The organism is Luteimonas aquatica, from assembly GCF_022662575.1.
GTDB lineage: Bacteria > Pseudomonadota > Gammaproteobacteria > Xanthomonadales > Xanthomonadaceae > Luteimonas > Luteimonas aquatica.
The window spans coordinates 1,161,430-1,215,835 of the sequence record NZ_JALBFU010000001.1 but is presented as its reverse complement, the minus strand read 5'-3'; the positions used below and the strand labels follow the sequence as shown (position 1 = coordinate 1,215,835).

Genomic DNA, 54,406 nt, shown 5'->3' with positions numbered 1-54,406 from the left:
GTGCGCGCGCTCAACGCCGGCGTGGTCGCGGGCATGCCGCTGGCGGTGGCGGCGATGCTGTGGGCCAACCGCCTGCTGCCCGATGCCATCGCCGAGCGCGCCACCCAGGAAATCCGCGTGTTCTGCATCGCCTGGGCGCTCGCCGCGCTCTGGGCCTGCCTGCGCCTGAGGCGCGGCAATCCCTGGCGCGACCTGTTCCTGGCCACCGCCGCGCTCGCCCTGGGCCTGCCGCTGCTGTCGATGGCGGTGGCGCCGGCCGGCTCGCTGCTGCGCACCGTGGCTGCGGGCAACTGGGCGATGGCCTCGGTGGACCTGGTGGCGCTGGCGCTGGGCATGGCGTTCCTGTGGCTGGGGCGGCGCGCAGGGCGTTCTGCCGTCGCGGGCGCGAATGCGGTCCCCGAAGCCGCGCAGGCGTCGGCATGAATCCGTATTGGCTTTGCGCCGGCCTGTCGATCGCCGCCTGGGCGGCGATCTGCCTGGCGCAGCCGCGGCACTACCTTGCGACTTTCGGGCAGGAACCCATGCCCGCGCGAAGCCGCGTGCTGGTGCTCGCCGGCGTGCTGCTGCAGGCGGCGGCGTTCGTCCTGCTGGTGCGGCGCGACGGCTGGGAGTTCGGGCCGGTGCTGTGGAGCGTGCTGCTGTGCCTGGGCGCGCTGGCCTGGGTGCTGGCGCATGCCGCCAACGCGCGCCGCGCGCCATGGCTGCTGTTGCTGGCGCCGGCGTGCGCGGTAGCGGCGGGATTGTTCTGAGCGCGCGCGGTCAGCGCCCCGCGATCCGCCGCAGCCGTCCGGCCTGAGCGCGCAGCGCCCGGCGCAGCGCGGCGGGGCCGCGGATCTCGAAATCGAAGGGCAGGCGCGCCAGCTCGCGCGCGAACCAGTCCAGGTCGTCGACCTGCGCGAACAGCAGCACGCCGTCGCCGTCGGGTTCGAACAGGCCGATCGCCTCGAACAGCGCATCCTTGACCGTGGCCAGGTCGGCCGACAGGCGCACCTCGACGGCGTGGCTGCGCGGCAGCGAAGCCAGCGAGAAGGCGAGGTGGGCGAGGGTGTCGAAACGTTCGGGCCGGCCGAAGCTCTTCGGCAGCGGCCGCACGTCCTCGATGCGGTCCAGGCGGAAGGAGCGCACGTCCCCGCGCAGGTGGCAGTGGCCGACCACGTACCAGCGGCCGCCGCGCCAGGCCAACCCGTAGGGATCGAGGTCGCGTTCGGTGGCGCCGCGCTGCGCGGTGCGGTAATGCAGGCGCACGCGCTGGCGCGACTGCGCGGCGCCGCTGAGCGTCATCAGCGTGGCATTGCTGCCGCTCGCCGCGGTGCCGGGAGCGAGGTCCAGCGCCACCGTCTCGTCGATGGCGCGCACGCGCCGCTTGAGCGTGGTCGGCATCACGCGCTCCAGCTTGGCCTGCGCGCTGGCCACCGCCGGCGCGGCATCGGCCAGGCCGAGGTTGCGCGCGGCCAGCAGGCCCACCGACAGCGCCAGCGCCTCGTCGTCGGTGAACATCATCGGCGGCAGCTTGAAGCCCGCGACCAGCGCGTAGCCGCCGTAGCGTCCGCGCTCGGCCACGATCGGAACGCCGATCTGCTCCAGCGCCACCACGTAGCGGCGCAGGGTGCGGCCGTCGACGCCGATGCGGCGCGCCAGTTCCGAGCCGGGCAGGCGGCCATGCGTCTGCAGCAGTTCGAGCACGGCGAGGACGCGGGTGGCGGGGCGTTCCATGGCGACAGGATGGACGTCAATTAGGGCCGAAATCGCCCTGATTGGATTCTAGCCTTTCTTCGCGGGCGCCGGTGCGCCCGCCGGCACCGTCGAGGCGCCGCCACGACGTGCTTCCCGCCCAGGAATCCAGCCATGCGCCATCCGCCGCCGCGTCCCGCCATCCTTGCGGCCTGCGCCGCCTGCCTGTTCGGCTTCACGGCCGGCGCGCAGTCCCCGGTCGCCGCCGCAACGGCCGACGCCGCACGCGCGGATCACGCGCGCGACTTCGACTTCCTGCGCGGCCACTGGTACGTGCGCAACAGGCGGCTGCCGAAACAATTGCAGGGCTCGACCGCGTGGAAGATCTCCACCGGCACGCTGATCGGCATGCCGCTGCTGGAGGGCATGGGCAACTACGACGAACTGCGCTCCGACGAGACCGGCGCGATGGGCGTGTCGGTGCGCTTCTACGACCGGCAGAGCGCGCAATGGAACGACTATTGGGTGGCACAGCGCGACGGCCTGCTGCAGCCGCCGGTGCGCGGCCGCTTCGTCGACGGCGTCGGCCGCTTCGACGGCGAGGATCGCCTGGACGGCAAGCCCATCCTGGTGCGCCAGCTGTGGACCGGTGCCGGCACGGCGACGCCGCGCTGGGAGCAGGCCTTCTCCGGCGACGGCGGCAGGACCTGGGAGACCAACTGGGTGATGGATTTCTCCCGCGCCCCGATGCGCGCGCCCGCGGACGGTGCCGACGCCGCATCGGGTTCGCGCTGAGGACGGCGCGCCATGGAACACACCGCGCACTTGTGGCTGTTCTTCGTGATGGTCTTCGGCGTGGTGCTGCTGCCGGGGCTGGACATGGCCTACGTGATGGCGAGCGCGCTGGTCGGCGGGCGGCGCGACGGACTGCTGGCGACCGCGGGCGTGATCGCCGGCGGCGTCTGCCATGTGGCGATGGGCGCGCTGGGCATCATGGCGGTGCTGCGGCTGGTGCCGGCGGCGTTCAACGGCGTGCTGCTGGGCGGGGCGCTGTACATCGCCTGGATCGGCGTGTCGCTGCTGCGCAGCCGCGCCGCGTTCGGCGCGCCGGCGCCGCAATCGCGCAAGCCGCCGCTGGCGACGTTCCGCCAGGGCATGCTGACCTGCCTGCTCAATCCCAAGGCCTATCTGTTCATGCTCGCGGTGTTCCCGCAGTTCATCCAACCCGAGTACGGGCCGCTCTGGCTGCAGGCCCTGGTCATGGGCGGGATCATTGCCGCCACCCAGGCGGGCGTGTACGGCGGCATGGCCCTGGCCGGCGACCGCGTGCGCGGCTGGCTGGCAGCGCGTCCGGGCGCGGACGTGCTGCTGGCGCGCTCGGTGGGCGGGCTGCTGGTGGCCACGGCCGTGTTCACCGCCTACGAGGGCTGGCGCGGGCTATGACGATGCCGGATCGCATGTCGAACGGCGCCGCGTCCGTCGCCTATCCGACGGCGCACTTTATTCGACGATGCCCTTGGCCTCGGCCGTGGCCAGGGTCTCCGGATGCTCGATCCGGCGCCGGCGGGTCAGCAGCGGGTGCGCCAGCACGGCGCCGAGGATGATGGCCACGCCCACGTAGAACTGCGGGCTGAGCTCGCGCTGCTCGTCGAGCAGCACGATCGCCAGCACGATGGCGTAGATCGGCTCCAGGTTCACCGCCAGCTGCGCGGCGAAGGCGCTCATGTGGCGCAGCGCCACCAGCGACAGCGCGAACGGAAACAGCGTGCAGGCCATCGCCAGCGCCAGCAGCAGGCCGAAGTCGCGCGGGTCGGGCAGGGCGAAGACCTTGCCGGCGAAGGCGGGAAACACCAGCGGCATCAGCGGCACGCAGAGCGTGAGCAGCAAGGTGCCGGCGCCCAGCTCCACCGCCGTGATCGTCAGCGGATCGCCGTGCTCGACGAAGCGCTTGTTGAGCGAACCGAACAAGGCCACCAGCAGCGCCGAGACCACGCCGACCGCGATGCCCAGGTGCATGCCCGCCGGCACGCCGCCCACCACCAGGGCCACGCCGGGCAGGACCGCGATCCCGAGCAGCACGTCGCGCCAGGAAAACGGCCGCCGTGCCAGCCAGGGTTCGAGCAGCGCGGTCATCGGCGTGCCCAGGGCGATGCAGGTGGCGCCGACCGAGGCGTTGGAGAGCTTGATCGCGCCGTAGAACGTCAGCCAGTGCAGCGCGACGAGCGCGCCGATGCCGGCATAGGCGGCCAGCAGCCGCGGCGGCATCGCGCGCAGTCCGCGCCAGACGCGCGGCAGCAGGGCCAGCGCGCCGGTCACCAGCAGCATGCGCCACCACACCAGCGGCAGCGCGGCCAGGGTGATCAGCTTGCCCAGCACGGCGGTGAAGCCCCACAGCACCACGCACAGGTGGATCTGCCATTGCGCCTTGGCCTGGGGCGAGAGGCCGTGCCTAGCCATCGGTCGGGGCCCCGAACGTCGGGCCGGGAGTTTCGATGCGTGCCGTCAGCGCGGCGGCGGGGCCGGAGCGGCCGGGGTGGGCATGTCGCGCCATGGACGGCAACGGCGATAGGGGAATGGCCGTGCATTATCGCGCGCCGGCGGGCGACAATGCGCGCCATGGCAACCGAATCCGGCGCGGCGCGGCTCGCCGCCATGCACCGTCCCTTCGATCGCGGCGACGCCAGGACGCTGGGACTGTCCGCGCTCGGCGGCGCGCTCGAGTTCTACGACTTCGTCGTCTTCGTGTTTTTCGCCAAGGCGCTCGGCCACCTGTTCTTCCCGCCCGACACGGCGCCGTGGCTGGCGCAGCTGCAGACCTACGGCATCTTCGCCACCGGCTACCTGGCGCGTCCGCTGGGCGGCATCGTGATGGCGCACTTCGGCGACCTGGTCGGGCGCAAGCGCATGTTCACCCTGAGCGTGTTCCTGATGTCGGTGCCCACGCTGCTGATCGCGCTGCTGCCCACCTACGCCCAGGCCGGCGTGCTGGCGCCGCTGCTGCTGCTGTTGCTGCGCATCGTGCAGGGGATCGCGGTGGGCGGCGAGGTGCCGGGCGCCTGGGTGTTCGTGGCCGAGCACGTGCCGCGCAACCGCGTGGGCTTCGCCTGCGCCAGCCTCACCGCGGGCCTGACCGTCGGCATCCTGATCGGTTCGCTGCTGGCGGCGTGGATCAATGCCCGCTACAGCGAGGCCGAGGTGCAGGGCTGGGTATGGCGGGTGCCGTTCCTGCTGGGCGGCGCGTTCGGCTTGCTCGCCGTCTATCTGCGCCGCTGGCTGAGCGAGACGCCGGTGTTCGCCGAGATGCGCGAGCGGCGCGAGCTGGCCGAGGGCTATCCCGTGCGCGAGGTGCTGGCGCGGCATCGCGGCGGCGTGGCGATCTCGATGCTGGTGTCGTGGATGCTCACCGCCGCGATCGTGGTGATGATCCTGATGACGCCGACGCTGGTGCAGGAGGCGTTCGCGCTGCCGGCGGCGCTGGCCTTCCGCGGCAACAGCGTCGCCACCGCCGCGCTGGCGGTGGGCTGCCTGGCGTTCGGCTGGGCCACGGACCGCTTCGGCGTGGCGCGCACGCTGCTGGTCGGCGCGATCGGATTGGCCGCCGCCTCCTGCCTGCTGTATGCGCACCTGGCCGCGGGCGCGCAGTCGCAGTTCGTCCCGCTGTACGCGCTGGCCGGGTTTTTCGCCGGCACGGTGGGCACGGTGCCGGCGGTGATGATCGCCGCGTTTCCGCCCGCTGTGCGCTTCTCCGGGCTCTCGTTCTCCTACAACGTCGCCTACGCGGTGTTCGGCGGCATCACGCCGCCCTTGGTGGGCTGGCTGTCGGCGTCGTTGGGCGGCATGGCGCCCGCCTACTACGTGACGCTGACCTGCGCGATCGGCGCGGCAGTGGCGATCGCGTTGCTGCAGCGGCCGCTGCCGCACGGCTGAACCTCGCGGGCCGGACGCCCCGGATCAGAGCTTGGCGTGCAAGGCCATCGCCGCCGCCGGGTTGCGTTCCTTGGCGGCGCTGATGAAGTAGACGAAGACCTCGCGCGGCCGCGTCGGAACGGCCGTCTCCGCGTCGATGCGCGGCAGGTCGTCGGGTTGGCCGCCGGACGCCCAGGCGTGGGCGCGCCTGGCCCATTGCGCGAGTTCCGGCGCCGGGTAGCCGCTGGCGACGTCGGCGCGCGAGCGCATCAGCCGCGCATAGACGAAATCGGCGGTGAGGTCGGCGAAGGAAGGATAGTCGGACGAGTCGGTGAACACCGTCGCCATACCGCGGTCCCGGGCCAGGGCGAGATAGCGGGCGTCGATGAAATCGCGGTCGCGCACGTCCAGCACGTGGCGCAGCGCGCGGCCGCCGGCCTGCGCGGGCAGCAGGTCCAGGAAGGCGGCGAAGTCCTCGGCGTCGAGCTTGCGTCCGGCGTCGAACTGCCAGACCAGCGGGCCCAGGCGATCGCCCAGCTCGAGGATGCCGCCGATGAAGTCCTCCGCCTGCACGCGGGTGCCAGCGAGCCGGCGCGCCTGCGCGATGCGCTTGGGCGCCTTGGCGGAGAACAGGAAGCCGGGCGGCGTCTCGTCGCGCCATTTCGCGTAGGTCGCCGGCTTCTGCGTACCGTAGTAGGTGCCGTTGATCTCGATGGCGGTCAGCTGGCGGCTGGCGTATTCCAGCTCGCGCCGCTGCACCAGGCCCTCGGGGTAGAACATGCCGCCGCGCCAGGGCGCGTAGGTCCAGCCGCCGATGCCGGTACGGATGCCCTGCACGGGGCGCGGGACGGAGTCGAACAGGCCGCTCATGCGCGGATGCCGACAGGCAACGGACGCGTTGTCATCGAGGCTCCACGCCGAGCGGGACACCGGGCCGGGCGAGCCTCATCCCTTCCACGGATCGTAGCTGCCGAACCACCACAGGTGACCCTCGGGGTCGCGGCAGGCGTAGCCGCGGCCGCCGTAGCCCTGGTCGGCGATGTCGATGACGATCTGCGCGCCGGCCGCCTTGGCGCGGGCGTAGTGCGCGTCGGCGTCGCGGACGATGACGCAGGCGCTCTGCGTCTCGCGCATGCCCACCTCGTCCGGCTGGACCACGTGCCGACCCCATTCGCTGGCGTTGTCGGCGGAGCCGAGCATGATCATGCCGTTGCCGAAGACCAGCTGCGCGTGCAGCACGGTCTCGCCCTCGGCATGGACCTCCTGCTTTTCGAAGCCGAAGGCCTCGCACAGCCAGTCGATCATCTTCAGGGCATGGCGATAGCGCATCGCCGGGATGATGGTGGAGACGGTATCGGCGGCCTGGGACATGCGGGGCTCGCGGGAACGGGGGAAGGCGCAGGATACCCGGAGACCGTGACATGAGTTGGCTGCACCGCAGCATCCGCGCCGACTACAATGCGGGCTTCATGCCCGGACGAGGCATGCCCGGAGAGGATCGGCGATGTCCCTGTTGCGTCTTTGCTGCGCGCTCGTGCTGCAGATCCCGATCGCGTTCGCCGCCTCGGCGGCGCAGGCACAGCCGGCGCCGCCGGCCGATGCCCCGGCGCTGCCGGCGCAGATGCAGGACTTCGACGCCTACGTCGAGGCCGTGCGCAAGCAGTTCGACGTGCCCGGCATCGCCGTGGCCGTGGTGCAGGACGGGCGCATCGTGCTGGAGAAGGGCTACGGCCTGCGCAAGCTCGGCGAGGACGCGCCGGTGGACGCGCACACCATGTTCGCCATCGCCTCCAACACCAAGGCCTTCACCGCGGCCTCGCTGTCGATCCTGGCCGACGAGGGCAAGCTTTCTCTGGACGACCGCGTCATCGACCATCTGCCCTGGTTCCGCATGTCCGACGCCTACGTGACGCGCGAGATGCGCGTGCGCGACCTGCTCGCGCACCGCAGCGGCCTCGGGCTGGGCGCCGGCGACCTGCTGTTCTGGCCGACCACCACCTACAGCGCGCGCGAGGTCGCCGAGCGCCTGCGCGAGGTGCCGATCAAGAACGGCTTCCGCGACCGCTACGCCTACGACAACATCCTCTTCGGCGTGGCGCAGATGGTGATCGAGCAGGTCGGCGGCATGTCCTACGAGCAGTTCCTGCGCACGCGGGTGCTGGGGCCGCTGGACATGGACGAGACCCGCTTCAACAGCGACTCGGTCAAGCCCGGCGACAACGTCGCCACCGGCCACGCGCTGTACGACTTCAAGGACCTGAAGCCGGTGGCGCCGCTGACCTGGTCGAACGTGGCCGGCGCGGGCGGGCTGTATTCGAGCGTGCACGACATGACCAAGTGGATGCGCGTGCAGCTCGACGGCGGCGCGATCAGGGATGGCGCGGCGGCGGACGGCGAGGCCGGCAAGCGCCTCTTCAGCGAGAAGCGCCAGCAGGAGATGTGGTCGGTGATCACGCCGATCCCGGTGCCCAAGCCGTCCGTGCCCGCGCTGGCCGCGGCGATGCCGAATTTCCTCGGCTACGGCGAGGGCTGGCAGCTGAGCGACTACCGCGGCCAGAAACTGGTCTGGCATACCGGCGGCTGGCCGGGCATGGTGTCGCGGCTGACCCTGGTGCCCTCGCGCAAGCTGGGCGTGATCGTGCTGACCAACCAGGAGGTGGGCGCGGCCTTCAACGCGGTGACGATGCGCGTGCTCGATGCCTTCCTCGACGCGCCGAAGACCGACTGGCTGGCGGCGTACGCCGCGGCGGTGGCCAAGGCCAAGGGCGATGCCGACGACAGCTGGCGCAAGCACGAGGCGGCGCGCGACAAGGCGTCCAGGCCGTCGCTGCCGCTGGCGTCCTACGCCGGCACCTACCATGACGCCTGGTACGGCGACGTGGTGATCTCCTCCTCCGGAAAGGGACTGCAGCTGCAGTTCGCCAGGACCGCGCAGCTGCTGGGCGATCTGGAGCACTGGCAGCACGACAGCTTCATCGTGCGCTGGCGCGACCGCAGCCTGAACGCGGACGCGTTCCTCACCTTCGCGCTCGATCCGGACGGCGGGATCGTCGAGGCGCGCATGAAGGCGATCTCGCCTCTGACCGATTTCAGCTTCGATTTCCACGATCTGCGCCTGGTGCCGGCCAAGCAGGCGGGCGACGCCAGGCAATAGCGGCGCGCGCCGCGCTTCCGCCGGGCCCCCGCATCGGGTTTTCTTGCGGAATGCCGCGCCGGCGCGAAGGAAGCGCTCACGTCGCGGATGAGACAATCCGCGGACGCACAAGGAGCTGTCGATGATTTTCCGCTGGTTCGAGTCGCTGATCGACGTGTTCGCCAAGACCGGCGCCGAAACGCCGCCGCGCGGCGTGTGGCGCTTCTACTGGCACTACCTGCGCCAGGTGCGCGGCATCTTCGTCGCCCTGTTCGTGGTCGGGCTGTTCGGCTCGCTGGTCGAGGTCGCGGTGTTCGACTACCTCGGCCGCCTGGTCGACATGGCCAAGGACGTGCCTTCGGACGGCTTCTTCCGGCGCCACGGCAGCGAACTGCTGTGGATGGCGTTCGTGATCCTGATCGCCCGGCCGGTGCTGTTCGGCCTGCACAACCTGCTCGTGCACCAGACGCTGACGCCGGGCCTGACCGCGCGCATCCGCTGGCAGCAGCATCGCCACGTGGTGCGGCAGAGCCTGAGCTTCTTCCAGAACGACTACGCCGGCCGCGTCGCCAACCGGGTGATGCAGACCGGCGCGTCGCTGCGCGAGTCGGCGGTGCAGGTGGTCGACGCGATCTGGCACGTGCTGGTCTACATCGTCTCCTCGCTGGTGCTGTTCGCGCAGGCCGATCCCTGGCTGATGCTGCCGCTGCTCGCCTGGCTGGTCGGCTACGTGGCGATGCTGGCCTATTTCGTGCCGCGCACCAAGGAACGTTCCTGGCAGGCGTCGCAGGCGCGTTCCAAGTTCATGGGGCGGGTGGTGGACGGCTACACCAACATCGCCACGCTCAAGCTGTTCCCGCATGCCGAGCGCGAGGATGCCTACGTCGCCGAGGCGGTGGCGGAGAACGTCGCCAAGCTGCGCGCGATGACCCGCATCACCACGGTGATGGACGTCAGCATGACCCTGCTCAACGGCTGCATGGTGGTGGGCACCGCCGGCCTCGCCCTGTGGCTGTGGTCGCAGGGCAAGGTGAGCGTCGGCGCGATCGTGCTGGCCACCGGCCTGGTGGTGCGCATCGAGAACATGGCCAGCTGGATCATGTGGGTGGTCAACGGCATCTTCGAGGCGATCGGCACCGTGCAGGACGGCATGCAGACGGTGGCCGAGCCGCATACCGTGGTGGACCGCGAGGACGCCAGGCCGCTGCGCATCACGCGCGGCGAGGTGCGCTTCGAGAACATCCACTTCCACTACGGCAAGCGCGGCGGCGTGATCGCCGGGCTCGACCTGGAAGTGCGGGCCGGCGAGCGCATCGGCCTGGTCGGGCCTTCCGGCGCGGGCAAATCCACGCTGGTCAACGTCCTGCTGCGCCTGTACGACCTGGAGGCCGGCCGTATCCTGATCGACGGCCAGGACATCGCCGCCGTCACCCAGGAAAGCCTGCGCGGCCAGATCGGCGTGGTGACGCAGGACACCTCGCTGCTGCATCGCTCGATCCGCGACAACCTGCTGTACGGACGTCCCGATGCCGGCCAGGAAGCGCTGGAGGCGGCGGTGCGCAATGCGCGCGCCGAAGGCTTCATCGCCACGCTGGTCGACGGGGAAGGGCATACGGGCTACGAGGCGATGGTGGGCGAGCGCGGCGTCAAGCTCTCCGGCGGCCAGCGCCAGCGCGTGGCCATCGCGCGCGTGCTGCTCAAGGACGCGCCGATTCTGTTGCTGGACGAGGCGACCTCGGCATTGGATTCCGAGGTCGAGGCCGCGATCCAGGACAGCCTCGACACGCTGATGGAAGGCAAGACGGTGATCGCCATCGCGCACCGCCTGTCGACCATCGCGCGCATGGACCGGCTGGTGGTGATGGACCAAGGGCGGATCATCGAGACCGGCACGCACGCCGAACTGGTCGCCCGCGACGGCCTGTACGCACGCCTGTGGCGGCGCCAGACCGGCGGCTTCGTGGCCGCGGACGCGGACGCCTGACGCGGCGCCTTTCTCCGCCGCACGGCGGCTTTGAGCGGCGAATGGCCGGTCCGGCCCGGCCGGCCGTTCCGGCCATTCGGGAACCGCCGCATGGCGGATAGCGGCCCCGGCCGAAGATGACGCAAACCGGCCCGGTCTTTACGCCGAATTTACGCCTTCGCGAATGCCGGGCATATCGGCTTTACGCGCATCCGCACGAAAATTTCGCCATGCCCGATCCGGGCGGATTTTCAACGGATTTCCTCATGCTCTCGCAAGTGTTTTCAGGCCGCCGCGCCGGCATTGCCGCGCGGTCCGCGGCCTGCGCCGGCCTGTTGTCGTGCGCCGCGCCGGCCGGCGCGGCGACGCTCGCCGGCAACGCTACGCTCACCACCGACTACGTGTGGCGCGGCAGCACCCAGACCCAGGGCGACCCGGCGGTGCAGGCCGGTTTCAGGATCGCCGGCGACTCCGGCGTCTACGGCTCGGTCTGGGCCTCGAACGTCGAGTTCGCGCCGCAGACCCATGCCAGCAGCGAGTTCGACTACGCGATCGGCTGGGCCGGAAACCTCGACGAGGACTGGGCGCTGGACGTCAACGTCCTGCACTACCGCTATCCCTCGACCGCCACCGATCTGAACTGGACCGAGCTCAACGGCACCGTGACCTGGAAGGGCAATTACTGGGCCTCGCTGGGCTGGTCCAACACCGCGCTCGGCTACGACGAGCGCGGCGTCTACGGCCTGGTCGGGGCACGGATGCCGGTCAACGAGCGCCTGCGCTTCGAGGCGACCCTGGCCCACTACGCGCTCAAGGACGTCAACGGCGACCGCCGCGACGACGACTACACGCACGGTTCGATCAGCGCGGTCTGGGCCTTCGCCGGCATCGGCGAAGGGCGCGCACTCGAGGTGCGCCTGACCGCGCACGGCACCGATTCCAAGGCCAAGGAATTCTTTGGCGACAAGTCCGCAGGCAGCCGCATCGAAGCGGCGCTGCAAGCCAGTTTCTAACCAAGGCAACGCTGATCAAGTCAGTGTTGCCCCAATTCCAAACGATGGGAGACGCGTCATGCCTGGCTGGCTGGCCCTGTTGTGCGGCATCGCAGTGATCGTTGCCGGTGCCTACCTGATGTTCGTGATCCTCTTTCCCGAGAAATTCTGAGAGCCAAGGGAAGGCGGGCAGGGGCGGGCGTTCGCGCCGCGCCGCTTGTTCCACCGTTTCCCGGCTGAATCGCCATGATCGAAGCCCTACTCATTCTTGTCCTTGCCGTCGCCCTCGGCTGGCCGCTGGGCCGCTATCTCGCCGCGGTGATGCGCGGCGCGCCGATGCGCGGCGACCGCGCGTTCGGCTTCATCGAGAAGCCGCTCTACGCGCTGCTGGGCGTGCGCTTCGACGCCGCCGGCCGCGTCCGCGGCATGTCCTGGCGCGGCTACGCCGGCGCCTTCCTGGCCAGCAATCTTGCGATCGGCCTGATCGTCTGGATGCAGTTCATGACCCAGGCCTGGCTGCCGCTGAACCCGGATGCCGTGCCCAACATGCGCTGGGACCTGGCGCTGCACACGATGGTGTCCTTCCTCACCAACACCAACCAGCAGCACTACTCGGGACAGGCGCAGCTGTCGTACCTGTCGCAGATGGTGGGCATCGTCGGCCTGCAGGTGGTGACGCCGATGATGGGCCTGGCCCTGGTGGTGGCGACGTTGCGCGCCCTGTTCGGGGGGCGGGGCGATCCGCAGTCGGAGATGTCGCGCCATGGACGGCAGTCGCAAGCACAGACCGAAGCCAGCGACGACATCGACGTCGGCAACTACTACGTCGACGTGGTGCGCGCGAGCGTGCGCTTCATGCTGCCGATCTGCCTGGTCTGGAGCCTGCTGCTCGCCAGCCAGGGCGTACCGGCGACGCTGCAGGCGGGTCCGACGGCGGCGCCCCTGGATGCTTCGGCCGGGATGCGCGAACAGAAGATCCCGCTCGGCCCGGTCGCGCCGATGGTGGCGGCCAAGCAGCTCGGCACCAACGGCGGCGGCTGGTACGGCCCCAACAGCGCGGTGCCGCTGGAGAATCCGACGCCGCTGTCCAATTTCCTGGAAACGCTGGCGATCGTGCTGATCCCGGTCGCGGTCGCCTTCATGGTCGGGCCGTTCACCGGGCGCCGCAAATTCACCGCGCTGGTGTTCGGGTCGATGCTACTGATGTCGGTGCTGTCCACGTCGGCGGCGCTCTGGTCGGAGGCGCACTCGGCCACGAGCGGCGATCCGGCGCTGATGGAAGGCAAGGAAACCCGATTCGGCGCCGAGGCCTCGGCGCTGTGGGCGGCGGTGACCACGCAGACCTCCAACGGCTCGGTCAACGCCATGCACGACTCGCTCAGCCCGCTCACCGGCGGCGTCGCCCTGGTGAACATGCTGGTGAACGCGGTGTGGGGCGGCATCGGCTGCGGTCTGCAGCAGTTCCTGGTCTACCTGTTGCTGGGCGTGTTCCTGGCCGGGCTGATGACCGGGCGTACGCCGGAACTGTTCGGGCGCAAGATCGAGGCGCCCGAGGTACGGCTGCTGGCGCTGCTGATCCTGCTGCAGCCGCTGGTGGTGCTGGGCTTCACCGCGGTGACGCTGGCCATCCCCTCGATCACAGGCAACTCCAACCCAGGCTTCCACGGCATCGGGCAGGTGTTCTACGAGTACACCTCGGCCTTCGCCAACAACGGTTCCGGCTTCGAGGGCCTGGGCGACAACACCTACTGGTGGAACCTGAGCTGCGTCGCCGTGCTGCTGCTGGGCCGCTATCCGGCGCTGATCGTGCCGCTGATCGTCGCCGCCGGCCTCGCCCGCAAGCGCCAGGCGCCGGAAAGCGCCGGCAGCCTGCACATCGAAACGCCGACCTTCGCGCTGACCCTGGTCGCGGTGATCGCCGTCCTCACCGTGCTGCAGTTCATGCCGGCGTTGGTGCTGGGGCCGGTCGCCGACCATCTGTCGCTGATGGCCGGAATGCGCCTTGGCGCATTCCACTGATACGAGGCTGCGCCTGCGGGCGCCTGCCATTGACGAATGCCCGAGTGCCGATCTCATGACTACGCTCACGACACAACAGAAAACACAGAAGACGCGCCGCGATCATCCGGCGCTGGTCGACGGCGCCGCCCTGCGCAGCGCCCTGCGCGACAGCGTCCTCAAGCTCGCGCCGCGCGCGCTGCTCAGGAGCCCGGTAATGGCGGTAGTATTCGCCGGCACGCTGCTGTCGGCGCTGATCACCCTGGCGGGACAGGCGCCGGCCGGCTTCGGCTGGGCGGTCACGCTGATCCTGCTCGTCACCGTGCTGTTCGGCAACTTCGCCGAGGCGATCGCCGAGGCGCGCGGGCGCGGCCAGGCCGCGTCGCTGCGCCGCGCGCGCAAGGACCTGGTCGCGCGCCGCGTCGATACGAAGCTGCCCGATGTGGGTGAAGAGTCCGCGCAAGGAGGCGCGGGCTTTTGCGGAAGGACCCGCACCACGCTGGCGGCGGACCTGCGTCCCGGCGATCTGGTCGTGGTCTCGGCCGGCGAGCTGATTCCCGCCGACGGCGAGATCGTCAAGGGCATGGCCACGATCAACGAGTCGGCCGTCACCGGCGAATCCGCGCCGGTGCTGCGCGAGGCCGGCACCGACCGCTCCGGCGTGATCGGCGGCACCAAGGTGCTGTCGGACGAGATCCTGGTGAAGGTGACCGCGGAGCCCGGACAGAGCTTCCTCGACCGCATGATCGCGCTGGTGGAGGGCGCCAACCGGCAGAAGACGCCGAACGAGATCGCGCTGACGATGCTGCTGGCGGCGATGACGCTGACCTTCCTGATCGTGGTGGCGACGCTGCCGGCGATCGGCGCCTTCGTCGGCGTCAAGGTCGATCCGCTGCTGCTGATCGCGCTGCTGGTGTGCCTGATTCCCACCACCATCGGCGGCCTGCTGCCGGCGATCGGCATCGCCGGCATGAACCGGGCGCTGTCGGCCAACGTGCTGGCCAAGTCCGGCAAGGCGGTGGAAGTGGCCGGCGACGTCGACGTGCTGCTGCTCGACAAGACCGGCACCATCACCCACGGGGACCGGCAGGCCACCGCCTTCCATCCGATGGCCGGCGTGGAGATCGAACAGTTGCGCGAGGCCGCGCTGCTGTCCTCGCTCGCCGATCCGACGCCGGAGGGCAAGTCGATCGTCAGGCTGGCCCGCGAGCAGGGCTGCGGCGCAGCCGAGCCCGACCGCGCCGACTACGTGCAGTTCACCGCGCAGACGCGCATGTCCGGCGTCGACGTCGCCGGCGCCAATGGCGCGACTCGCGTGATCCGCAAGGGCGCGGGCGACGCGGTCGGCAAGCACGTGCTGGCGCAGGGCGGGGTGGTCTCGCCGGAACTGGAAGGACGCGTGGCGCAGGTCGCGCGCGGCGGCGCCACGCCGCTGGTGGTGGCCGAGGGCAGGCACGTGCTCGGCGTGGTCGAACTGTCGGACGTGGTCAAGCACGGCGTGAAGGAGCGCTTCGCCCGGTTGCGCGCGATGGGCGTGCAGACGGTGATGATCACCGGCGACAACCCGCTCACCGCCGCCGCGATCGCCGCCGAGGCGGGCGTGGACGACTACATCGCCGAGGCCAGGCCCGAGGACAAGCTGGCCAAGATCCGCGAGGAGCAGGCGCGCGGCCGCCTGGTGGCGATGGTCGGCGACGGCACCAACGACGCGCCGGCGCTGGCCCAGGCCGACGTCGGCCTGGCGATGAACTCGGGCACGCAGGCGGCCAAAGAAGCCGGCAACATGGTCGACCTGGACAGCGATCCGGCCAAGCTGCTGGCGGTGGTGGAGGTCGGCAAGCAACAGCTGATCACGCGTGGCGCGCTGACTACCTTCTCGCTGGCCAACGACGTGTCGAAGTATTTCGCCATCCTGCCGGCGCTGTTCGCCGCGGCGCTGCCGCAGATCGCCGCGCTCAACGTCATGCGCCTGTCGAGCCCGTCCAACGCGGTGCTGGCGGCGCTGGTCTTCAACGCGCTGATCATCCCGGCGCTGATCCCGCTGGCGCTGCGCGGCGTGCGCTTCAAGCCGGCCAGCGCGGTAGTGCTGCTGCGCCGGAACATGCTGCTCTACGGCGTGGGCGGGGTGATCCTGCCGTTCGCGGCGATCAAGCTGATCGACATGCTGCTGGTCCTGCTTGGCGCCTGACACGAAACATTGCCGCCCCAGTTATCTCGTCGTTCCTGCTTTCGCAGGAATGACGGAACAGGGAGGGCTCCGGGAGAAAAATACGATGAGTGCGAACCAGACCGATACTTCCCCGATCGACGACCGCGGCGCCTTGCGCGGCTCGATTGCCCTTGCCCTCGCCACGCTGCTCGGCGCCGGCCTGCTGTATTCCCTGGCCGGCGCCGGCCTGGGCCGCCTGCTGTTCCCCGCGCAGGCCACCGGCAGCCTGGTCGAGCGCGACGGCGCGGTGGTCGGCTCGGCGCTGATGGCGCAGCCGTTCGCCGACGCGCGCTATTTCCAGCCGCGCCCCTCGGCCGCGAACTACGACCCGATGGCCGCCGCGGGCAGCAACCAGGCGCGCACCAATCCCGAGCTGCGCAAGCGCCTGGCCGACGCCACGGCGGCGGTGGCCGCGCGCGAGGGGATCGCCGCGGAGGCGGTGCCGCCCGAGCTGGCGACGCAGTCGGGCGGCGGCCTCGATCCGGACATCTCGCCGGCCGGCGCGCGGGTGCAGGTGGCGCGCGTGGCCAGGGCGCGCGGACTGCCGCCGGACACGGTCGCCGCGCTGGTCGCCGAGCACACCCGCGCGCGCCAGTTCGGCGTGCTGGGCGCGCCGCGGGTGAACGTGCTCGAGCTCAACCTCGCGCTGGACGCGTTGCGATGACCGGGTCGTCCGCCGGGGCGTTCTCGGGGACGGGCGCGGGATGGCGCACAATGGACGCATGACCGATCCGCGCCAGGCACAGGCCGACGCCCTGGTCGGCGAACTCCGCCGGCAGGGCGCGGGGCGCTTGACGATCTTCCTCGGCGCGGCGCCCGGCGTCGGCAAGACCTACGCGATGCTGTCGCGGGCGCGCGAGCTGCGCAAGCAGGGCGCGGACGTCGTGGCCGGCATCGTCGAGACCCATGGGCGCGCCGAGACCGCCGCGCTGCTGGAGGGGTTGGAGCAGGTCGCGCGCCTGCGCATTCCCTATCGCGGCAGCACGCTGGAGGAGCTCGACCTCGACGCGCTGATCGCGCGCAGGCCGGCGGTCGCGCTGGTGGACGAGCTGGCCCACCGCAACGCGCCCGGCAGCCGCCACGAGCGGCGCTGGCAGGACGTGATCGAGCTGCTGGACGCCGGCATCGACGTCCACACCACGATCAACATCCAGCACCTGGAGAGCCTCAACGACGTCGTGCACCGCATCACCGGCGTGCGGGTGAGCGAAACGGTGCCCGACAGCGTGTTCGACCGCCTGCGCGACATCGTGCTGGTCGACCTGCCGCCGCGCGAGCTGATCCAGCGGCTCAAGGACGGCAAGGTCTACGTGCCCGAGCAGGCGCTGCAGGCGCTGCAGGCGTTCTTCTCGCCCTCGAACCTGGCCGCGCTGCGCGAACTGGCGATGCAGACCGCCGCCGACCGCGTCGACAGCGATCTGCGCGAGACCCAGGTCGCGCGCGGCCTGCCGGGGGTGAGCCTGCGCCGCGGCGTGATGATCGCCATCGACGGCCACGGCCAGTCCGAATACCTGGTGCGCGTGGGCCGGCGCATCGCCGAACGCCGCGCCGCGCCGTGGGTGGTGGCGACGGTCAACCGCGGGCGCGTGCGCGAGGAGGTGCAGCGCGAGCTGGACCGCGCCTTCGCGCTGGCCCGGCGCCTGGGCGGGGAGGCGGTCGTCCTGCACGGCAACAGCATCGTCGACGCGCTGCTGGACCATGCCGCGCAGAGCGGCGCCTCCACCATCGTGCTGGGCCGCACGCGCGAACGGCCGTGGGCGCGCATGGTCAACCGCACGCTGACCCAGCAGCTGCTGCAGCGCGGCGCGCACCTGGAGCTGACCATCGTCAGCACGCCCGAGGCGCGCGCGCAGTCGCGCCGTCGCCTGCGCGACCGCATCGAGCTGGGCAAGGCGACCTGGAGCGACAGCGCCGTCGCCGTGCTCGGCAGCGCGCTGGCCACCGGGTTCGCGGCGCTGGCCGAGCGCTGGGTGCAGCTGGACGACTTGTCGATGGTGTTCATCGTCGCGGTGCTGCTGGTGGCCGCGCGCACGCGCACGCGCGCGGCGATGCTGGCGGCGGCGCTGTGCTTCTTCGCCTACAACTTCTTCTTCATCGAACCGCGCTACACGCTGCTGATCGGCGCGCGCCAGGGCGTGGTGACCGTGCTGTTGTTCCTGGTCGCCGCCGTGGTCGCCGGACGGCTGGCCTCGCGGCTGCGCCAGCAGGTGATCGCGCTGCGCGCGGCCAACGCGCATGCCATCGCCTTGCAGGAACTCGGCCGGCAGCTGGCCAGCGCCGCCGACCTGGGGCAGGTGGTGCAGGCCGCGCGCGCGGGATTCCGCCGTTCGCTCGATGCGGCGGTCTGGGTGCGGATGGCGGCGGAGGGCGGCGCCCGCGACGACATGCCCGCGGGCGTGGCCGCGCCCGACGACCGCGATCGCGCCGCCGCCGACTGGGCGCTGCGCCACCGGCAGGCGGCCGGACGCTTCACCGATACGCTGTCCGCCTCGGACTGGTGGTTCGTGCCCTTGCCCGGCGAGCGCGACGGACGCGGCGCGGCGGAGGCGCTGGGCGTGATCGGCCTGCGCTTCGCCGATGGCGGGGCGGCGCTCGGCGCGGAGCGCCGCCGCCTGGCCGAGGCCATGGTCGAGGACATCGCGCAGGCCGTGCTGCGTACCCACCTGGTCGGCGACCTGGAGGCGGCGCGCGTGAGCGAGGAGACCGAGCGGCTGCGCTCGGCGCTGCTGTCGTCGGTCTCGCACGACCTGCGTTCGCCGCTGGCGGCGATCATCGGCGCGGCCAGCAGCCTGGACAGCTACGGCGAGGCGATGGGGCGCGAGGACCGCCACGGCCTGCTCGAGACCGTCCGCGTGGAAGGCGAGCGCCTGGACCGCTACATCCAGAACCTGCTGGACATGACCCGCCTCGGCCACGGCGGACTGTCGCTCAACCGCGACTGGATCGGCGTCGACGAGCTGATCGGTTCGGCGATGGCGCGTCTGCAGCGCTACCAGCCCGGCGTGCGCTTCGAGGTCGCGCTCGCCCCGGGGCTGCCGCCGATCTGGGTGCATCCGGCGCTGATCGAGCAGGCCCTGTTCAACGTGATGGAGAACGCGGCGAAATTCTCGCCGCCGGGCGAGGCGGTCGGCATCGAGGCGCGTCTGACGGGCGCCGCGCCGGGGGCCGCGGCGGTCGGGGGATGGAGCACGGGCCGCGTGCTGCGCATCGACGTGCACGATCGCGGCCCGGGCATTCCGGAGGAGGAGCGCCGCCGCATCTTCGACATGTTCTACAGCGTGGAGCGCGGCGACCGCGGCCGCGAGGGCACCGGACTGGGGCTGACCATCACCCGCGGCATGATCGGCGCGCACGGCGGCGAGGTGGAGGCCCTGCCCGGCCTTGACGGGCGCGGAACGACCATTCGGATTACGCTTCCCCTGGTCGAACCGCCCCGGCAGGACGCCCTCCCTCCCACCGCCACCGAGCACGATCCGCCGCATGACGAATGACGCCGCCGCCTCCGTGCCGCCCGCGCGCATCCTGGTGATCGACGACGAGCCGCAGATCCGTCGCTTCCTCGACATCAGCCTGCGCGCGCAGGGCTACGCGGTCGAGCTGGCCGAGCACGGTGAGGGCGGGCTCGCCGCCCTGGCCACGCATGGCGCGGACCTGGTGATCCTCGATCTCGGCCTGCCGGACATCGACGGCCATGCGGTGCTGCGCCGCTTGCGCGAATGGTCGCCGGTGCCGGTGATCATGCTGACCGTGCGCGCGGGCGAGGCGGAGAAGGTGTCCGCGCTGGACGGCGGCGCCAACGACTACGTCACCAAGCCGTTCGGCATCCAGGAGCTGATGGCGCGGGTGCGCAACCTGCTGCGCCTGCACGCGGCCCCGGCCGAGGCGCTGCCGCAGTTCGACGACGGCACGCTGCACATCGACCTGGCGCGGCGCGAGATCAGCGTGGCGGGGGAGGCGGTCTCGCTCACGCGCAAGGAATTCGCGCTGCTGTCGCTGCTGCTGCGCAACGCCGGCCGCGTGGTCACCCAGCCGCAGCTGCTGCGCGAGGTGTGGGGGCCGACCCACCAGGAGGACACGCACTATCTGCGCATCCTGGTGGGCAAGCTCAGGCAGAAGCTCGGCGACGATGCCTCGGCGCCGCGCTACATCGCCACCGAGCCCGGGGTGGGGCTGCGCTTCAAGGCTTGAGCGGGGCGAAGGCGGGATCGGTCCCGCTGCGGCGGTCGACCTGTCAGCCTGGGAGGGGAGAGGGGCGTGCGCGCCCTCATCCTCGCTCGTTGCGCTCGCGGTCCCTCTCCCGCGCGGCGGGAGAGGGACGAGCGGGTGCGGCCGTCGCGCGGCCTATTCGATCGGCCTATTCGATCGGCTGATCGAGCATCAGCTGGCGCACGAAGCGCACCGGCGGCGCGCCGTAGGACAGCACCTTGTCGTTGTAGGCCTTCAGGTCGAACTTGTCGCCGAGCTTGGCTTCGGCGGCCTTGCGGGTGTCGAAGTGCTCCTGCACGCCGACGAAGTAGGTCGGCAGCTGCGTCGAGGACAGCTGCGCGCGCACCCACTTGCCGGCCGCCTCGCGCTCCTGCTGGAACGCCTGTTTGGTCATCAGCTCCATCGCCTGCTCGCGCGACCAGCCGTCGACATGGATGCCCTGGTCGAGGATGGCGTTGGAGATGGTGCGCAGGTAGAACTTCAGCTGCACCAGCTTGAACAGCGGATCTCCGCCCAGGTAGCCGGCGTCGGTCATCATCTTCTCGGTGTACACCGCCCAGCCCTCGGCGAACAGGCCCGAGCGCAGCACCGCGCGCAGCGTGGACGGAAACTTTGCCGAGTGCGCGCCCTCCAGGTAATGGCCGGGCATCGCCTCGTGGATCGACAGCAGGTGGATCATGCGGTCGTTGTATTCGCGCAGGAACGATTCGACTTGCGCGTCGCTCCAGTCGTCCGGGATCGGCGAGATCGCATAATAGGTGTCCAGGCCCTTGTCGAGCGGGCCCGGCGAATCGCAGTAGGCCACCGAGAAGCCGCGCTGGAATTCCGGCATCAGGATGATCTTGACCGGATCGTCCGGCACGCTGACCAGGTTCTTCTCGCGGGTGAAGGCGGTGGCCTGGGCCAGCGTCCGCTTGGCGAAGTCGACCACCTGGTCGCGCTTGGGGTGCTCGGCGTAGGCGAGTTCCAGCGCGGCCTCGATGGCTTTCTGCTGCTGTTCCGGCGTCGGCTGCGCCGGCATCTGCGGCGCGCCGGGCTTGTCCTTGAGCACGGTCTGCGCGATCCCGTACATCTCCCCGCGCACGCGCTGCATCTCGGCCTCGGCGCGCTGGCGGATCTCGCCGCGCGAGAGCGCGGAGTTGAGCGAGAACTTCAGCTTCTGGTCGTACATCGCGGCGCCGATGCGGAAGTCGCCCTTGGCGTTGGGCACCAGGGTCTTGTCGAGCCAGGCCTGCTGTTCGGCGACGGCCTTGCGCAGCTGCGCCACCGCCGCGTCCAACTGCTTGCGGTCCTCGCCCGAGAGCTGGCCGGCATTGGGCGTGATGAACTGGTCGATCAGCTCCAGCAGGCCGTTGTTCTGCTTGGCCACGGTCTCGGCGTGGATCTTCGGCACGCGCGTCGGGTCGAGGTTCTCGCGCATCTGCGCGAACAGCGCCGGGATCTTGCCCATGCGCACGGTCGCCGACTTCAGCCGCTGCGGCAGCGGCGCGAACTCGCGCGCCATCAGGTTGTAGACCGCGCCGCCGGCCAGGCCGCTGTAGATCTGCGGATCCCAGGCCCAGCTCTGCAGGGTCTCGGTGCTCCAGATGTCGCCCTGCAGCTGGTTGCGCAGGATCAGCGCGTCGACCTGGTTCTCGCGCGAGAGCTGCTTGGCGTCGATGGCGTCCAGTTCGGCCAGCAGCTTCCTGTTGAAGTCCAGCGCCTTCTGCCGGCCGGCCGCGCTCAGGTCGTCCATCTCGTTGTCGAAGCGATGGTCGCCGACCTGGGTGGCGTTGACCGGGTTCAGCCGCAGCCAGCCGTCGAGCCAGCGCTTGGACAGGTCGGCGAAGGCCTGGTCGGCCTGCGAGGCCTGCGCCGCGGCGGGCGCGGCCTTGTCGCCGCCGGCAGGCGTCGCGTTCGGCGCGTGCGGCTGGCAGGCGGCCAGGGCGAGCGTGAGCAGGGAAAGGGAGAGCAGGGAAGTGCGCATCGGCTTGACCAGGGTTCCGGAGACGGGAATGGCGCGGGACCGCGGGCGCGACGCCGGCGCGGCTGCGGCCGACAGCCTGCAGCAGTGCGCGCACCGCGGCAAGTGCATCGGCGCGGATGCGGCGGTTGCGGGGATCGCGTATCGTGCGAGGCCCATGACTGTGGAGAGGCCGTCATGCACTACCAGGGAAGCTGCCACTGCGGCGCGATCGCCTTCGATCTCGACGGCGCCGCCGGCAGGGTCGATGAGGCGATCGACTGCAACTGCTCGATGTGCCGCCGCCGGGGCAGCCTGCTGGCCGCCTTTCCGCGCGATGCGCTGACGCTGAAGACGCCCGAGTCCGAGATGGGCACCTACACCTTCAACAGGCACCACATCCAGCATCGCTTCTGCCCGACATGCGGCGTCGCCCCCTTCAGCGAGGGCAGCAATCCCAAGACCGGCGAACGCATGGCGATGGTGAACCTGCGCTGCCTGCCGGACGTGGACCTGTCCAAGGTCAAGGTCACGCACTACGACGGCGCCAGCTACTGACGGGGTCCACCGACGGGGTCGACCCCGTTCAAGGACGTGGGACGTTGGCCCCGGCGTGCGCCGGCCGGCGCGAATCTGGAGAGAGCGATATGCGTGGCATGACGGGATGGATGGTGCTGCTGCTCGCGGCGGGCGGGCTCGCCGCCTGCGGCCAGAATCAGGAATCGATGGCATTGGGCGGCTACGCGCCCGCGGACATGAACATGGCGGCGCCCGCCGCGGGCGGGGGGCCGCCCCGCGCGCAGGCCATGCTGGCCTACGAGCACGACGTCGAGATCCGCCTGGCCGCCGAGCGGATTCCCGAACGCCTGCGCGCGGCGCAGGCCGCCTGCAACGCGGGCAAGTTCGGCGAATGCGTGGTGCTCAACGTCAACCAGCGCGGCGGCGACTCGCTGCCGGGCGGCAGCCTGACGGTGCGCATCGTTCCGGCCGGCGTGGAGCCGATGATCAAGCTGGCCAGCGACGGCGCCGAGCTCGGCAGCCGCAGCACCCGCGCCGAGGATCTGGCGGTGGTGGTGCGCGACAACAACCTGGCCCAGGAGCGCCTGCGCAAGGAGCGCGAGCGGCTGCAGGAGTTCCAGGCGCGCCGCGACCTCGCCGTGGCCGACATGATCGCGCTGTCGAAGCAGCTGGCCGAGACCGAGGCGCAGCTGGAAGCGACCGAGCAGCAGGGCGCGCAGCACCGGCGCCGCATCGATACCCAATTGCTGACCATGAACTTCCAGGCGCCGGGCGGGGAAAGCGGGCGCAACGAGATCGGACAGGCATTCCACGACTTCGGCGAGATCCTGTCTTCGGGCACGGCCTGGCTGATCCGCGCCTTCGCCTTCCTGATCCCGCTGGCGATCCTGCTGTTCGTGCTGGTGCTGGTGATCCGCCGCATCCGCCGCCGCCGCAAGTGACGGACGGCGAGTGGCAAGGCCGATGACGCCGGCATCGCGGCCGCGGGACAGGGCGGCGCTGCTGTGCCTGCTGCTGGCGGCGATGCCGGCATTTGCGCAATCGCAATCCTGCCCGCCGTCCGGGTGGACACGCGCCTCGCTGCAGGCATGGAAGGCGTCCGGCTTCGCGCTGCCCGATCCGGCCGCGCGCGCGGCGCTGGCGGCGACGCTGCCCGCCTGCCTCGGCGATCCCGATCCGGCCATGCGCGATGGCATCGCCTACGAAGCGCTGACGCACTGGCTGCGCGCCGGCGATCTCGATACCGGCGCCTTGCGCACCCTGCGCGACGCGTTGTACGCGATGCTCGACGCGCCGGACCCGGACGGATTCCGGCGCCCGTTCGCGGCGCTGGTGCTGTCCGAGGTGGCGCGCACCGATCGCATCCGCGCCTGGATGGGGCCCGAGGAACGCGATGCGATGGTGGCTCGCGCGGCGGACTATTTGCGCGAGGTGCGCGACTATCGCGGCTTCGACGATCGCGACGGCTGGCGCCATGGCGTCGCCCACGGCGCCGACTGGCTGATGCAGCTCAGCCTCAATCCGGCGCTGGCGCGGCCGCAGTACGACCGGATCCTGGCGGCGGTGGCGCGGCAGGTGCCGGCCTCGGGCGGCTACGCCTACGTGGACGGGGAGCCGGGCCGGCTCGCCAGGCCGGTGCTGTCCGCCGCGCGGCGCGGCCTGTATTCGCAAGCGGAGTGGACGGCCTGGTTCGCCGCGCTGCGCGCCGGGCTCGCGCCGATCGCGCCGGGCGACATCGACCGCGTGCGGCTGGCGCAGCGGCACAACCTGCGGGCGTTCCTGGTCGAGCTGTACCTGGAAGCCGACCGCAGCGAGGACGCCGGCGTGCGCGCCCTGAAGCCGGCGCTCGCCGACGCGCTCAAGCCGGGCTGAGCGGCGCGCTAGTAGTCTTCCTCGTTCGCCACGAATTCGGCCACCGCGTCCAGCTCGAAGGCCAGCGCCTCCACCGCCTCGCGCACCTTGCGCTCGGTGGAGGGATTGGGCGCGTCGACCTCGATCTCGTGCAGCTGCGGCCCCTCCACGTCGCTGAGGCCGGCGGAACTGGAGTCGGCATCGTCCATGTGCGGCATCAGGTCGTCGATCTCCTCCACGTGCTCGATGCCGTCCAGGCTCTGCAGCAGGTTCATCACCGCGCGCACGGCATCGTCGCTGCCGGTGAGGCGGATGCGGAGCAGGGACATCGTCTGGCCTCCTCGTCCTGGGCGGATGGCGGCAGGCTAGGCGCGCCGAGGCTAAGCCGGCGTGACGGCCGCGTGGCCGTCGCGACAACCCGCAAAAACTTCGTTACGCTGCGCCCCCGGGGGGACACCGTTCACCATCGGGGAGAGTGGCATGAAGTCGATTCGCAAGGCGGGCCGCGGCGCGGGAACGCTGACCCTCGGACTGATCGCGGCCGCCATGGCGGTGCCGGCGGCGGCGCAGGAAGCCGCGCCCGCGGCGCCGCAGGCCGAAGGCGCGCAGCCCAAGACGCTGGGCACCGTCAGCGTGCTCGGTTCGCGGCGCGTGCAGCGCTCCTCGGACACCGAGACGCCGGTGCCGGTGGACGTGATCCCGATGGAGAAGTCGGCCGAGCAGGGCGCGCAGTTCGACCTGGCGCAGACGCTGCAGTACACCACGCCGTCGTTCACCTCCACCCGCCAGACCGGCGCCGACGGCGCCGACCTGATCGACGGCGCCGCGCTGCGCGGCCTGGGGTCCGACCAGACCCTGGTGCTGGTCAACGGCAAGCGCCACCACACCGTGTCGCTGGTGAACATCTACGGCGCGCGCAACCGCGGCAATACCGGCACCGACCTCAACGCGATCCCGCAGCTGGCCATCGACCGCGTCGAGATCCTGCGCGACGGCGCCTCGGCGCAGTACGGCTCCGACGCCATCGCCGGGGTGATGAACATCGTGCTCAAGCGCCGCCCCGGCTGCGAGACCATCCTCGGCTGGGGCCAGTATTCGCGCGGCGACGGCGACAACTGGCTGGCCTCGGCCTATTGCGGCCTGGAGTTCTCGATGGGCGGCGGCCTGTCGGTGACCGGCGAATGGCAGGACCGCGGCCGCTCCAACCGCGCCACCGACGTCAACCCGCTGCGCGTGATCGGCGACAGCAAGGTCAAGAACCGCACCGTCTACCTCAACGGCGACATCCCGCTGGGCGAATCGTCGCAGGCCTATCTCACCGCCGGCATGCAGAGCCGCGCCGCCTCCTCGGCGGCCTGGGCGCGCGGCGGCGTGGGCAGCGACGACATCCCCTCGCGCAATTCCGCGGCGATGTATCCCGACGGCTTCGTGCCCTACATCGACGGCGACCTGCAGGACCGCTACGCCATCCTCGGCGCGCGCGGCGACGCCGGCGACTGGCACTGGGACCTGTCGCATACCTACGGCTACAACGAGCTGCGCTACACCATCAACCACACGCTCAATGCCTCGATCGCCAATCTCGACCTGGAGAACGGCGGGCGCGGCATGAGCCCGGCCGGCTTCGACGCCGGCGGCTTCTCCTTCGAGCAGAACACCAGCAACTTCGACGTCTCGCGCTACTTCGACGGCGTGCTCAAGGGCCTGAACGTGGCCTTCGGCGTGGAAAGGCGCGAGGAGAACTACCGCATCCGCGCCGGCGTGCCGGGCTCGTACCTGGATTACGACGGCGCCGGACAGGGCGGCAACCCGGGCAGCCAGGGCTTCCCGGGCTTCCAGCCCGGCGACGTCACCGACAAGAGCCGCGACAGCTGGGCCGGCTACGTCGACGTCGAGCTCGACGCCACCGAGCGGCTGCTGATCGCCGCCGCGGCGCGCTACGAGGACTACAGCGACTTCGGTTCCACGCTCAACGGCAAGCTGGCGCTGGCCTTCCGCGCCACCGACAAGCTGCTGCTGCGCGGCTCGGTGAGCACCGGCTTCCGCGCCCCGTCGCTGCAGCAGAAATACTTCTCCTCGACGATCACCGATTTCATCAACGGCCAGCCGGTCGACATCGTGATCGCTCCCAACGACAGCGAGCTGGTGCGCCTGGCCGGCCTGCCGTCGCTGAAGGAGGAGACCTCGCGCAGCGCCACCCTCGGCTTCACCTGGTCGCCGGCCGACAACCTGTCGCTGACCCTGGACGCGTATCGCATCGACATCGACGACCGCGTCGTGCTCGGCGGCGATTTCAGCGCCGACGACCCCGACAACCCGATCGCGCCGCTGCTGCAGGAGCTGCAGGTGGGCGTGGCGCGCTTCTTCGCCAACGCCGTCGACACCAAGACCCAGGGCGTGGACCTGACCCTCAGCCACCAGGCCGACCTGTGGGGCGGCAAGCTCGACAGCTATCTCGGCGCCAGTTACAACAAGACCGAGGTGACGCGGGTGAACCTGCCGGCGGCGCTGGCCGGGCGCGAGGATGCCTTCCTGCCCGAGCGCGACCGCCTGTTCATCGAGAACGGCGCGCCGCGCAGCAAGGCGGTGCTCGGTTTCGACTACAGCAACGGTCCGTGGAATCCGAGCCTGAAGGTGGTCTACTTCGGCGCGCAGACCCTGGGCACGTTCACCGGCACCGCGCCGTCGACGGATGAGGACGGCAACTTCGTTCCCGGCGCGCCCAACCAGCGCTACAAGGCCAGGACCTCGGCCGACGCCAGCCTGACCTATGCCTTCAGCGAGCGCGCCAAGCTCACCGTGGGCGCCACCAACATCTTCGACGTGTTCCCCAGCAAACAGGACCCCAACGAGACCGACAACGGGCACATCTACGAGAGCGTGCAGTTCGGCCTCAACGGCCGCGCCTATTTCGCCCGCTTCTGGTACAAGTTCTGACGGCGGCGAAGCGGCGGGGCCGAAGCCACGCCGAGACAGGCGGCATTGCCGGCCGGTCCCGCGCCGCGTCCGGCGCGGAACCGCTCGCCCGATGGCAGGCGCCGGACATGCCGCGCCTTCGCCGGGCCGTCATCGTCTTGCGCTAGAGTGCGCGCATGGACCACGCCGCCGCCCCAGGAATCTCGTTGCGCCCGCTCGAACGCGGCGACCTGCATTTCGTGCACGAGCTCAACAACAACCGCAGCGCGATGGGCTACTGGTTCGAGGAGCCCTACGAGTCGTTCGTCGAGCTCGAGCAGCTGTACAGCAAGCACATCCACGACCAGAGCGAGCGCCGCTTCATCGTCGAGATCGGGCCGGGCGGCCGGCGCGGGGAAGGCGCCGGCAGCGAGGGCGAGCGCGCCGGCATGGTCGAGCTGGTGGAGATCGACCACCTGCACCGGCGCGCCGAATTCCTGGTGATGATCGCGCCGCAGCGGCAGGGGCGCGGCTACGGCGCCGCAGCCACGCGGCTGGCGATCAACTACGCCTTCCGCGTCCTGAATCTGTACAAGCTCTATCTGCTGGTGGACGTGGACAACGCCGCCGCGATCCGCATCTACGAGAAGTGCGGATTCCGGCGCGAGGGCGTGCTGGTGGACGAGTTCTTCAGCGACGGCCGCTACCGCAGCGTGATCCGCATGTGCCTGTTCCAGCACGAGGTGCTCAACGGCGGCGGGGATCGCGGCGCCGACTGACCGGCTTCTCGGCGTGCGCGCGCCGCGCGCTACGCCGGCGGCTTGCGCACCGGGATCGGCACGTTGCACAGGTCGATGTGTCCGGCCGGCCGCTTGTACCAGTCGTCGCGGCGGTTGCGGCGCGACTCGACCACGCGATCGAACAGCGCGGTGTCGGTGCGCAGCACCTGCAGCGGCGTGCGCTCGGCCTCGGGCACCTCGGAGACCAGGCGGATCGCCTTGATCGGCGCGCGCTGCTCGGCCTTCTCGTAGAAGCCCAGGGGACCGGTGCCGCGCGGCATCACGCTCAGCAGCTCCATGCCCTGCACGACGCGGCCGACCAGGGTGATGTTGCGGTCGAGCTGGCGCGGCGACTGGCCGTCGACGACGTACAGTTCGGCGCCGTTGCTCGAATCGGCGGCGACGTCGCGGCCGGCGCCGACCGCGCCGTAGCAATGCGCCAGCCAGGCTTTGTTTTCCTTCGCATCGCGCGCGGCCGGGAAGCCTTCCGAGAATCCGACCTGCGCCGCCCAGCCGTCCTTGTCGGGCAGGGCATGGAAGGCCAGGCCCTTGCTGGAACGGTCGAACTCCGCGGGCAGGTGCGCCTTGGCGCCGCCGAGCGGCTTGCGCGGCTGGCCTTCCTCGGCCGGATCGCCCCACTGCACCACGTAATTGTCCTGCGAGCGCAGGATGCTCAGGCCGTCCCAGTAGCCTTCGCGGGCCAGCGTCCGGATGTTGGCCACGTGCTCGGGCGCGAAGTCCGGCGCCAGCTCGATGATCACGCGGCCGGCGTCCAGGTCCAGGTACAGCGTGCGCGCCGGATCGAGCGTGCGCCAGTCCGACGCCTGCGAGGCGTCGAGCAGTTCCTGCATCGTCTTGGGTTTCGGCGGCGCCGATTCGAGCGCGGACGCGGAAGCGGCGGCCAGCGCGGCGGCGAGCGACAGGACGAGCGGAGCAAGGCGCATCGGCGGTTCCTCGTGCGGTGGTCTAGGCGGTGCGGCGAGTGTAGTCGCCGCGCATGAATTCGGCGAAGTCCGGCTGGCCGGGGAAGCGGTTCTCGATCACGAAGCGATAGCGGTCGCCGTCGAGCTCGTAGCGATAGCGCGCCTCGCCGCGCGGCGTGGACTTGGAGAATTCGAGCACCTCGCCGCTCCAGCGTCCGCGCGCGGGCGGATCGGGCGGAAAGCCGAAGTCGTCGAACCACCACCACAGCACGTCGCCGCTGTCCGGCTCGACCAGGAACACGCCATGGCCGCGGAAAACGACGGCGCCGTCCTTCTCCTGCTCGTACTCCTGGATCAGCGCCATGCCGGCGAGATCCTCGCGGAAGCGCGTGCGGCCGGTGGCCGCTCCGCCGGGACCGAAGGGCGAGGGCGAGACTTGCTCGGCGCCGGACCAGTGGCCGGCGAAACGCATCAGCTTGGCCTGTTCGGGGCCGGGTTTTGGCAGGTTCATGGCGGCGCTCGGGCGGCGGGAACGGAGGCGGCAGGATAGGGCAGGCGAGGCCGACAGCCGCTAAGTCGCTGATATGACTACCGGCACATTCGCTATACCGAACTTAGCAATAGCATCCCATCCAAGCCTGACAGGGGCAGGTGGGCGAGGACCATGAGCGAAGCCGACGGCCAATTGAAGAAATTCCAGAAGGAGCTGAGCGCCGGCACCGTCTCGCTGGCCCTGCTGGCGGCGCTGGGCGCGGCGAAGGAGCCGATGTACGGCTACCAGATCGCCAAGCGGCTGGAGCGCCTGGGCGACGGCGTGCTGAGCGGCAAGCAGAGCGCGCTGTACCCGGTGCTGCGCAACCTGGGCGCGGCGGGACTGCTGGACAGTTTCGTCGAGCCCTCGCTCTCCGGTCCGCCGCGCCGCTACTACCGCATCACCGACGCGGGGCGCAGCACCTTGCGCGACTGGGCCGAGGCCTGGCGCGCGACCCGCGATTCCGTCGATTCCATCCTAGGGGAACTGATTCCATGAACACCGCAGCCCATGCGACCTCCTCCGGCGAAGCCCTGCCGGCCAGCATCCCCGAATATCTGGAACAGCTGCGCCGCGCCCTGGCCGGCGCCGATCCGGCCCTGCTGCAGGACGCGCTCTACGACGCCGAGGAGTACCTGCGCTCGGAGCTGGCCGAGAACCCGGACAAGTCCGAGGCCGAGGTGATCGCCGCGGTCGCCTCCAGCTACGGCGCGCCCGAGGAAGTGGCGGAGATCTACCGCGACACCGAGGTCAAGGTGCAGGCCGCGCTGCGCCCGCCGCGCCCGCCCAGGCAGCGCTCGCTGCTCGGCCGCTTCTTCGGCGTGGTCGCCGACCCGCGCGCCTACACCTCGCTGTTCTACATGCTGCTGTCGCTGGTCACCGGCCTGTTCTACTTCACCTGGGTGGTGACCGGCGCCTCGCTGTCGGCGGGCCTGGCGATCCTGATCATCGGCATCCCGTTCGTGATCCTGTTCTTCGCCTCGGTGCGGCTGCTGTCGCTGGTGGAGGGGCGCATCGTCGAGGTGATGCTCGGCGAGCGCATGCCCAGGCGGCCGGTCTACGTCGGCCGCGACAAGCCGCTGCTGACCCGCATCGGCGAGATGTTCACCGATCCGCGCACCTGGACCACGATGCTGTACTTCCTGCTGATGCAGCCGCTGGGCACGTTCTATTTCAGCGTCGCGATCACCCTGATCGCGGTCTCGCTGGCCTGCATCGCGGTGCCGTTCGTGGTCTGGTTCGGCCTGGGGTCGGTCGACGGCAGCATCGGCTGGCACGTGCCGGTGATTCTCGACGACACGGTCACCGCCTCGCTGGTGATGTGGACGCTGCCGCTGTCGCTGCTGCTGGGCGTGCTGCTGCTGTTCCTGACCCTGCACCTGGCGCGCGGCTTCGGCAAGCTGCACGGCCTGCTCGCCAAGCATCTGCTGGTGAGCGCGTGAGCCGGCAGGCGCAGGGGCGGGCGCCGCGCGCGGCGCTCGCGCTGTCGCTGCTGCTGTGCGCGGCCGCCGCCTGCGCCGGGGAACCGGGCAGCGTGTCCGAGGTGCGCGACGGCTTCGCCGCGAGCAGGCGCATCGTCACCGAGGACGGCATCGACGACCGGCGCATGGTCGAGATCGGCGGCATCGCGCAGGCGATCACGGTGCGCGGCCGCCATCGCGACGCGCCGATGCTGCTGTTCCTGCACGGCGGCCCGGGCTTCGCGATGTCGCCGGTCGCCTACCGCTACACCGACGCGTGGGAGGAATATTTCACCGTCGTGCACTGGGACCAGCGCGGCGCCGGGCGCACCTATGCGGCCAACGACGCCGCGGCGGTGACGCCCACGCTGAGCGTGCCGCGCATGATCGCCGACGCCGAGGAGGTGGTGGCCTGGCTGCGCCGCACCTACGGACGCGAACGCATCGCGGTGCTGGGGCATTCCTGGGGCAGCGTGCTGGGAGCGGAGCTCGTCTTGCGCCGTCCGCAGTGGATCAGCGTCTACGCCGGCGTCGGCCAGGTGGTGGACATGCAGGCCAGCGAGGCGCTGGGCTATCGCCAGCTGCTGGAGATGGCGCGGCGGCGCGAGGACGCCGGGGCCGTGCGCGAACTCGAGGCGCTGGCGCCGTATCCGGGCGACGACCCGGCGCGCGCGGTGGAGAAGCTCGTCGCCGAGCGCAGGCACCTGGAGAGCTGGGCGAACGGCTTCCTCTGGCGCGGCCGCGGCAACGACTACACCGCGACGGTCGCGCTCAGTCCCGACTACACGCCCGCAGACGCCAAGGCGCTCGACGCCGGGCTGGACACCAGCCTGGCCGCGCTATGGCCGCAGCTGCTGCGCTATTCGCTGCGCGGCCGCACCGAGCTGAAAGTCCCGCTGGTGCTGCTGCAAGGCCGCCACGACATGGTCACCTCCTCGGCGCTGGCCGCGCAATGGTTCGGCGACGTGCGCGCGCCGTCCAAGACCCTGGTCTGGTTCGAGGATTCGGCGCACATGCCGCCGATGGAGGAGCCGGGCAAGCTGCTGGTGCACCTGGTGCGCGACGTGCTGCCGCTGGCGCGCGCGGGAGCGGCGAAGACGGCGGAGGCCGCCGCGGCGCCCTAGCGCGCCGACCTGCGCTTGCCGATCGGCGTCACCTTGCCGTCGTCGGACGCGCGCGCGGCGGGACGGGCCGAATGCGCGGCGATGAAGTCGCGCACCTGCGGGTAGACCTGCTCGCGCCAGCGCCGGCCGCTGAAGATGCCGTAATGGCCGGCGCCCTCGACGGTGAGATGCAGGCGGTCGCGGTCGGCGATGCCGGTGCACAGCTTGTGCGCGGCGCGGGTCTGGCCCTGGCCGGAAATGTCGTCCAGTTCGCCTTCGATGGTCATCAGCGCGGTGCCGCGGATCGCGGCCGGCTTGACGCGCTCGCCGTTGACGTCCCAGCTGCCGCGCGGCAGGCGGAAGTCCTGGAATACGGTGCGGATGGTGTCGAGGTAGTAGCGCGCCGGCATGTCGAGCACGGCGTTGTACTCGTCGTAGAAGCGGCGGTGCGAGGCGGCGTCCTCGAGATCGCCCTTGACCAGGTCCTGGTAGAAATCCCAGTGCGACTGGAAGTGGCGCTCGGGATTCATCGCCATGAAGCCGGCGTGCTGCAGGAAGCCGGGATAGACGCGGCGGCCGCGGCCGGGATAGTTCGACGGCACGGTGTGGATGACGTTGGTCTCGAACCACCACAGCGGCTTCTCGGTGGCGAGATTGTTGACCGCGGTGGGGTTCTCGCGCGGATCGATCGGGCCGCCCATCATCACCAGCGACTTCGGCGTCGGCTCGCCGCGCGCGGCCATCAGCGACACCGCCGCCAGCACCGGCACGGTCGGCTGGCACACGCTCATCACGTGCAGGTCGTCGGTGCCGATGAAGCGGATGAATTCCTCGATGTAGGCGACGTAGTCGTCGAGCGAGAAGGTGCCGTGTTCCTTGGGCACCATGCGCGCGTCGATCCAGTCGGTGACGTAGACCTTGTGCTGCGGCAGCAGCGTGCGCACGGTGTCGCGCAGCAGGGTGGCGTGGTGGCCGGACAGCGGCGCCACCACGAGCACGGTCGGGTCGTTCTTCATGTCCTTGATGTTGGACACGTCGTCGGTGTAGCGCTTGAAGCGCAGCAGGCGGCAGAAGGGTTTCTCCAGCGCCACCTTCTCCATCACCGGCACGTCGAACTCGTCGACCTTGACGGCGTGGATGCCGAACTCGGGCTTCTCGTAGTCCTTGCCCAGGCGGTACAGCAGCTCGTTGCCGGCGGCCACGCGCGAGGCGCCGGGCAGCGCGGACAGCCAGCTGTCGGGCGCGGAGAACACGCGCGCGTTGGCCTCGGCCCAATAGGTGAGCGGGGCCATCCAGGCGCGGCCGAGTTCGTGCAGTTGATAGAGCATGGGAGTCGTCGCGGGGATGCTGCGGCGCAGCATAGCGGATCGGGGCGGCGGTGTCGCCGCCGGGGTGTCCCGCATTCAGGTTGGCAGTTCGAGCGCCATGGCCTGCCCGGCCAGGACGGGCGAGAGCCAGCAGTGCGAGCCGAGCGCACGGAAGCCGAGCGCTTCGAAGCGGCGGCGGTAGAAGCTGCCCGGACGGGCGCGGTAGTCGTGTTCGTCGCCCTCGGTCTCGTCCTCGCGGGCGAAGGTTTCCAGGAAGGCCACCCCGCCGCACAGGTCGGCCAGGCCGGGCAGGCCGCGCGCGAGCTCGCGCGCGTCGAGATAGTGCATCACGTCGCTGCACACCAGCAGGTCGACCGGGGCGCAGGGACGCAACTGCGCGAAGTCGCCGAAGCGCGCGAAGCGCAGGTTGCGGCGATGCCCGTAGCGGGCGATCGCGTATTCGCTGCTGTCGAAGCCGAGATAGCGCGCCTTCGGGCGCAGCGCCAGCAGCGGCGCGCGCCAGGCGCCCTCGCCGCAGCCGACGTCGAGCACGCTGCGCAACGGACGTTCCAGGTGGTACTCGGCGGTGGCCACCGCCAGCGCGACCTTGCGCGCCAGGCGTTGCCTGCCGCCGATGCCGCCCTTGCGGTACCAGCGGTCGAAGTAATGGCGGTCGTAGCGTTTGTTCATCGCGACACGATACCTTGCCGCGCCACCCCGCGCGGTGCGGCCGTCAGCGTTCGTCGGCGAAGGCGCGGCGCAGGCCGAAGGCGAGCACGATGGCCAGGCCCGCGGCGATCGCCGTCGGGATGGCGGCGGCCGGCCATCCCGCGCTCTGCACCACGCTGCCAATCAGCGAAGGGCCGATGACCTGCCCGAGGTAACTGCCCTGCATCAGCAGGCCGACCGCAATGGCCACCAGCGCCGGACTGGACAGCAGGCGCGCGGCGCCGCCGATGACGCTGGCCGGCAGCAGGCCGCCGGCGGTCGAGAACAGCACGCACAGGGCGAACAGCGCGCCCAGCGGCAGATCCGAGGCGAACACGCCGACGCCGCACGCGCCCATGGTCGCGCTGGCGGCGGCGATCAGCGTCCAGCGTGGCGCGCCCAGGCGCAGCAGCCGGCCGCTGGCGAGGTTGCCGATCACGTTCGATCCCACGGCCACCGCGCTCAGCAGTCCCGCCGTGGCCGTGGAGGCCTGCATGCGTTCCATCAGCAGCGTCGGCAGGAAGCTCAGCATCGCGTAGAACTGCAGCGCGTACAGCGCGAAGACCAGCGCCAGCAGCAGCGGTCCGCGCGCGGTGGACACCGCGAGGGCGTCGCCGGCGATCGCGCGCCACGGCGCCGCCGCCGCGGCCTTCGGCGCGCGCACGCCGAAGGCCAGCAGCACGGCGGCGAGCGCGCACAGCCCCGCGTTGATCATCCAGAAGCCGCGCCAGCCCTGCAACGCGGCACCGAACGCCAGCGCGAGCGCCATGCCGGCGGGCATGTAGCAACTCCAGATCGAGAACACCAGGTTGCGATCGGCGGGCCGCGACAGGCGCTGCAGCACGCTCGCGCCGGCCACCGCGAACAGCAGGAAGCCGGCGCCCTCGAGCACGCGCGTGGCCAGCAGCGCCGCCAGCGAACCGGCGAACGCGCCCAGCAGGCTGCCCAGCGCCATCGCCAGCAGGCCGGACACCTGCAGCGTCCGGTCGCCCAGGCGCGAGACCAGCGCGCCGGCGGGCACGCTGGCGACCACGCCCAGCATGCCGAAGATCGCCATCACCCAGCCGCCTTCGCGCAGGTCCAGGCCGAGGTCGGTGCTGAGCGCGGGCAGCGCGATCGCGGTCTTGCCCACCTGCAGGGCCGCCACCAGGCCGGCGGCGAAGACCGCGCCGACGGCGATCCAGTCGGTTCGCGTCGCGGCGGCGGGATCCGCGCCTGGGCGCGGCGGCGCGCGTTCGGAACCGTTGTCGCGCAGGTTGAGTGCGGTGGCGTGCATGGCGGCAGGAGCAAGGGCGATGCCGCGCATCTTCCCGCCTCAAGTACGCTTGAGGTAAAGCGCGGGCGCTGGAACGCTCCGATCCGCGTGCAGGGCCGGCGTCGCGGATGCGTGGCTGTGACCGTGCGCAGGCCCCGCCGCGGGCGCGCATGGCATCCTATTGCGGTCCGTGTTCCTGCCGCCGCCATGTCGCACGCCTATTTCCTGGTCAAGACCTTCCATCTGCTGTTCGTGATCGCATGGATGTCGGCGGTGTTCTACCTGCCGCGCATCCTGGTCAACCTGGCCGAGGCGGGCGAGGCGCCGCCGGTGCGCGAGCGGCTGCTGCTGATGGGGCGGCGCCTGTACCGCTTCGGGCACATGATGTTCGGCTTCGCCTTCGCGCTGGGCCTGGTGCTGTGGCTGTATTTCCACGTCAGCGGCGGCTGGCTGCATGCCAAGCTCACGCTCGTGGTGCTGTTGCTGGCGCACTACCTCCTCGCCGGCCGCTGGCTCAAGGGCTTTGCCGCGGGCAGGGCGCTGCCCTCGTCGAAGGCGCTGCGCTGGTTCAACGAATTGCCGGTCGTGCTGCTGCTGGCGGTGCTGTACCTGGTGCTCGCCAAGCCGTTCTAGTCGCGGGCCGCTCGAACCCGGGGCGCAGACCGGGAATTCACTCGCCGCCGAGCACGATCCGCCTGTTGGATCGGCCGCCCGCGTGCGCGATTTCGTCGCTCCATACGCTTTTTTGCGCGAGGTGTTGACGCACCTGCACAAGCGCGGCGGGGCGAATCACCCAAACGGTTGATTAAAATGTGCGTTTTGTCACGCTTCCGCGGCTCGTGCTGCAATGCGGCGTGAGCTTCGCGCCGCGCGCTCGCGAACGTCTCCCGCCGGCCTCCATTGCTAGCCGGTTCACTGCCTTGTCGGCCTAACCCACGGGAGCAAGACATGTCCGAGACGAAACACTCCGAAGTGAACCGCACGCCAGGCCGCAGACACGCGGCCGCGCGGCGCCTGGCGGCCCGGGCGGCCGCGCTGCTGGCCGTCGCGGGCGCGATCGGCGCCACCGAGGCGCGGGTGCCGCCAGGCCAGGATCCGTTCTACCAATACACCGGCAGCACGCCGCTGGAAGACATCGCCCCGGGCACCGTGCTGAAGACGCGCACCGTCCCCTATCACGTCGTGGGCTTCCCGCTGCCGGTCAAGACCACGCAGCTGCTGTACCGCTCCACGGGACAGCTGGGGCAGGCCACGGTGAACGTCACCTCGGTGATCCGGCCGGTGCTGTACTTCGGCAAGCCGAAACTGATCTCGTACCAGTCCTTCTACGATTCGCTCAATCCCGACGACCAGCCTTCGTACGCGATCTCCGGCGGGCTGACGCTCGGCGGGCTGATTCCCAACATCGAGACGGCGCTGATCGCGCCGTTCCTGTCGCAGGGCTACAGCATCACCATCCCGGACACCGAGGGTCAGCAGGCGAATTTCGCCGCCGGTCCGGAGTACGGCATGAACACCCTGGATTCGCTGCGGGCGACCTTGCGCTCGCCGGCGGTCGGCCTGCCGAGCGACACCAGGATCGCGCTGGTCGGCTACTCGGGCGGCGCGATCGCCACCGAATGGGCGGCCGAGCTGGCGCCCGGCTACGCGCCCGACGTGGACGGTCAAATCGTCGGATCGTCGATGGGCGGCGTGCTGGTGCATCCGGCGCACAACCTGCACTACGTGGAAGGCAGCCTGGTCTGGACCGGCGTCATGCCGATGGCGATCATCGGCGTCGCGCGCTCGTTCGACGTCGATCTCACGCCCTATCTCAACGACTACGGCAACCAGCTGTACCAGAAGATGCAGAAGGCCTCGATCATCAACGCGCTCGGGCAGTATCCCGGCCTGACCTGGGCCTCGATCGCCAAGCCCGAATACCAGACGCCGGAGCAGATTCCGATCTACGTGGAGCTGGTCAACGACCTGATCATGGGCACCGGCGGCACGCCGTCGGCGCCGCTGCTGATCCGCCAGGGCGCCGGCGGCGAGCTGGAGGGCACGCCGGGCAACAAGCCGGGCATCGGCCGCGGCGACGGCGTCATGATCGCCGGCGACGTGCGCACCCTGGCCCGCGACTATTGCGCGCGCGGGGTCAAGGTGCAGTACGGCCAGAGCGAGCTGCTCAGCCACGTCGGCGCGGCCGCGGTGTGGATTCCCGAAACGCTGCTGTGGGTCAACGACCGCTTCGCGGGCCGCGCGGCGCCGCAGAACTGCGCGCAGATCCCGGAAGGCAATTCGCTCGCGCCGCTTCCCGCTCCCTAGGACGCCCGCCGCTTCGGGGCGCGAACGCAACGGAACGTGGAAAAGCGCGAACCGCAGGCCGGAAACGGCTTGCGGTTCGCGCGCGACCGGCGGGCTAGAGCCCGTTTTTCTGTTCGAGCCGGTCCATGATCCGGTGCACGTCGTGCGTGGCCATGCCGCGGCTGCGGTCGGGCAGCACGAAGAAGGCCGGATGCTGCAGCGTGCGCGCCATGTCCTCCAGCCCGCTGTCCCAGTGCAGGCGCATCGTGGTGTGCGCGAAGGCGTAGTCCTTGAACTGCTCTTCCAGCGGCTTGGCCTGGTAGATCAGGTGGATGACGTTGTAGACGCGATCGTCGAGGTAGGGCGCCAGCGTCTCGCGCAGGTGTTCGGGCACCTGGCGGTCGGGCAGGCCGTCGATCAGCTCGGTCAGCGCCGCGCGCAGCTGCTGGATGCGCGCCACCAGGTAGGTGCCGCGGCGGGTGCGGCTGGAATACTGGATGTCCTTGACGCGTTCGAGCACGTCCATCATGGTCTGCGGGCGCGGGCCGCGCGCGCTCCACAGGTCGACCTGCAGCGCCAGCGTGTCGTGGCGCGGCCACTCGCCGAGGATGCGTTCCAGCGGCGTGTTCGAAACCAGGCCGCCGTCCCAGTAGCGCTTGCCGTCGATCTCCACCGCGGCGAAGGCGGGCGGCAGCGCGCCGGAGGCCATGATGTGCTCGGGGCGGATGCGCGTGCGGCGGCTGTCGAAGTATTCGAAGTTGCCGGTGTCGGCCTCGGTGGCGCCGACGGTCAGGCGCACGGTCTTGTCATGGTTGATGCGGTCGAAGTCGACCAGGCGCTCGAGCGTTTCGCGCAGCGGCGCGGTGTCGTAGAAGCTCACCGCGGCGTCGCTGCCGTCCCGGTACAGGAACGGCGGCAGCTGGCGCGCGGTGAAGAAACCGCGCTGGCCCTGCAGCAGCGCGCCCATCGCGCCCAGCCATCCCACCCAGGCATCGCGCTGCGCGCCGCCGGGCAGCAGGCTCAGGCCGAGGCGGATGGCCTCGGCCGGCAGCGCCAGCGAGCCCGAGGGCCGGCAGATCAGTTCCCAGAACTCGCGCAGCCGCTCCAGGCGCCGTTCGGGCGCGTTGCCGGCGAGGATCGCCGCGTTGATCGCGCCGATGGAGATGCCGGCGAACCAGTTGGGGCGGATGCCGGCCTCGTGCAGGCCTTCGTAGACGCCGCACTGGTAGGCGCCGAGCGCGCCGCCGCCCTGCAGCACCAGGGCGATCGAGGGATACAGCGCGACCGAGGCGCGGATGGCGGCGAGCGGATCGTGCGCGGCCGTCTTGCGTGCGGGCGCCTGCCGTTCCGGAGGCGTTCGCGTCGCCTTACCGCGTCCCGGCGCGGCGCTTTTTGCCGCCTTGCCGTTCGCGGCCTTGCGAGGCGCCGCCTTGCCTGGCGTCGCTGCCTTGCGTTTCACTGCATATACCAGCCGTGGCTGACCACCAGGCTCTGGCCGGTCAGCGCATTGGTTTCGAACGCGGCCAGGAACAGCGCAGTGTTGGCGACGTCGTCCACCGTGGTGAATTCGCCGTCCACGGTGTCCTTGAGCATGACGTTCCTGACCACGTCCTGCTCGCTGATGCCCAGTTCCTTGGCCTGCTCGGGGATCTGCTTCTCCACCAGCGGCGTGCGCACGAAGCCCGGGCAGATGACGTTGGCGCGCACGCCGTATTCGGCCGCCTCCTTGGCCACCACGCGGGCCAGGCCGAGCAGGCCATGCTTGGCGGTGACGTAGGGCGCCTTGAGCTTGGAGGCCTCGTGCGAATGCACCGAGCCCATGTAGATGATGGCGCCGCCTTGCTTGCGGGCCTGCATGTCCTTCAGGCACTCGCGCGTGGTCAGGAAGGCGCCGTCCAGATGGATCGCCAGCATCTTCTTCCAGTCGGCCAGGCTGAAGTCGGTGATGCGGTTGACGATCTGGATGCCGGCGTTGGACACCAGCACGTCGACGCGGCCGTAGTGGGCGACCGCCTTGGCGACGCCGTCGATCACCTGCCGTTCGTCGGTGACGTCCATCGCCACCGCCAGGGCATCGCCGCCGGCGGCGCGGATTTCCGCGGCCGTGGCCTCGGCGGCGTCGAGCTTGAGGTCGGCGATCACCACCTTGCCGCCGTTGGCGGCGTAGACCTCGGCGATGCGCTTGCCGATGCCGCTGGCGGCGCCGGTGACGAGGCAGACCTTGTTGTCGAGACGGGACATGCATGTTCTCCGGGGAAAGGGGACGCGGCGGCCGGTCGTGCCCGCGGACGGGCGCGGCGGATCGTACGCCTACAGACTTCCAGGCGCCGCGGCGGTTGCCGACGGCGCCGCAACGCTGCGTTTTGCCGGCGCGGTCACTTGGCGGCGCGGACGAACGCCGCCGGATCGGGCAGCTCCACCGGCACGCCGTCGGCGTTGCAGCCGCCGGCCGCGCACAGCCGCTCGCGCAAGCGCGGCGTGGCCTGCACGATGAAGTGATAGATGGTGTTCTGCTCCACGCTGCCGCGCACCGCCTCGCTGCCGGGGCCGCGCGCCCAGATGCCGACGTCGTCGCCGCCGTGCGACTCGGCCTTCATCGGCACCAGCGACTCCTGCATGTAGTCCGGGTCCTCGGTATCGACGGCGGTCAGGTCGGGGCGTCCCTGCGCGGCCTCGTAGCTGCTGGGCATGTGCTCGTAGCGCTTGGGACCGGCCGGCTGCTGGTTGCTGGCGCCGACGTAGCCGGGGCCGTTGCTGTAGTTGAGCGTGGTGTAGGGCAGGCCGGTGGCGTCGCGGGCGAAGTCGCCGGCGTTGTCGTCCTCGCCGCTGCTGCCGCGCACCTTGCCCAGGATGGGATTGCCGCGCGCGGGATAGCCGACGAAGCTGAGCGTGTGCGAATGGTCGGCGGTGACGATGATCAGCGTGTCCTCGCCCGAGGTCGCGTCGACCGCCGCCTGCACCGCCTCCGACATGGCGATGGTGTCGGTGAGGGCGCGGTAGGCGTTGCCGTAATGGTTGGCGTGGTCGATGCGGCCGCCCTCGACCATCAGCACGTAGCCGTCGGGGTTGCGCGAGAGCACCTGGATCGCCGCGCGCGTCATCTCGGCCAGGCTCGGCTCGCCGCCCTTGTCGCGCGGGCGGTCGTGCTCGAACTGCATGTGGTCGTAGTTGAACAGGCCAAGCAAAGGCGCGCCCGACTGGGCCTGCGCCTGCTGCAGTTGCCTGGCGTTCCAGACGTAGCGGCCCTGCGGGTGCGCGCGCTGCCATTCCTCGATCAGGTTGCGGCCGTCCAGGCGCTGGCCGACCTTGTCCTCGTCCTCGGGGTCCTGCAGCGTGGCCGGCGCGAATTCGCCGCGTCCGCCGCCCATCGCCACGGTCGGGCCCTGCCCGAAGCGCGGCGCCAGCAGTTGCTGGGCGATGTCCTTGCAGCCCTGCTCGATGGCGGCGGGCGGGAGGTCGGCGTCGTTCTCCCAATTGCGCTCGGGCACGTGCGCGTAGGTGGCCGCAGGCGTGGCATGGGTCAGGCGCGCGGTGCTGACCACGCCGGTGCTCAGGCCGGCGCTGTCGGCCAGCTCCAGCCAGGTCAGGCGCGGGTGCCGCAGCGCCGTGGCGCAGTTGCCGCGCTTGCCGGTGGCATCGACGCTGATCATGCCGGCGCGGGTCTTCACGCCGGTCATGATCGCGCTCATGGTGCCGGCCGAATCCGGCGTCTGCGAATCGGTGTTGTAGGTCTTGCTGAGCGCGGTATCCGGGAAGCGCTCCCAGGCGAGTTGGTTCTCCTCGCCCGACTGGCCCTTGCGCTGGCCGTCGAGGATGCGCGCGGCGGCGACGGTGGTCAGGCTCATGCCGTCGCCGAGGAACAGGATCACGTTCTTGGCGCGCGCCCGCATGGCGCCGTTGGCGGCCGCACGCGCGGCGCCGTTGCGGTACCACCACGCCGGGGTCTCGCCCTGCGGGTGCGCGATGGACGGCACTTCCACCGGCGGCGTGGCGGCGGGCGCGGGGCCGCGGACATTGCCGCCGCAGGCGGCCAGCAGCACGGCGAGACAGGCGATCGACAGCGGGCGCATACGGGAATCCTGGCTGCGGAACGCGCCATTATGCCGTCTGGAGATGACGACATGACGCCATCCGCACGCTGTGTCGCGCCCCGAACGCTGCGCCGCCCCCCCGGGCTGCGCTATCGTGCACCGTCCTTCCGCGGCGTGGCGAGCATGATGAAACTGGTGTCGGCCTGGTTGCGCATCCCGTTCTGGCAGCGGGTGGTCGGCGGCTTCGTGCTCGGCGCGCTGGCCGGCTGGCTGCTGGGGCCGGCGGCCAAGACCTGGCTGGAACCGCTGGGCGACCTGTACGTGACGCTGATCAAGATGATCGCGGTGCCGCTGGTGTTCTTCGCGGTGATCAACGCGGTCTCCTCGCTGCACGGGCAGAAGTCGGTGGCCGCGCTGGGCGGGCGCACCTTCCTCTGGTTCGTCATCACCGCCGCCTTCGCGGTGGCGGTGGGCCTTGGCATCGGCACGCTGCTGCAGCCGGGCGTGGGCGTGATGCGGCTGAGCGTGGATGCGGCCTACACGCCGCGCGACGTGCCCAGCGTGGCCAAGGTGCTGCTGGACGTGGTGCCGTCCAATCCGTTCTACGCGCTGACCGGCATCGGCACGCGCACCAACGCCGCCGGCGAGACCGTGCTGGCGGCCGGGCGCGGCTCGATCCTGCCGGTGATCTTCTTCGCCGCGCTGCTCGGCTTCGCCATGGTCAAGCTCGGCGATCGCGTCGCCGGCGCGCGCAAGCTCACCGGAGAGATGAGCGAGATCATGGTGCAGGTCACGCGGTTCGTGCTCGAGGTGACGCCGATCGGCACCTTCGGCCTGATCGCCGGATTGGTCGGCGCCTACGGCTTCGAGAAACTGATCCCGCTGGGCAACTTCGTGTTCGCGCTGTACCTGGCCTGCGCGCTGCACATCGTGGTGGTGTACGGCGGCCTGCTGCTGGTGCACGGCCTGAATCCGCTGAAGTTCTTCCGCGGCGCGGCGCCGGCGATGCAGGTGGGCTTCGTGGCGTCCTCGAGCTTCGCGGCGATGCCGGCGGCGATCCGCTCGGTCACGCACAACCTCGGCGTCAACAAGGACTACGCCGCCTTCGCCGTGCCGCTGGGCGCCAGCATCAAGATGGACGGGTGCGGGGCGATCTATCCGGCGCTGTGCGCGGTGTTCATCTCGCAGTACACCGGCACGCCGCTGACGCCCGACCAGTACCTCATCGTGCTGATCGCATCCGTGCTCGGCAGCTTCGGCACCGCCGGCGTGCCCGGCACGGCGGTGGTGATGGCCACCGTGGTGCTGAGCGCGGCCGGGCTGCCGCTGGAGACCATCGGCTACCTGTACGCCATCGACCGCGTGCTGGACATGATGCGCACCATGACCAACGTCACCGGGCAGATGCTGGTGCCGGTGCTGGTGGCCAAGGAAACGGGCATGCTGGATCGCGGCGTCTACGACGCAGCACCGACCGATCTCGGCATCGACGACGACGGTTCGGCCGGCGAGCCGGCGGGCGAGGCCGGCAAGCGCACGGGTTGACGGCGCGAGGCCGCGGCGCCGCCTTCGGCGGCGACGCGATCAGCGGATCAGGATGCGGGTGGCCGCCTCGGGCCGCGGCTCGAACGCCGGTACGGTCTGCCCGCTCAGCGCCTTGCCCTTGGCGTCCCAGACCGAGGTCTCGGTGGGGAAGGATTCGCTGCGGGTGAGCTCGTCGATCTTGGCGGCGACCGCCTTCACCGAGGCCGGATGCTCGGGATTCCAGGCGAACACGCCGTAGCGCGGATACCAGACCACGGGCGTGGCGGCGTCGAGCCGGCGATCCGGGCACATCAGATAGCCGCGCTTCTGCAGCACGCGCAGCGCCCCCACCGGCACGGCGCGCACGCCGGGCGTGGTGCGTTCGACGGAGTGGCCCGGGCAGACGTAGCCGGCTTCCTCGATGCTGCGTTCGTAGACTTCGGCATCGCTGGCGTAGGCGACGGCGGGAGCGGCCAGGGCGATTAGCAGGGCGGCGGCGAGGCGCATGTGGAGTCCTTTCGCTGTGACGGGTGTCCGGACTCTAGCCGCGCCGGCCGGCGGCGTGGTTACGAATGCGTTAGAGCCGCGCGCCGGTCAGCGGCTGTAGCGCCACGACAGCATGCGGCCGTCGCGATAGGGCATCACGCCGTGGAAGGGGCGCGGGTCGCCGTCGAAGACCAGCGGCAGGAAGTTGCGGTCGCCTTCCCACATCGGCAGCGTGTGCAGGTCGCCGAGCGCGACCCATTCCAGCGTGCCCTCGGGATTGCGCTCGATCGGCGTGCCCGCGTAGCGGGTGACCACGAACAGGAAGCCCAGCCAGTCCTCGCCGTGCTTGCCGAAGCCCGGCCAGCTGATCGTGCCGCGCAGCCGCAGTTCCTCGCATTCGATGCCGGCCTCCTCGCGGATTTCGCGGCGCATGCCGGCCAGCACGTCCTCGTCCGGCTCGATCTTGCCGCCCAGCCCGTTGTACTTGCCCAGGTGGTGGTCGTCCGGCCGGGCGTTGCGGTGGAGCATCAGCACGCGCTCGCCGTCGGGCGACAGCACGTAGCCGAGGGTGGCGACGATCGGGGTGTAGGGCATGCGGGGCGCGCGGCGACGGGGGACGCCTAGTGTCCCCGATCGCGCCGGCGGCGACCAACTGCCGCGCGCGTCAGCGCGGCGCCGGCTTGCGCTGCTCGGCCAGTTGCGCGTCGAGCTTGCGCTCGGCCTCGTCGGCGATCGCGCGGCAGCCGGTGGGCCTGGGATGCGGCTTGTCCGCGTTGGCGTAGTCCCAGCCGCTGAGGTCGGCATGCGGGGTGATCGCGAGGTCGCAGGGCAGCGCGCGCACGGTGGCGAAGCTGCGCCGGAAGTCCTCGACGATGCGCGGATAGCGCGGGTTGCCGATCAGCCGGTAGCCCGGCGCGCTGAGGCTGTCGATGTAGGCCAGGCGCAGGGGCTTGCCGTCGCGACTGTCGTTCCAGGTCCAGCTCATGCTGCCCGGCGTGTGCCCGGGCGTGAAGTGCACGGTGAAGACGACATCGCCGAGCGCGACGGTTTCGCCGTCGTGCAGGAGGCGGTCGGCCTGCGCGGCCGGGTAGAGGATCCCGTCGCCGAAATGGATGTCGTCGCTGCCGCCGTGGGCGAGCAGCACGGCCGATTCGGCATTGCTCAGCAGCCGCGCGCCGGTCGCGCGCTTGATCGCCGCCAGCGGGCCGACGTGGTCGCCGTGGGCGTGGCTGTGCAGGATCAGCTTGAGGTCGCCCGGCGCGACGCCGAGCTCGCGCATGTGCGCGAGCAGCATGTCCGAGGCCTGCGCCAGTCCGCCGTCGACGAGGACGGCGCCGGCATCGGTCTTCACCAGCAGCGAGCTGAGCGCCGCGGTGCCGATCTGCCAGGTGCGGTCGGCGATGCGCATCGGCGCGACCGGCTGCCGCCACGTGTCGTCGGACTCGTATCCGCGGCCCTGCGGCAGCAGCGCCTCCGAGGCGGGAATGCAGGCGGAGGCGAACAGCAGGCCGCAGGCGGCCAGCAGCGGGAGCGGTTGGAGTCGTCGGGACATGCGCGGTGTGGCCGGTTGCGGGCGGTGCGCCAGTGTTGGCGCTCGCGGCGGCAAAGGCCAGTGCAGGATGCCGTGCCCGCGGCATGCGCGGGCGTAACCGCCGTCACCGTCGCGGGCGACGGCGTTCGCGTCGAGCCTCGATCAGAATTCGCGTCGCGGCATCGCCAGGCGCCCGCCGAGCAGCGCGAACAGCATCGGCAGCAGCAGTCCGACGACGGTGATCCAGGCCTGGGCCGGCATCCAGGTGGCGTAGACGACCACCGCCACGGTGACCAGCGCGCCGACCACGGTGGCCGCGCTGCCGCGATGGGGCTTGGCGATCGCCGCGCCCAGCCAGCCGCCGAGGAAGGCGGACAGGGCCCAGCCGGCCAGCAGGCAGGCGATGGCCTGCACTGGAGCGGAGGTGGCGTAGTCCACCAGTTCGGTCGGGTTCGACTTCGAGACGAACGCGGCCACGGCTTCCGGCGTCGCCGGCACCGCGCCGCGCGGCGCGGGGTGGAAATGGGCGTATCCGTACTGCGCGCCGTACAGCGCCAGCACGGCCAGGATGATGCCGGTCACACTCCCCAGGATGGTACGTACCATCGCGCGTCCTCTGCGTTGATTGCGCCATTAGGATGGCGCGCGCCGGGGCAACTGGCAACAGCGGCGTCCCGCGGCGGCCGGCCGTGGCCGCCGCGGCGGGCACGCGCGCGTGCACAATGGCGCCGCGCGGCGCCATTCCCGCAGCCGCATCACGGAGCCCGGCATGAGCGGTCATCAGCGCGAACTCAACTTCCGTTTCCTGGCCGAGCCGGCGGACGTGAACTACGGCGGCAAGGTGCACGGCGGCGCGGTGATGAAGTGGATCGACCAGGTCGGCTATGCCGCCGCCGTGGGCTGGAGCGGGCACTACAGCGTCACCGTGGCCGTGGGCGGCATCCGCTTCGTGGCGCCGATCCGGATCGGCGACCTGGTGACGGTCTCGGCCAAGCTGGTGCATACCGGCACCACCAGCATGCATTTCGCCATCGACGTGCGTGCGCGCAACCCGATGGACGAGGGCAGCGAGCGCCTGTGCACGCATTGCGTGATCGTGTTCGTCGCGCTCGACGCCGTGGAAGGCAAGCCGATCCCGGTGCCGGCCTGGACGCCGCAGAACCCCGAGGACCGGCGCCTGGGCGAGTACGCCACCCAGGTGATGGCGCTGAGCAAGGATATCGAGGGCACCGTCGCCCACTACCACGACGGCGAAACGGACAAGGCCGCCGGTTGAGGGCGGCCCTGCGGGTACGCGGCGGAAGCCGTCACTCCACGCCGGGAGGCACGTCTCCGTCGTTGCTCGCGCAATCGAGGACTTCGACGGTCTGATAGCTGCTGGTGATGCCCCAGGTCAGGTGGTAGATCTCGCACTGCCCATCGCGGAAGCTCCTGACGCCCACCACGTCCGTGCGCGCCGCCGAGCTGTAGTAGGTCACCACCGTTTCCTGGTTCGGCCCCGGCATCGGATAGGCCCAGGCGGCCAGCGACACCAGGATGCCGGCCACGAGGGCGCCGCCCACCACGATCTTTTTCGTTCGGGTCATGCTGTTTCTCCTTCGGTTAGTGAATCGACGTTTGTCTAGGCGTCTCCATTTCGACGCCTCACTTCACCATGGCGCCCGACGGCGGACGCGGAACGCCAGGCTGCCTCCATCGCGCAGCCTCTCGATCATATAAAAGCGGGCAAAAGAAAACCGCCACGATGGGCGGTTTCTCGATGCTGCGGTCGCAGCGTGGATCCGGGCCGGCGATCAGATGCCGGACACGCGCCGCGCCTGCATGAACTTGCGGCTCCAGTACCCGTCGGCGAGGCTGGAGATGGTGACGTCCCGGCCGGTGCGCGGGGCATGCACGAAATTGCCGTTGCCGACGTAGATGCCGACATGGTCGACGCGGCGGCCGCGGCGGCTGAAGAACACCAGGTCGCCGGCGCTGAGCGCGTCGCGGTCGATCTTCTCGCCGCTGGAGGCCATCTCGCGCGAGACGCGCGGAAGCTCGATACCGAGCGCGCTGCGGAACACGTAGCCGACCAGGCCGCTGCAGTCGAAGCCTTCGGTCGAGGTGCCGCCCCAGCGATAGGGCGTGCCGAGCAGGGCGAGGGCGCGCTTGAGCACGTTCTGCACGCGGCCGTCGCCGTTGGCCGGCGCGTCGGTCGCGGCCTTGCCGGTGGCGGCGATCTGCCGGCTGGCGTCGCCGGCGAACAGGATGCGGTCGGGCGCCGCGGCCTGCAGCATGGGCACCGGGGCGGTGGCGATCTGGATGGCCGGGGTGTCGGCCAGCGGCTGATCGGCCGAGTCGCCGGTCAGGCCGGTCCCGGCCATGGCCGGCGCGGCGGCCAGCAGACCGATGAGAAGGAGGGAACGGATGCCCGTCTTGGGGCAGGAGGAGGCGGCGCGGCGGCCTGAGGATGGGTCGGAAGTCGTCACGCGCGGTTAATGATTGAATCGATGAGGCGGGATGGTGCCCTAGCAAGCCTTTGATTTGGTTCAAAAATCGTTAGAAATTCGTAAAACCGGGTGCAAATCTGTCACAAACTCACTTCAGCACCCGTTTAGCTCCGCTGTAGTGGTCGCGCCAGTAGGCGCCGTCCAGGTAGTCCAGCCGGACCGTTCCGCCGGTGCTCGGGGCATGCACGAAGCGCCCCTCGCCGACGTAGATCCCGACATGGGTGACCTGCCCGCGGCTGCCGAAAAAGACCAGGTCCCCGCTGGCCAGGCGCTCGGGCTGGATGCGCGGCCCCTGGTAGGCGGCCAGGTCGCGGGAGGTGCGCGGCAGGCGCAGGTCGAGCATGTCGCGGTAGACGTAATTGACCAGGCCGCTGCAGTCGAAGCCGCCCTCGGGGGTGTTGCCGCCGTAGCGGTAGGGGGTCCCCACCAGGCCGAGCGCGCGCATCAGCACCGCGTTGGCGGCGGCCGGATTGTCCGGCTGCACCATCGTCCAGGTCCGCGAGGGCGGCGGCGGCGCCTGTGGGCGCTTGGCGCGCACCTGCTCGCGGCCGCCGCAGCCGGCCAGAAGCAGCAGCGCGCCCAATAGCGGCGCGTAGCGCAGGAGGACGCGGGTCGGCGCAAGCGCAGGGGCGCCTGCGTGCGCGCCGGGAGCGAGGATTGGCGCCGGATCGGCGGAGCCGGGATAATGGGCGACGTGGTTCATCGAGGCCGCATCTTGGCCGAATCCCCTTTGCGTCCACAACCTTCCCATTCACAGGCAGGCGGCCCCGCCGCCCAGCGAGTCGTCCGTCCATGAAAATCGCGAAAGACAGCGTCGTCCGTTTCCACTACACCGTGTCCGAATCCGGGCAGGAGCCGATCGAGACCTCCAAGGAGCGCGAACCGCTGGCGATCCTCATCGGCCACGGCAACATCATCCCGGGCCTGGAGAAGGCGCTGGACGGCCACGAGGCAGGCGACAGCTTCGGCGTCGACGTCCCCGCCGCCGAGGCCTACGGCGAGCGCCGCGAGGGCCTGACCCAGCGCGTGCCCAAGAAGCACTTCGGCGACCAGAAGCTGGCCCCGGGACAGCAGGTGGTGCTCAACACCAACTTCGGTCCGCGCGCGGTCACCATCGAGAAGGTCGGCATGAGCGTGGTCGACGTCGATCTGAACCATCCGATGGCCGGCAAGGACCTGCACTTCGACATCGAGATCGTCGACGTGCGCGAAGCCGGCAAGGAAGAGCTCGAACACGGCCACGTCCACGGCGACGGCGGCCACGAGCACTGAGCGGTCCGCCGCCGCATCGCACGGCACCGACGAAAAACGGCCCGCTCGCGCGGGCCGTTTTCTTTCGCGTCCTGGCGGAGGGCGTCCTCAGTTGACGCTGACCGCGCTCCAGGCCTTGGCGACCGCGTTGTATTCGGCCGAGCCGGCGCCGTACAGGTCGGTGGCCGCGTTGAGGGTGGCGGTGCGCGCCTGCGGGTAGGTCGTGCCCGAGTTCATGTACACCGTCAGCGCGCGGTACCAGATCGCGCCGGCCTTGCTGCGGCCGATGCCGGCGACGGTGGTGTCGCCGTTGCACACCAGCTTGGCGGGCGTCAGGTTGAAGGTCGTGCCCGAGCCGAACCCGGTGGGGACCACCGCGCCTTCCGCCAGCAGGTAGAAGAAGTGGTTGCCGACGCCCGAGGTGTAGTGCGGATCGTTGGTGAGGTCGTCGTTGGCCGGGAAGCCGCCGCTGGGGTAGCAGTCGTGGCTGTCGCCGTCCACGCTGGGCTTGAACATGTAGCGCAGCGCGGTCGTGCCGCCGGGATTGCTCTTGTAGATCTTCTCGCCGATCAGGTAGTCGCCCGGATCGTTGGCGTTGGCGATCGAGAACTCCACCAGCGTGCCCATGATGTCGGAGCTGGCTTCGTTCAGGCCGCCGGCGTCGCCGGAGTAGGCCAGGTCGGCGGTGGCCTCGGTCACGCCGTGGGTCATCTCGTGGCCGGCCACGTCCAGGGCGACGAAGGGGTTGTAGGAGCCGCCGCCGTAGCCGTAGGCCATGAACTTGTAAGGCGCGCCGTACCAGCCGGCATTGTTCGGCGTGGTGGTGCCGCTGGGCGTGTAGAACTTGACGTTGACGATGCTCTTTACGCCGACGCCGTCGTTGAAGATGCCGTTGCGGCCGAAGGTGTTCTTGTAGAAGTCCCAGGTCGCGGCCACGCCGTAGTGCGCGTCGGCGGCCGCGGTCACGCCCGAGGAGGTGGTGTTGGTGCCCCAGACGTTGTCGGCGTCGGTGAAGATCGGCGCGGTGTTGTAGACGCTGTCGATCACCTTGTTGTTGCCGTTGCGGGTACTGCCGTTGCCGCGGGTGGGGTCGAGCAGGCGGTAGCTGGTGCTGCTGACCTTGTCGGTGGTGATCGAGACGTTGCCCAGCAGCAGCGTCTTGCCGGTGCCGGTGGCGGCGGCGGTCTTGAAGATGTTCCAGCCGTCGAGCACCTTGTTGCTGGTGGCGTCGACGAAATAGCGCATGTCGGCGCTGCCCCAGCGCTCGGACACGCCGCGCACGCGCACCTCGTAGGCCAGCACGGGCTTGGCGCCGCGGGCGTAGACCACCAGGCCGTTGCTGCCGAGCTGGTCGATGGTGCCGGCGAACTTCACGCCCGCGGTAACCATGGCCTCGTCGGCGGAGATGCGCGGCTTCAGCGACGCCGGACGGGCGGCGCTGCGCAGGGTCGTGCTGGCCTTGGCGAGCAGGCCGTTGCGCGAATGCACCACCGTGTCGCCGAAGATCACCGGCAGGCCCTGGAAGCTGCGCTTGAATCGGGTATGCGAATCGCCGTTGGCGTCGATGGTGACGTCGGCGGCGACGAAGTCATCGCCGTCGGCGCGCTGCAGCGCCTTGGCGTTGGCGGGAACGCCGACCAGCCCCTGCGCGCGCTGCACGACGGCGGAGAACTTGTTCGGGGCCCCGGCCCGGGAGAAGTCGGGAGACGCGGCGAAAGCGGACAGCGGCAGCGCGAGCGAAGCCAGGATCGCGATCTTGAGCGGGTGCGTTTGCATGTTTCTCTCTCGGATGATGAAGGTCGCCCGGCTTGGCTGCGGTCCGCGTTGCGAGCGGCGCGCCGTGGCCGGGCTGCGCGCAACTTAGGAGAAGCCCGAGACGCCTGTCATGTTGCGTACGCAGCAGGGGCGAGGCGTTGCGTAAGGGGCGCATCGCGGCGTAATCGCCGCCCTTTTCGCCAAAGTAGGGTGGATGCCCCGTTGTGCGTTCCATGAAAACGGCCGGCGGGCGCCGGCCGTCTTTTCGGACATGACGGAATGAGAAAAAGTGATCAGTTGACGTTGGCCGCGCTCCAGGCGCGCGCCACCGTGCTGTATTCCGCGGAACCCGCGCCGTACAGCTCGCTCGCCGCCGCCAACGTCGCCGCGCGGGCCTGCGGGTAGGTGGTGCTGGAGGTGAACTTGGTGGTCAGCGCCCGGTACCAGATCTTGCCGGCCTTGTCGCGGCCGATGCCGGCGATCGCGGTGTCGCCGTTGCACACCAGCTGCGCGGGCGTGAGGCCGGAGCCGGCCGGCACGACGGCCCCCTCGGCGAGCAGGTAGAAGAAGCGATTGGCCACGCCCGAGGTGTAGTGCGGATCGTGCGCGCCGCCCGCCGCCTGGTTCGGATCGAAGCCGCTGCCGCCGATGTAGCAGTTGAACGACTTGCCGTCGGCGCCCTGGTTGTACATGTCGCGCAGCGCCAGGCCCCCGGTGCGCAGGGTTTCGCCGATCCGGTAGTCGCCCGGGTCGTTGACGTTGTTGGTGTAGAACTCGACCAGGGTGCCGAGGATGTCGGAATTGCCCTCGTTGAGGCCGCCGGCGTCGCCCGAATAGGCCAGGTTGGCCGTGGCCGCGTTCACGCCGTGCGACATCTCGTGGCCGGCCACGTCGATGGCGACCATCGGGCCGTAGCCGCGCGTGGCATCGCCGTCGCCGTAGACCATCGCCTTGATGCCGAAGACCGCCGCGTACAGGAACGCCGCGTTCGCCCCGGTGGTGGCGCCGCTGGAGGTCTTGAAGTTGGTGTGGGCGTAGCTCTTGATGCCCGCGCCGTCGTTGAAGATGCCGTTGCGGCCGTGCACATTCTTGTAGTAGTCCCAGGTCTTGGAGACGCCGTACTGGATGTCTGCCGCGACCGTGGCGCGATCGCTGGTGGCGTGATTGCCCCAGGTGTTGTCGCTGTCGGTGAACAGCGTGGCCGAGAAGGAGCCGAGCAGGAAGTCGAGCGCGTTGCTGACCGTCGCGCCCTTCATGTCGTAGACGCTGCCGTTGCCGCGGGTGGTGTCGATCAGGTCGTACCTGGTGGTGCTCTTCTTGTCGGTGTCGAGACTGAGGTCGCCGTAGTAGTAGGAATTGCCGGTGCCGACCGCGGCCGCGGTCTGGAAGTTGTCCTCGACGGCGAGGGTTTTCCCGCCGATCGCGTCCACGTAGTAGGTCACCATGCCCGAATGCGTGCTGGTGGGATCGCCCTGCACGATCACCTCGTAGGCCAGTACCGGCTTCGGGCCGCGGGCATAGACCACCAGCTGGTTGCTGCTGATCTCCAGGACGTCGCCGCCGAAGCGCGCGCTGGCCGCGTCCGCCGCCTGCTGCTTGCCGATGCGCGCGGTCAGCGCGGGACGCAGGGCGCTGCGCAGCGACAGCCGCGCCGACTTCATCGTGCCGTTGCGCGAGCTGACGATGACGTCGCCGCCGATCATGCGCAGACCGCGATAGCTGCGGTCGAAGCGCACGTGCTCGGTGCCGTCGGCGTCGACGACGGTGTCGCGGGCGGTGAAGCTGTCGCTGTCGTTGCGCTGCAGGGCCTTGGCGTTGGCGGTAACGTCCGCCAACGCCTGCGCGCGTTGCGCGGCGCCGGAAGAGAAGCCTGGGGACGCCGCGAAGGCGGAGAGCGGGAGTGCCAGCGCCGTCGCGATGGCGAGTTTGAGCGGATGCGATTGCATATTCATTTCGTATCTCTCTCGGTGAGGAAATGAGGATGGACATGCCGACGACCGGTATGCGGAATCGCGCAATCGGTCCGTCTTCTGGTGCCGCGATGAAACGCCGGGACCCCTGCCGCAAGCTTGCGGCCGCGATAGGGCGGGAAGGGCTTCGGCGTGTTCGACTCTAGGGAGGTTCCGGGAGCCGTGTCATGTTGCGCGCGCAATAGCGCCCATGCGGCGGGATTTTCCTTCGCCCGCTCCGACGCCGCACCGCGAAAGCGCATGGAATCGGACCTCCCATGGCTCGGTGATGGGGAGCGATCGCTTGGCGGAACACAGCATGCCGCCGACGGACAGGCCGTTCCGTGGCATGACCTGCGAACTGCATGCCACAAGGCGTGAATGCCCGGTGAAATTCCGGCGCCAGCCGGTAAACTGGCGCCATGAACCAACCCGATGACGTCCTGATCATTGGCGGTGGGGTGATCGGGCTGGCCAGCGCGTTGGCGTTGCTCGATGCCGGCCGCGGCGTGCGCGTGCTGGAGGCCAGTGCGGTCGGCAGCGGCAGCTCGCACGGCAACTGCGGCACCATCACCCCCAGCCACGCCGCGCCGCTGGCCGAGCCGGGCGCGGTCGCCAAGGCCCTGCGCTGGATGCTGACCCCCGATGCGCCGTTCTACCTGCGTCCGCGCCTGGACCGGGAGCTGTGGTCCTGGGCGCTGCATTTCGCCTCGCGCTGCAATGCCGGCCACTGGCGCTCGGCGATGGTCTCGCGCGCCACCCTCCTGAAGGCCTCGCGGCAATGGCTGCCGCAATGGGTGGAGCGTTACGGGCTGGATTGCGAGTACGCCGAGGAGGGCGTGGACTACGTGTTCCGCGACGCGCGCGTGCTCGAGCACTTCGCGAAGGAACTGCCGCCGCTGGCCGAGCTGGGCATCGCCTCGGAGGCGATCGACGGCGCCGAGTACCTGCGCCGGGAGTCGGCCCTGCGCGAGGGCGTGCGCGGGGCGATCCGCTTCCCGGGCGACGCGCGCCTGCGGCCGGACCGCTACGTGGCCGGTCTGGCGCGCGCGGTCCGCGCGGCCGGCGGCCTGATCGAGGAGGACTGCCGCGTGCAGGGTATCCGCGAGGACGACGACCGGGTGCGCGCGTCCACCCCGCGCGGCGATTTCGAGGGACGGGAGCTGGTCGTCGCCACCGGCGCCTGGTCGCCGCTGCTGGCCAGGGCGACCGGACTGGCGCGCATCCCGCTGCAGCCGGGCAAGGGCTATTCGATCACCTACGACCGTCCGGCGCTGGCGCCGAAACAGCCGATCGTGCTCTACGAGCGCAGCGTCTGCGTCACCGTGTGGGACAGCGGCTACCGCCTGGGCAGCACCATGGAATTCTCCGGCTACGACGAAACGCTCAACCGCCGCCGCCTGGACGCGCTCGAACGCGGCGCGCGCGAATACCTGCACGAGCCGGTCGGGCCGGTGAAGCGCGAGGAGTGGTATGGCTGGCGGCCGATCGCCGCCGACGACATCCCGCTGATCGGCCGCTCGCCGCGCCATCGCCACGTATGGCTGGCCACCGGCCACGGCATGCTCGGCGTGAGCATGAGCACCGGCACCGGCGAGCTGGTCGCCGACCTCGTCTGCGGACGCACGCCGCATTTCGATCCCGCGCCCTACGCCCCGGAGCGTTTCGCATGAGCACGCGCACGCAGGCGCTGGAATTCGACCTGGTCGTGATCGGCGGCGGCTCCGGCGGCCTTGCCGCCGCCTTCCGCGC

General features: G+C 70.5%; 52 protein-coding genes (2 of these 52 running past the window's edge). 29 read left to right on the top strand and 23 right to left on the bottom strand.

What is annotated here, in order from left to right:
* Together MD221_RS05670 and MD221_RS05665 are read left to right on the top strand one after the other, a co-directional pair.
* Nucleotides 1-423: the 3' portion of a PepSY-associated TM helix domain-containing protein gene (locus tag MD221_RS05670; RefSeq protein WP_242108429.1), read on the top strand. The gene continues 1,113 nt to the left of window position 1, outside the view; only the last 423 of its 1,536 coding nucleotides appear in the window; the start codon falls outside the window, past its left edge; its stop codon occupies nt 421-423.
* Nucleotides 420-749 (top strand): DUF3325 domain-containing protein, encoded by a 330-nt coding sequence (locus MD221_RS05665; RefSeq protein WP_242108427.1) that lies wholly within the window; start codon nt 420-422, stop codon nt 747-749. The genes MD221_RS05670 and MD221_RS05665 overlap by 4 nt, the downstream gene beginning before the upstream one ends.
* 10 nt (nt 750-759) lie before the next feature.
* Here the strand turns inward: MD221_RS05665 and MD221_RS05660 are convergent, their stop codons facing one another.
* Nucleotides 760-1,713, bottom strand: a complete 954-nt coding sequence (locus MD221_RS05660) for a helix-turn-helix transcriptional regulator (RefSeq protein ID WP_242108426.1) — start codon at nt 1,711-1,713, stop codon at nt 760-762.
* A gap of 132 nt (nt 1,714-1,845) precedes the next feature.
* On the opposite strand from MD221_RS05660, the gene MD221_RS05655 reads away from it, so the two are divergent.
* Nucleotides 1,846-2,466 carry a hypothetical protein gene (locus MD221_RS05655; protein ID WP_242108425.1) on the top strand — a complete coding sequence of 207 codons (621 nt, stop codon included), beginning with the start codon at nt 1,846-1,848 and terminating at the stop codon, nt 2,464-2,466.
* 12 nt (nt 2,467-2,478) lie between these two features.
* Nucleotides 2,479-3,114, top strand: a complete 636-nt coding sequence (locus tag MD221_RS05650; RefSeq protein ID WP_242108424.1) for a LysE family translocator — start codon at nt 2,479-2,481, stop codon at nt 3,112-3,114.
* A gap of 57 nt (nt 3,115-3,171) precedes the next feature.
* On the opposite strand, the gene MD221_RS05645 is transcribed toward MD221_RS05650, so the two are convergent.
* On the bottom strand, nt 3,172-4,128 hold the full coding sequence (locus tag MD221_RS05645; protein ID WP_242108423.1) for a DMT family transporter: 957 nt from the start codon (nt 4,126-4,128) through the stop codon (nt 3,172-3,174).
* 159 nt (nt 4,129-4,287) lie between these two features.
* Here MD221_RS05645 and MD221_RS05640 point away from each other — a divergent pair, with 159 nt between their 5' ends.
* Entirely contained in the window at nt 4,288-5,598 is a 1,311-nt protein-coding gene (locus MD221_RS05640) for an MFS transporter (RefSeq protein ID WP_242108422.1), read from the top strand.
* Between the two features lie 24 nt (nt 5,599-5,622).
* On the opposite strand, the gene MD221_RS05635 is transcribed toward MD221_RS05640, so the two are convergent.
* Entirely contained in the window at nt 5,623-6,447 is an 825-nt protein-coding gene (locus tag MD221_RS05635; RefSeq protein ID WP_242108421.1) for a DUF72 domain-containing protein, read from the bottom strand.
* A 75-nt stretch (nt 6,448-6,522) separates the two neighbouring features.
* Entirely contained in the window at nt 6,523-6,948 is a 426-nt protein-coding gene (locus MD221_RS05630) for a VOC family protein (protein ID WP_242108420.1), read from the bottom strand.
* 133 nt (nt 6,949-7,081) lie between these two features.
* Between MD221_RS05630 and MD221_RS05625 the strand changes: the two genes are divergently transcribed.
* The 9 genes from MD221_RS05625 to MD221_RS05585 all read left to right on the top strand — a co-directional run bounded on the left by MD221_RS05625 (nt 7,082) and on the right by MD221_RS05585 (nt 20,060).
* On the top strand, nt 7,082-8,731 hold the full coding sequence (locus MD221_RS05625) for a serine hydrolase (protein ID WP_425602206.1): 1,650 nt from the start codon (nt 7,082-7,084) through the stop codon (nt 8,729-8,731).
* A 124-nt stretch (nt 8,732-8,855) separates the two neighbouring features.
* Nucleotides 8,856-10,694: an ABC transporter ATP-binding protein gene (locus MD221_RS05620; RefSeq protein ID WP_242108600.1), complete on the top strand. Its 1,839-nt coding sequence runs from the start codon at nt 8,856-8,858 to the stop codon at nt 10,692-10,694.
* 245 nt (nt 10,695-10,939) lie between these two features.
* Nucleotides 10,940-11,686 (top strand): TorF family putative porin, encoded by a 747-nt coding sequence (locus MD221_RS05615; protein WP_242108417.1) that lies wholly within the window; start codon nt 10,940-10,942, stop codon nt 11,684-11,686.
* A gap of 58 nt (nt 11,687-11,744) precedes the next feature.
* Nucleotides 11,745-11,837, top strand: coding sequence for a potassium-transporting ATPase subunit F (locus tag MD221_RS05610; protein WP_242108415.1), 93 nt, complete (start codon nt 11,745-11,747; stop codon nt 11,835-11,837).
* A gap of 74 nt (nt 11,838-11,911) precedes the next feature.
* Entirely contained in the window at nt 11,912-13,684 is a 1,773-nt protein-coding gene (gene kdpA, locus MD221_RS05605; protein WP_242108413.1) for a potassium-transporting ATPase subunit KdpA, read from the top strand.
* A 55-nt stretch (nt 13,685-13,739) separates the two neighbouring features.
* Nucleotides 13,740-15,851 (top strand): potassium-transporting ATPase subunit KdpB, encoded by a 2,112-nt coding sequence (kdpB, locus tag MD221_RS05600; RefSeq protein WP_242108411.1) that lies wholly within the window; start codon nt 13,740-13,742, stop codon nt 15,849-15,851.
* Nucleotides 15,852-15,936: 85 nt separating this feature from the next.
* Nucleotides 15,937-16,536, top strand: coding sequence for a potassium-transporting ATPase subunit KdpC (gene kdpC / locus MD221_RS05595; protein WP_242108409.1), 600 nt, complete (start codon nt 15,937-15,939; stop codon nt 16,534-16,536).
* A gap of 58 nt (nt 16,537-16,594) precedes the next feature.
* Complete coding sequence (locus tag MD221_RS05590; RefSeq protein ID WP_242108406.1) at nt 16,595-19,363, top strand: sensor histidine kinase; 2,769 nt, start codon at nt 16,595-16,597, stop codon at nt 19,361-19,363.
* On the top strand, nt 19,353-20,060 hold the full coding sequence (locus tag MD221_RS05585) for a response regulator (protein WP_242108400.1): 708 nt from the start codon (nt 19,353-19,355) through the stop codon (nt 20,058-20,060). Before MD221_RS05590 ends, MD221_RS05585 begins: the two co-directional genes overlap by 11 nt.
* 166 nt (nt 20,061-20,226) lie before the next feature.
* Here the strand turns inward: MD221_RS05585 and MD221_RS05580 are convergent, their stop codons facing one another.
* Nucleotides 20,227-22,044 carry a DUF885 domain-containing protein gene (locus MD221_RS05580; protein WP_242108399.1) on the bottom strand — a complete coding sequence of 606 codons (1,818 nt, stop codon included), beginning with the start codon at nt 22,042-22,044 and terminating at the stop codon, nt 20,227-20,229.
* A gap of 174 nt (nt 22,045-22,218) precedes the next feature.
* Here MD221_RS05580 and MD221_RS05575 point away from each other — a divergent pair, with 174 nt between their 5' ends.
* The 3 genes from MD221_RS05575 to MD221_RS05565 all read left to right on the top strand — a co-directional run bounded on the left by MD221_RS05575 (nt 22,219) and on the right by MD221_RS05565 (nt 24,411).
* Complete coding sequence (locus MD221_RS05575) at nt 22,219-22,578, top strand: GFA family protein (protein ID WP_242108398.1); 360 nt, start codon at nt 22,219-22,221, stop codon at nt 22,576-22,578.
* Between the two features lie 89 nt (nt 22,579-22,667).
* A complete protein-coding gene (locus MD221_RS05570) occupies nt 22,668-23,480 on the top strand; it encodes a DUF4349 domain-containing protein (RefSeq protein WP_242108397.1) in 813 nt (270 codons plus the stop codon).
* Between the two features lie 22 nt (nt 23,481-23,502).
* On the top strand, nt 23,503-24,411 hold the full coding sequence (locus MD221_RS05565; protein WP_242108396.1) for a DUF2785 domain-containing protein: 909 nt from the start codon (nt 23,503-23,505) through the stop codon (nt 24,409-24,411).
* An 8-nt stretch (nt 24,412-24,419) separates the two neighbouring features.
* On the opposite strand, the gene MD221_RS05560 is transcribed toward MD221_RS05565, so the two are convergent.
* On the bottom strand, nt 24,420-24,719 hold the full coding sequence (locus tag MD221_RS05560) for a hypothetical protein (protein ID WP_242108395.1): 300 nt from the start codon (nt 24,717-24,719) through the stop codon (nt 24,420-24,422).
* Between the two features lie 151 nt (nt 24,720-24,870).
* On the opposite strand from MD221_RS05560, the gene MD221_RS05555 reads away from it, so the two are divergent.
* Both MD221_RS05555 and speG read left to right on the top strand, forming a co-directional pair.
* Entirely contained in the window at nt 24,871-27,327 is a 2,457-nt protein-coding gene (locus MD221_RS05555) for a TonB-dependent receptor plug domain-containing protein (RefSeq protein WP_242108394.1), read from the top strand.
* Nucleotides 27,328-27,482: 155 nt separating this feature from the next.
* Entirely contained in the window at nt 27,483-28,064 is a 582-nt protein-coding gene (speG, locus tag MD221_RS05550) for a spermidine N1-acetyltransferase (protein WP_242108393.1), read from the top strand.
* 29 nt (nt 28,065-28,093) lie between these two features.
* Here the strand turns inward: speG and MD221_RS05545 are convergent, their stop codons facing one another.
* Together MD221_RS05545 and MD221_RS05540 are read right to left on the bottom strand one after the other, a co-directional pair.
* Nucleotides 28,094-29,008, bottom strand: a complete 915-nt coding sequence (locus MD221_RS05545) for a peptidylprolyl isomerase (protein ID WP_425602205.1) — start codon at nt 29,006-29,008, stop codon at nt 28,094-28,096.
* A gap of 22 nt (nt 29,009-29,030) precedes the next feature.
* Complete coding sequence (locus MD221_RS05540) at nt 29,031-29,498, bottom strand: DUF1579 family protein (RefSeq protein ID WP_242108392.1); 468 nt, start codon at nt 29,496-29,498, stop codon at nt 29,031-29,033.
* A gap of 153 nt (nt 29,499-29,651) precedes the next feature.
* Here MD221_RS05540 and MD221_RS05535 point away from each other — a divergent pair, with 153 nt between their 5' ends.
* Genes MD221_RS05535 through MD221_RS05525 form a run of 3 tightly spaced genes read left to right on the top strand, consistent with a single transcriptional unit; the run spans nt 29,652 to nt 32,103 of the window.
* On the top strand, nt 29,652-30,017 hold the full coding sequence (locus MD221_RS05535) for a PadR family transcriptional regulator (protein WP_242108391.1): 366 nt from the start codon (nt 29,652-29,654) through the stop codon (nt 30,015-30,017).
* Nucleotides 30,014-30,961: a sensor domain-containing protein gene (locus MD221_RS05530; RefSeq protein ID WP_242108390.1), complete on the top strand. Its 948-nt coding sequence runs from the start codon at nt 30,014-30,016 to the stop codon at nt 30,959-30,961. The genes MD221_RS05535 and MD221_RS05530 overlap by 4 nt, the downstream gene beginning before the upstream one ends.
* Nucleotides 30,958-32,103: an alpha/beta fold hydrolase gene (locus MD221_RS05525; RefSeq protein ID WP_242108388.1), complete on the top strand. Its 1,146-nt coding sequence runs from the start codon at nt 30,958-30,960 to the stop codon at nt 32,101-32,103. Before MD221_RS05530 ends, MD221_RS05525 begins: the two co-directional genes overlap by 4 nt.
* Here MD221_RS05525 and MD221_RS05520 read toward each other — a convergent pair.
* From MD221_RS05520 to MD221_RS05510, 3 genes are all read right to left on the bottom strand, one after another.
* The gene (locus MD221_RS05520; RefSeq protein WP_425602204.1) at nt 32,100-33,410 is read right to left on the bottom strand and encodes a polyhydroxyalkanoate depolymerase; all 1,311 of its coding nucleotides are present in this window, start codon (nt 33,408-33,410) and stop codon (nt 32,100-32,102) included. The two genes, MD221_RS05525 and MD221_RS05520, sit on opposite strands and share 4 nt — an antisense overlap.
* A gap of 75 nt (nt 33,411-33,485) precedes the next feature.
* On the bottom strand, nt 33,486-34,079 hold the full coding sequence (locus MD221_RS05515; RefSeq protein WP_242108386.1) for a class I SAM-dependent DNA methyltransferase: 594 nt from the start codon (nt 34,077-34,079) through the stop codon (nt 33,486-33,488).
* 43 nt (nt 34,080-34,122) lie between these two features.
* Entirely contained in the window at nt 34,123-35,373 is a 1,251-nt protein-coding gene (locus tag MD221_RS05510; RefSeq protein ID WP_242108385.1) for an MFS transporter, read from the bottom strand.
* 186 nt (nt 35,374-35,559) lie between these two features.
* Between MD221_RS05510 and MD221_RS05505 the strand changes: the two genes are divergently transcribed.
* Complete coding sequence (locus tag MD221_RS05505) at nt 35,560-35,985, top strand: CopD family protein (protein WP_242108384.1); 426 nt, start codon at nt 35,560-35,562, stop codon at nt 35,983-35,985.
* A 315-nt stretch (nt 35,986-36,300) separates the two neighbouring features.
* Nucleotides 36,301-37,659: a lipase family protein gene (locus tag MD221_RS05500; protein ID WP_242108383.1), complete on the top strand. Its 1,359-nt coding sequence runs from the start codon at nt 36,301-36,303 to the stop codon at nt 37,657-37,659.
* A gap of 94 nt (nt 37,660-37,753) precedes the next feature.
* On the opposite strand, the gene MD221_RS05495 is transcribed toward MD221_RS05500, so the two are convergent.
* The 3 genes from MD221_RS05495 to MD221_RS05485 all read right to left on the bottom strand — a co-directional run bounded on the left by MD221_RS05495 (nt 37,754) and on the right by MD221_RS05485 (nt 41,708).
* The gene (locus MD221_RS05495) at nt 37,754-39,097 is read right to left on the bottom strand and encodes a patatin-like phospholipase family protein (RefSeq protein WP_242108382.1); all 1,344 of its coding nucleotides are present in this window, start codon (nt 39,095-39,097) and stop codon (nt 37,754-37,756) included.
* The gene (locus tag MD221_RS05490) at nt 39,094-39,879 is read right to left on the bottom strand and encodes a 3-hydroxybutyrate dehydrogenase (RefSeq protein WP_242108381.1); all 786 of its coding nucleotides are present in this window, start codon (nt 39,877-39,879) and stop codon (nt 39,094-39,096) included. Before MD221_RS05490 ends, MD221_RS05495 begins: the two co-directional genes overlap by 4 nt.
* 134 nt (nt 39,880-40,013) lie before the next feature.
* Nucleotides 40,014-41,708, bottom strand: coding sequence for an alkaline phosphatase family protein (locus MD221_RS05485; RefSeq protein ID WP_242108380.1), 1,695 nt, complete (start codon nt 41,706-41,708; stop codon nt 40,014-40,016).
* Between the two features lie 147 nt (nt 41,709-41,855).
* Between MD221_RS05485 and MD221_RS05480 the strand changes: the two genes are divergently transcribed.
* A complete protein-coding gene (locus MD221_RS05480) occupies nt 41,856-43,214 on the top strand; it encodes a dicarboxylate/amino acid:cation symporter (RefSeq protein WP_242108379.1) in 1,359 nt (452 codons plus the stop codon).
* 39 nt (nt 43,215-43,253) lie between these two features.
* Here MD221_RS05480 and MD221_RS05475 read toward each other — a convergent pair whose 3' ends face one another.
* From MD221_RS05475 to MD221_RS05460, 4 genes are all read right to left on the bottom strand, one after another.
* Nucleotides 43,254-43,700, bottom strand: coding sequence for a hypothetical protein (locus MD221_RS05475; protein WP_242108378.1), 447 nt, complete (start codon nt 43,698-43,700; stop codon nt 43,254-43,256).
* An 87-nt stretch (nt 43,701-43,787) separates the two neighbouring features.
* Nucleotides 43,788-44,273 carry an NUDIX hydrolase gene (locus MD221_RS05470; protein WP_242108377.1) on the bottom strand — a complete coding sequence of 162 codons (486 nt, stop codon included), beginning with the start codon at nt 44,271-44,273 and terminating at the stop codon, nt 43,788-43,790.
* Between the two features lie 70 nt (nt 44,274-44,343).
* Nucleotides 44,344-45,231, bottom strand: a complete 888-nt coding sequence (bla, locus tag MD221_RS05465) for a subclass B3 metallo-beta-lactamase (RefSeq protein ID WP_242108376.1) — start codon at nt 45,229-45,231, stop codon at nt 44,344-44,346.
* 141 nt (nt 45,232-45,372) lie between these two features.
* Nucleotides 45,373-45,816 (bottom strand): hypothetical protein, encoded by a 444-nt coding sequence (locus MD221_RS05460; protein WP_242108375.1) that lies wholly within the window; start codon nt 45,814-45,816, stop codon nt 45,373-45,375.
* A gap of 163 nt (nt 45,817-45,979) precedes the next feature.
* On the opposite strand from MD221_RS05460, the gene MD221_RS05455 reads away from it, so the two are divergent.
* Nucleotides 45,980-46,486: an acyl-CoA thioesterase gene (locus MD221_RS05455; protein WP_242108374.1), complete on the top strand. Its 507-nt coding sequence runs from the start codon at nt 45,980-45,982 to the stop codon at nt 46,484-46,486.
* A 31-nt stretch (nt 46,487-46,517) separates the two neighbouring features.
* Here MD221_RS05455 and MD221_RS05450 read toward each other — a convergent pair whose 3' ends face one another.
* The 3 genes from MD221_RS05450 to MD221_RS05440 form a co-directional block, all read right to left on the bottom strand.
* Nucleotides 46,518-46,796, bottom strand: coding sequence for a hypothetical protein (locus tag MD221_RS05450; protein ID WP_242108373.1), 279 nt, complete (start codon nt 46,794-46,796; stop codon nt 46,518-46,520).
* Nucleotides 46,797-47,003: 207 nt separating this feature from the next.
* Complete coding sequence (locus MD221_RS05445) at nt 47,004-47,678, bottom strand: C40 family peptidase (protein ID WP_242108372.1); 675 nt, start codon at nt 47,676-47,678, stop codon at nt 47,004-47,006.
* 109 nt (nt 47,679-47,787) lie between these two features.
* Complete coding sequence (locus tag MD221_RS05440; RefSeq protein ID WP_242108370.1) at nt 47,788-48,402, bottom strand: C40 family peptidase; 615 nt, start codon at nt 48,400-48,402, stop codon at nt 47,788-47,790.
* A gap of 89 nt (nt 48,403-48,491) precedes the next feature.
* Between MD221_RS05440 and MD221_RS05435 the strand changes: the two genes are divergently transcribed.
* Nucleotides 48,492-48,971, top strand: coding sequence for an FKBP-type peptidyl-prolyl cis-trans isomerase (locus MD221_RS05435; protein WP_242108369.1), 480 nt, complete (start codon nt 48,492-48,494; stop codon nt 48,969-48,971).
* Between the two features lie 87 nt (nt 48,972-49,058).
* Here the strand turns inward: MD221_RS05435 and MD221_RS05430 are convergent, their stop codons facing one another.
* Entirely contained in the window at nt 49,059-50,726 is a 1,668-nt protein-coding gene (locus tag MD221_RS05430) for a M4 family metallopeptidase (protein WP_242108368.1), read from the bottom strand.
* A gap of 272 nt (nt 50,727-50,998) precedes the next feature.
* On the bottom strand, nt 50,999-52,657 hold the full coding sequence (locus MD221_RS05425) for a M4 family metallopeptidase (protein ID WP_242108367.1): 1,659 nt from the start codon (nt 52,655-52,657) through the stop codon (nt 50,999-51,001).
* A 419-nt stretch (nt 52,658-53,076) separates the two neighbouring features.
* On the opposite strand from MD221_RS05425, the gene MD221_RS05420 reads away from it, so the two are divergent.
* Both MD221_RS05420 and gorA read left to right on the top strand, forming a co-directional pair.
* A complete protein-coding gene (locus MD221_RS05420; RefSeq protein ID WP_242108366.1) occupies nt 53,077-54,327 on the top strand; it encodes an NAD(P)/FAD-dependent oxidoreductase in 1,251 nt (416 codons plus the stop codon).
* Nucleotides 54,324-54,406, top strand: the 5' end (the start) of a protein-coding gene (gene gorA, locus MD221_RS05415) for a glutathione-disulfide reductase (RefSeq protein WP_242108365.1). It continues 1,285 nt past the right edge of the window; 83 of the gene's 1,368 nt are visible here — the first part of the coding sequence; its start codon is at nt 54,324-54,326; its stop codon lies beyond the right edge, outside the window. Before MD221_RS05420 ends, gorA begins: the two co-directional genes overlap by 4 nt.

What these genes read in the sequence shown, in the direction of transcription:
- MD221_RS05665 (WP_242108427.1), top strand. Translation starts at nt 420, where the DNA reads ATGAATCCGTATTGGCTTTGCGCCGGCCTGTCGATCGCCGCCTGGGCG.
- MD221_RS05660 (WP_242108426.1), bottom strand. Translation starts at nt 1,713, where the DNA reads ATGGAACGCCCCGCCACCCGCGTCCTCGCCGTGCTCGAACTGCTGCAG.
- MD221_RS05655 (WP_242108425.1), top strand. Translation starts at nt 1,846, where the DNA reads ATGCGCCATCCGCCGCCGCGTCCCGCCATCCTTGCGGCCTGCGCCGCC.
- MD221_RS05650 (WP_242108424.1), top strand. Translation starts at nt 2,479, where the DNA reads ATGGAACACACCGCGCACTTGTGGCTGTTCTTCGTGATGGTCTTCGGC.
- MD221_RS05645 (WP_242108423.1), bottom strand. Translation starts at nt 4,128, where the DNA reads ATGGCTAGGCACGGCCTCTCGCCCCAGGCCAAGGCGCAATGGCAGATC.
- MD221_RS05640 (WP_242108422.1), top strand. Translation starts at nt 4,288, where the DNA reads ATGGCAACCGAATCCGGCGCGGCGCGGCTCGCCGCCATGCACCGTCCC.
- MD221_RS05635 (WP_242108421.1), bottom strand. Translation starts at nt 6,447, where the DNA reads ATGAGCGGCCTGTTCGACTCCGTCCCGCGCCCCGTGCAGGGCATCCGT.
- MD221_RS05630 (WP_242108420.1), bottom strand. Translation starts at nt 6,948, where the DNA reads ATGTCCCAGGCCGCCGATACCGTCTCCACCATCATCCCGGCGATGCGC.
- MD221_RS05625 (WP_425602206.1), top strand. Translation starts at nt 7,082, where the DNA reads ATGTCCCTGTTGCGTCTTTGCTGCGCGCTCGTGCTGCAGATCCCGATC.
- MD221_RS05615 (WP_242108417.1), top strand. Translation starts at nt 10,940, where the DNA reads ATGCTCTCGCAAGTGTTTTCAGGCCGCCGCGCCGGCATTGCCGCGCGG.
- MD221_RS05610 (WP_242108415.1), top strand. Translation starts at nt 11,745, where the DNA reads ATGCCTGGCTGGCTGGCCCTGTTGTGCGGCATCGCAGTGATCGTTGCC.
- kdpA (WP_242108413.1), top strand. Translation starts at nt 11,912, where the DNA reads ATGATCGAAGCCCTACTCATTCTTGTCCTTGCCGTCGCCCTCGGCTGG.
- kdpB (WP_242108411.1), top strand. Translation starts at nt 13,740, where the DNA reads ATGACTACGCTCACGACACAACAGAAAACACAGAAGACGCGCCGCGAT.
- kdpC (WP_242108409.1), top strand. Translation starts at nt 15,937, where the DNA reads ATGAGTGCGAACCAGACCGATACTTCCCCGATCGACGACCGCGGCGCC.
- MD221_RS05590 (WP_242108406.1), top strand. Translation starts at nt 16,595, where the DNA reads ATGACCGATCCGCGCCAGGCACAGGCCGACGCCCTGGTCGGCGAACTC.
- MD221_RS05585 (WP_242108400.1), top strand. Translation starts at nt 19,353, where the DNA reads ATGACGAATGACGCCGCCGCCTCCGTGCCGCCCGCGCGCATCCTGGTG.
- MD221_RS05580 (WP_242108399.1), bottom strand. Translation starts at nt 22,044, where the DNA reads ATGCGCACTTCCCTGCTCTCCCTTTCCCTGCTCACGCTCGCCCTGGCC.
- MD221_RS05575 (WP_242108398.1), top strand. Translation starts at nt 22,219, where the DNA reads ATGCACTACCAGGGAAGCTGCCACTGCGGCGCGATCGCCTTCGATCTC.
- MD221_RS05570 (WP_242108397.1), top strand. Translation starts at nt 22,668, where the DNA reads ATGCGTGGCATGACGGGATGGATGGTGCTGCTGCTCGCGGCGGGCGGG.
- MD221_RS05565 (WP_242108396.1), top strand. Translation starts at nt 23,503, where the DNA reads ATGACGCCGGCATCGCGGCCGCGGGACAGGGCGGCGCTGCTGTGCCTG.
- MD221_RS05560 (WP_242108395.1), bottom strand. Translation starts at nt 24,719, where the DNA reads ATGTCCCTGCTCCGCATCCGCCTCACCGGCAGCGACGATGCCGTGCGC.
- MD221_RS05555 (WP_242108394.1), top strand. Translation starts at nt 24,871, where the DNA reads ATGAAGTCGATTCGCAAGGCGGGCCGCGGCGCGGGAACGCTGACCCTC.
- speG (WP_242108393.1), top strand. Translation starts at nt 27,483, where the DNA reads ATGGACCACGCCGCCGCCCCAGGAATCTCGTTGCGCCCGCTCGAACGC.
- MD221_RS05545 (WP_425602205.1), bottom strand. Translation starts at nt 29,008, where the DNA reads ATGCGCCTTGCTCCGCTCGTCCTGTCGCTCGCCGCCGCGCTGGCCGCC.
- MD221_RS05540 (WP_242108392.1), bottom strand. Translation starts at nt 29,498, where the DNA reads ATGAACCTGCCAAAACCCGGCCCCGAACAGGCCAAGCTGATGCGTTTC.
- MD221_RS05535 (WP_242108391.1), top strand. Translation starts at nt 29,652, where the DNA reads ATGAGCGAAGCCGACGGCCAATTGAAGAAATTCCAGAAGGAGCTGAGC.
- MD221_RS05530 (WP_242108390.1), top strand. Translation starts at nt 30,014, where the DNA reads ATGAACACCGCAGCCCATGCGACCTCCTCCGGCGAAGCCCTGCCGGCC.
- MD221_RS05520 (WP_425602204.1), bottom strand. Translation starts at nt 33,410, where the DNA reads ATGCTCTATCAACTGCACGAACTCGGCCGCGCCTGGATGGCCCCGCTC.
- MD221_RS05515 (WP_242108386.1), bottom strand. Translation starts at nt 34,079, where the DNA reads ATGAACAAACGCTACGACCGCCATTACTTCGACCGCTGGTACCGCAAG.
- MD221_RS05510 (WP_242108385.1), bottom strand. Translation starts at nt 35,373, where the DNA reads ATGCACGCCACCGCACTCAACCTGCGCGACAACGGTTCCGAACGCGCG.
- MD221_RS05505 (WP_242108384.1), top strand. Translation starts at nt 35,560, where the DNA reads ATGTCGCACGCCTATTTCCTGGTCAAGACCTTCCATCTGCTGTTCGTG.
- MD221_RS05500 (WP_242108383.1), top strand. Translation starts at nt 36,301, where the DNA reads ATGTCCGAGACGAAACACTCCGAAGTGAACCGCACGCCAGGCCGCAGA.
- MD221_RS05490 (WP_242108381.1), bottom strand. Translation starts at nt 39,879, where the DNA reads ATGTCCCGTCTCGACAACAAGGTCTGCCTCGTCACCGGCGCCGCCAGC.
- MD221_RS05485 (WP_242108380.1), bottom strand. Translation starts at nt 41,708, where the DNA reads ATGCGCCCGCTGTCGATCGCCTGTCTCGCCGTGCTGCTGGCCGCCTGC.
- MD221_RS05480 (WP_242108379.1), top strand. Translation starts at nt 41,856, where the DNA reads ATGAAACTGGTGTCGGCCTGGTTGCGCATCCCGTTCTGGCAGCGGGTG.
- MD221_RS05475 (WP_242108378.1), bottom strand. Translation starts at nt 43,700, where the DNA reads ATGCGCCTCGCCGCCGCCCTGCTAATCGCCCTGGCCGCTCCCGCCGTC.
- MD221_RS05470 (WP_242108377.1), bottom strand. Translation starts at nt 44,273, where the DNA reads ATGCCCTACACCCCGATCGTCGCCACCCTCGGCTACGTGCTGTCGCCC.
- bla (WP_242108376.1), bottom strand. Translation starts at nt 45,231, where the DNA reads ATGTCCCGACGACTCCAACCGCTCCCGCTGCTGGCCGCCTGCGGCCTG.
- MD221_RS05460 (WP_242108375.1), bottom strand. Translation starts at nt 45,816, where the DNA reads ATGGTACGTACCATCCTGGGGAGTGTGACCGGCATCATCCTGGCCGTG.
- MD221_RS05455 (WP_242108374.1), top strand. Translation starts at nt 45,980, where the DNA reads ATGAGCGGTCATCAGCGCGAACTCAACTTCCGTTTCCTGGCCGAGCCG.
- MD221_RS05450 (WP_242108373.1), bottom strand. Translation starts at nt 46,796, where the DNA reads ATGACCCGAACGAAAAAGATCGTGGTGGGCGGCGCCCTCGTGGCCGGC.
- MD221_RS05440 (WP_242108370.1), bottom strand. Translation starts at nt 48,402, where the DNA reads ATGAACCACGTCGCCCATTATCCCGGCTCCGCCGATCCGGCGCCAATC.
- MD221_RS05435 (WP_242108369.1), top strand. Translation starts at nt 48,492, where the DNA reads ATGAAAATCGCGAAAGACAGCGTCGTCCGTTTCCACTACACCGTGTCC.
- MD221_RS05430 (WP_242108368.1), bottom strand. Translation starts at nt 50,726, where the DNA reads ATGCAAACGCACCCGCTCAAGATCGCGATCCTGGCTTCGCTCGCGCTG.
- MD221_RS05425 (WP_242108367.1), bottom strand. Translation starts at nt 52,657, where the DNA reads ATGAATATGCAATCGCATCCGCTCAAACTCGCCATCGCGACGGCGCTG.
- MD221_RS05420 (WP_242108366.1), top strand. Translation starts at nt 53,077, where the DNA reads ATGAACCAACCCGATGACGTCCTGATCATTGGCGGTGGGGTGATCGGG.